Genomic DNA, 48,780 nt, shown 5'->3' with positions numbered 1-48,780 from the left:
TGTCGCGGGCGGCCACCGCCAGCTGGCTGGCGGCCTGGGCATTGTCGGCATTCTGCTTCACGGTTGTCGTGATCTCGTGCATGGAGGCCGCCGTCTCCTCGATGCTCGCCGCCTGGGATTCCGTGCGGCTGGCCAGGTTCTGGCTGCCCGAAGAGATTTCCGCGGAGGCATTATTCACGGTTTCGGCGCTGTCCGACAGGCGCTGTGCAAAATCCCGCAGCCGATCGGTCATGGTGTTGATGTTGTCCTTTATCCGGCCAAACATGCCGTCATACTGACCCGTCACCCGGCGGTCGAGGTTGCCGGCAGCCAGACCCTGGATGACGCCTTCCATTTCGGTCATCGCGGTGCTGACGGTATCCAGCAGCCCGTTCATGCCGCCGGCAATCTCCAGCATGAAGCCCTTTTTGCCGTCCACCTGGATGCGGTCATCCAGCCTGCCGCGCTGGGCGGCCTGAACGATTTCGCTGATTTCGCCCTGCACTCTGAGAATCTGGGTGACATCCGTCCATTCGACGGCCGTTCCGATCCGGTTGCCGTCACCATCAAACACCGGCGTCACGATCAGGTCGAAGTTGTAGCCGCCGATCTCCAGGCGCGTCTGCATGGTCTGCGTCATCAGGTCCAGCGCCTGGGCCTGCAGCGCGGGATTGCCCCGGAACAGGTCGATATTGCTGCCCACGAGGCCGTCCTTTCTGAAATCCGGAAGGTCGCGGCGCAGCGCCGCTTCCGCGGAGGAGAACAGATTCTCGGCCGTCCTGTTCAGATAGACGATCTTGTGGTCTGCATCGGCCAGCATGACGCCGGTCGTCACCGCCTGCAGGGCGTTGCGTGCCTGCAGGCCGATCAGAACCTTGTCCCGGAGCAGGAAGGCATGCTTTGCCATCGCGCCGATTTCGTCATCGCGGCCCCGGAGCCGCTCATTCTCGACAAAGCGGTCTTCGGCAAAGGCCTGCAGCATACTGCCGAGTGACTGAATGGCAGAAACAATCTCCCGGCCAACAAGCAGGCTGACCGCCAGCATCAGTGCCGCGCCCAGCAGGATGACCGAGCCGATAATCATGGTGCTGCGCGCCGTGACGGCATGCAGGTCCACCGAGGAGGCTTCCGTTGTGTGGTATGCTTTCTGCACCAGGCTGTTATAGCTGTCCCACAGCCCGTCCGCGGCCGCATCCAGTTCCGCCTCGGCCTGCTGCACGGCGAGACGGCCGGCCGCATATTCGGCAAATGTCCTGCGGTAGGTGTCCAGCAGGCCGGCAATAGCGACCCGCTTGTCGGCCGGCAGGCTGGCGGATTCCAGCTTCTGCGCGAATTCCGCCGCCGTCTTGTCGAGCCTTTCGACATAGTCGGCACGCAGCCGCAGCATGAAATCCTTCTCGTGACGGCGCAGCATCAGCATGCTGGCGAGCAGGGTGTCGTTCTTTTCCCCGTTGAGGACGGTTTCGACTTTGTGTACCGCATCGCGCAGGGCGAATTGCAGGCCGTCTTTTTCCGTCGGCCCCAGCTTCACGATTCTGGCCGTCAGCGCTTCGAATTTTGCATCATATTCAATCCGCCGTGCCTGCATCGCGCGGAATTCCTCACTGGCAGCACCAAGCTGCCCGATGGCGGCGGCAAGGCCTGCTTCGCCGGCAGCCAGACGCTGCCGTTCGGCCTGACTGGCGGCCAGCATGGCCGGGGCCTGCGGGCCCGTCAGCTGCTTTTCCAGGGTCCGCCGCTGCATGAAGATGCCGCGCAGGTCGGCCGCCTGCACCATCATCTGCACTGCCGCATCGGAGCGGTCTTCCAGCGCGGTGATCTGCCGGGCGCCGACGAAGTAGGTCACACCCAGAACAGCGAAAACGACAATGGCAAACAGGCTGCTGGCCAGCAGTTTGGCTCGGATGGTGAGTTTCATGGCGCGGGTTACCGGATTGTGGGTTGCATGGGCGGCGGTTGGACCTCCATCTTCGGCGCGCGGTTTGTAACCCGTTAGTTATTTTCCGATTATGTTACTGACTGAAAAGGGAAATACGGGAAGTTGCAGAATCCTGGCGGAAGGCCAGCCGCCGATGGACCGTTCTCCATGAACCGGCCCGCCGCTGCCACGGGGCGGTTGCGGCGGCGGGACCGGCTGACTATGTTCCCCGGCACAGCGTCTCCGTAGCTCAGCTGGATAGAGCGGCTGCGTCCTAAGCAGCGGGTCGGGAGTTCGAATCTCTCCGGGGACGCCATTTCCTCCTTTGCACCCGGCCCCGCCACACCTTTCCCGTGTTGCATCTGCCGGCACTTGCGCGCCAAGCTGTTCCGGCAGTTTGCCGGCAACCGGAAGCAGGGGCTCTCCGGCGCAGCTGTTACAGTTGATCGCGGCGACGCTGGCGCATGAGAGTCGCAACATGGACAAACCCGGCCAGAAATCCCTGTCGCAGCGCATCGGCGCCATGCTGTTCGGCAGCGATGCCGAGGCTCCGGCGAAGACGGCGAAAAGCCGCGCCGTCGAACGGCCGCCGGCCGCCGAGAAGATTGTCCGCCAGGGCCCGCCGCTGCCGGCCCGGATGCAGGCCGGCACCCTCCAGCTGGTCGGCCTCGACCATATCCGGAACAGCCTCGGCGATGCCTGGCCGGCCAAGCGGGACTCGGTGCACCGCATCGTCGACAGCGTGGTGCGGCGCTATATCGAGCCGGTCGACGCCTATTACAAGGTCGACGAGGAACGCTTCCTGATCCTGTTCACCCGCCTGTCGCACCAGCAGGCCGAGGCCAAGGCGGAGGCGATCCGCCGCGAGGCGGAGCGGCACATCCTGGGCGACATGCCGGCCGGCAGCGATGTCACGCTGGTCTCGCATGTGGCGGAGGTGGACCGCACGCTGCTGATGGAGCAGATCAACGATCTCGGCGGCCTGCTCGATTTCATCGCCACCGGGCAGCGGCCCGCAGCCGGGGCGGAAGCGGGCGACGCCGAACTATTCGGCGAGGCCGCCGGCAACGGCGAAGCGGCAGCCGCCGGTCCGATGACCGGAGCCGGACCGGACATGTCCGATCTCGACCAGTCGCTCAGCACCCTGTTCCAGAAGAAAAGCAGCGCCGCCTTCCTGAAGGAATGCCAGGCCGCTTTCGCCCCCTCGTTCAGCATCCGGCGGCGGCGCTTTTCCTTCTATCCTGTCATTGTCACCCACCAGCCGAGCGGCCTGCGTGCCGAACGGGCCGGCGATCCCTTCCTCGAGAATCCGGAGGAGCTGCAGTTCCTGCTCGACCGCTATGCGCTGACCACTGCGCTGCTCGGCCTGCACCGCATGATCAGCAGCAAGCATTCCGGCATCATCAGCATTCCGGTCAGCCTGAAGACGCTGGTCACCGGCAAGCTGCGCGACACCTATCTCTCGCGCCTGAAGGAAATACCCCCGGGGCTCTACCGGTATCTGTGCCTGATCATCTATGGCATCGAGCCCGGTACGCCGCTGAACCGGGTGACCGATGCCATCACCTATGCCCAGCCTTTCTGCGGCAGCCGCGTGCTCAGCGTGCCGCCGGAAGCCCGCCTGGTCGACCTATATGCGCCTTCGGGCTGCCACGGCTTCGAGACCTGGATACCCGAAGAGCCGGCGGATATGGGCCGCCGCTTCGTGCAGCTGGAGGCCTTTGCCCGCCGTGCGGCGCTGCACAAGGTGGAGGCGATCCTGTCGGAAGCCCATCATGCCGACGACATCCATGCCGCGGTGACGGCCGGCTTCACCTTCGTCCAGGGCAATGCGGTGGCACCCCTGATCGACACGCCCGGCTATCGCGAGGGGCTGGGCACCAGCCACATCCCGGCATCGGGCAGCGGCGAGATACCGGCCTAGCCGGTCCGGCTGATCGGGCCCGGCCCGCACCGCGAGCATATTGCCGCGCCGGCCGCATAGCGTTGCGCGAAACCCGCCACCATCTCGCGGCAGTGTGATGGCGGTCGCTGAATCTTTCACGCAGCCGACACAATCAGGCCATATTCGCCGCATCCTATTCATCCCGGGGTGAAGGCCAACCATGCGAATGACGAGGTGCATGCCATGCCCGCCCATGACTGGACAATCGATGCCGCGGCACGGATCGCGGAAAACGACGACTACCTGGTCGCGCTCTACGATCTTGCCGATGGCGAATTCGACATCGCCTATGTGCGGCCGAAAACCCTGCATGCGCTGGACGGCGCCGCCCAGGCGGCGCGCGAGGCGCTGATCGCCTTCGATCTGGCCATGCATCGCCGCTGACGCGGCTGGGGCCATGCATCGCCGCTGACGCGGCGCAGACAGCATCACCTGGGCTTCACGCGCATCGCCGCCATCGCGGCGGTGCGCGTCGTCGTTTGTGCCGCCCCGGAGGATTCAAAAAAATGGCGGCTGCCGGAGGCAGCCGCCGGGAGGCGGGGGGAAGGACGGGATGAAAAAGACCCGGCTGTGAGGGGGATTTCACCTGGAGGCGATCCAGGCCAGCCGCGGCAGCCGGTGCCCGCGGCCGTGCAAGCCGGTCAGACCAGCGGCGGTCGCCGCCCGGTCAGCAGATGCGCGATCAGGCTGACCACGAAGACCACCAGGAAGATGAAGAACAGGATCTGCGCGATGCCGGCCGAGGCGGCGGCGATGCCGCCGAAACCGAAGACGCCGGCGACGATGGCAAGAATGAAGAATATGACGGCCCAGTACAGCATGGTTGTCTCTCCACGATGATTATTCCGTTGTGCCATCGCTGCGGCAAAAACAGGGTCCGGTGAAATGCCGGACGGCATCAGGGTCCGCAACGGGCTGCGCCATAACCGCGGCGCAGGGAGAGCGTGGCGGCGGATTATGGCGGGAAAGCGGGAGGCAATGGGGCAATACCGGGGCGGCGGCGCCGGGCGGGGCGCCGCCTATCTGCCTGACCTGCAAGGGCGTTCAACCAGCGCGCGGACACGGAACCGCCGCAATCGGCGGCGCGGGCTGGCGGCATGAACCGGCGGTGCGGCGGCCGCTCAGCCGGCGAGGATGGTTTCGGCCACGCGCTGCACCTCGGCCGCCTCGGCGAACGAGGCCAGCGCCAGGCCGTCGCGGGACATCGCGGCCGGGGCCGGCCGGCCGGCGGTCAGCGCCGCCACCTTGTCGAGCTGGCCGCGCAGGGTCAGCGGGCGGGCTTTCTCGTTGGGGATCGCATCGGGCGATTCCTGCCACGCGCCGTCGGCCATCTGCCGCTCGGCGACGGCCCAGTCGCGCAGCCGGATACGACCGCCGCTGCCGATGATGGTGAAGGTGTTGTGATCGGGCAGGGTTGTCGTGCCGACGCCGCCCTGCAGCGCCACCGGCGTGCCGCCTGCCTGCAGCACCGCCGAAATCGCACGCTCGCTGCGGCCCGCTTCCGGATACGACACGCTGTGCTGCTGCAGGCTGAGCGCGCCGAACAGGCGGCGGGCGAGAAACAGGAAATGCGAGCCGACCTCGCGGGCGAAGCCGCCCTGCGCGCGCGCATCCAGCCAGGCCACGGCGTCCATCTGCCAGGGCCGCGGCCATTGCGCGAAGGCGATCCCGATCTCGACGCGCTGCACGGCGGCAATACCGCCGGGGCCGGTGACGCCGTCTTCCATCCAGCGCACCAGCTGGGCCACGCCCTGCATGGAGGCAAAGGGGAAATTCACCGCGCCGCGCGCACCGGCCTGCCGCGTCTCGGCCACGAAAGCCTCGGCATCGGCGATGTCGACCGCCAGCGGCTTCTCGCAGAACACCGCACGGCCCTGCGCGATCGCCGCGCGGGCATAGCCCAGATGCGAGGCCGGCGGCGAGGCGATGTAGAGGCAGTCGCAGGCGGCGGTCACGGCGGCGGCGGAATCCAGCCGCGGCACCTGCGGCAGGTCGGCGGCCAGGCGCTGCATGGCGGCGGCCGAGGGGTCCCACAGGCCGGCCACGGCGATCACCGCCGGATCGTGGTTCAGCGCGGCGCGCAGCAGGCGCTCGCCCATGATGCCGTAGCCGATGATGCCGAGACGGATGGGAGCCATGACGCAACTCTCTTCTGCAGGGGGCCGGGAAAGGCGGCCGGGAAAGCGGCGGCACCCTACAGGAAAGCGGCGCGCGGCGGCCAGCATGGACCAATCGCGGTCCTTTGCCGGTGCCCGGAGAATCGCGGATTCACACCAAATCTGGTGCCTGATATCTGATCCGGCACAGCTTATCGGTGTGCATTCCGCGTTGCAGCACGCACATACCGGGTGTGCGGTTTTGGCAGTACTGCCGGCCGCCGGGCTTCGCCATAACTCCTCCGCCTCCGGCCGATCACGACCGGGCGGCACTTTCCCGTGGGCATGGGAAAGGCAACCGGACCCTGCGGCATGCGCGAGAGATACCAGCGGCATGCCAGCCGGCAGGCTCCTTCCTCGGATTCCGTATCCCTCCCTGACCGGAGGTGCGGCCGGCTTGTGCCGGCCGAGCGACTGCCTTTGTTGCCGCCGCGCCGGAAGGCCGGCGGTCTGCCAGCCCCCGGCCGGCCCCGCACGGGCCCCGGCCGCCCATGAAGGAATGTGACCATGCGCATCCGCAGCAGTTTCCTGCTTCTCATCCTGGTGATCGGCGTTCTCCTGCTGGGCGCCCTCGCCACCGTGATCAACGAGGCCCACCAGGAACGCCAGAGCACCGTTGCCGCCCGCGGCCTCGCCGCCACCCAGGGCGAGGTGCTGCGCCTGCTCGAACTGATCGGCATCGAGCGCGGCGCCTATAACGCGGCCCTGCGCAACGACGCCACCATGCGCGCCGACGACGAGTTCCTCGCCAAGCCGCGCAAGGTGACCGACACCACCATCGCTGCCGCTTTGGCCAATGCCGAGGCCTCCGGCCATCCGGCCATCAACACCACCGCCATCCGCTCGGTGCAGACCGGCCTGCAGGAATGGCGCAGGAAGGTCGAGGATGCCATTGCCAAACCGCTGGCCGATCGTCCCGCCGATGTGATGAAGGGCTATGTGCCGGCGCTGGCCGACATGGTCACCAGGCTGGCCCCGGTGCTGAACGCCATCGATGCCGCGATCAGCCATTCCGACAGTGACGTCGCCAACGCGATGGTGCTGGCCCGCCTGGCCGCCGACATGCGCGCCGAAGCCAGCATCCGCGGCACCACCTTCGTCAACATCATCGCCGCCGGCAAGCCGATCCCGCCGGCCACCCGCGTCTTCATCGCCGAACAGAGCGGCAAGGTCGACGCGATCTGGGCCCGCATCGTCATGTCGATGGGCATGATCGACGCCTCGGCCGACCTGAAGGATAAGGCCGAGCTGACCCGCAAGGCCTTCTACGGCGACCTGCAGCGGATCATGGAGAGCATCTTCGCCGCCAGCGAGAAAGCCGAGACCTATCCGTTTAGGGATGTCGCCGATTTCCGCACCCAGCAGAATCCGCTGCTGTATACCGCCGGCCATATGCGCGACGCCGCCATTGCCGATGCCCTGTCGGCGGCCGACCAGATGATCGCCACCCGCACCCGCACCATGATCGTGCAGTCCGTCGTCGCCGCCATCGCCGTGCTGCTGCTGGCCGGCGGCATCGTGTTCTTCCTGCGCCGGGTGATCTCGCCGCTGGGCGCGATGACCGGCACCATGACCCGCATCGCCAATGGCGAGCAGGCCGAGATCGGCTATGCCGGCCGCAGGGACGAGATCGGCGACATGGCCAAGGCGCTGGGCATCTTCCAGCGCAATGCGGAAGAGAAGGCCGCCCTCGAGGCGACGCAGCGTGCCCAGGCCGAGACCGAGTCCCGGCGCATGGCCGAGCAGCGCGAGCGCGAGGCGGCGATCAGCCGCGAGATCGCCGATTTCTGCGGCGCCATGGGCGACGGCGAATTCGCCCGCCGCATCGACCTCGCCGGCAAGGACGGCGTGTTCCGCGACCTGTCGCAGCAGCTGAACGGCCTGGCCGACACCATGCAGGCGATGATGGCCGACCTCGCCCATGTGCTGGGCGGCCTCGCTGCCGGCGACCTGACCCGCAGCACCACCGGCAGCTATCGCGGCGGCTTTGCCACCCTGGCCGATGCCGCCCGCGACACCACCGACCGCCTGCGCGATTTCGCCAGCCGCCTGCGCGGCAGCGCGGCAGCCGTCAACGAGGCCGCCGGCGAAATCTCGGCCGGCAGCCAGGATCTGGCCAGCCGCACGGAATCCCAGGCTGCCTCGATCGAGGAAACCGCCGCGTCGATGCACGAGATCACCACCACGGTGAAGCAGAATGCCGACAACGCCCAGGCCGCCAACCAGCTCGCCAGTGTCGCCCGCGACACCGCCGAGAAGGGCGGCAGCGTGGTGTCGGAAGCGGTGTCCGCGGTCAACCGCATCGAGGAGAGCGCCCGCAAGATCAGCGACATCGTCTCGCTGATCGACGAGATCGCCTTCCAGACCAACCTGCTGGCGCTGAATGCCTCGGTGGAAGCCGCGCGTGCGGGCGAAGCCGGCAAGGGCTTTGCCGTCGTCGCCCAGGAAGTGCGCGCCCTCGCGCAGCGTTCGGCCAATGCCAGCAAGGACATCAAGGCGCTGATCGCGGAATCGAATGCCCAGGTGAAAACCGGCGCCGACCTGGTCGGCCGCACCGGCAGCAGCCTCGAGGACATCGTCGGCGCGGTGAAGAAGGTGGCCGACATCGTCGCCGAAATTGCCGCGGCCAGCCGCGAGCAGGCCACCGGCCTCGACCAGATCAACACCGCCGTGGGCAGCATGGACGAAACCACCCAGCGCAACGGCGCGCTGGTGGAGGAGACCTCGGCCTCGGCCCAGGCGCTGTCCGGCCAGGCCGGCGAGCTGGCCGCGCTGGTCGCCTTCTTCAATACCGGCGATACTGCAGCGGCCGCGGCGCCGAAGGTGGTGAAGGCGCCGGTAAAAATGCAGCCGCGCCCCACCGCCGCGACCACCGCCATGGCCGCCGCCCGCCCGGCGGCAAGGCCGGCCGCACGGTCCGTCGCCAAGGCGGCGCCCGCCGTGGCCGGCAATACCGCACTGGCGGCCGACAGCGATGCCGACTGGCAGGAATTCTGAGGAGACCGGCCGATGAGCGAGACCCGCGAATACCTCACCTTCGCCATTGCCGGCCAGGATTACGGCATCGCCATCCTGGCGGTGCGCGAGATCCGCGGCTGGACGGCGGAAACGCCGCTGCCCAACGCGCCGGCCGGCGTACGCGGCATCATCAACCTGCGTGGCCAGGTGGTGCCGATCTTCGACCTGCGCATCCGCCTCGGCGCAGCCGCCACGCCGCCGACCGCCACCCATGTGGTGATCGTGGTCGAGGCGGCGGCCGGCTTCTTCGGCCTGCTGGTCGACAGCGTCTCGGACATCCTGGCACTGAACGACGGCGAATTGCAGCCGGTGCCGCCGACCGGCATGGCCGAGGACGATGCCTTCCTGACCGCCCTGGTGGCGCGCGAGGAGCGCATGGTCTCGCTGCTGGATCTCGACCGGCTGGTCGCCGGCCGCCAGGTCGATCCGCTGCTGCTGGACAGCGCCGCCTGACCGGCGGCACAGACGGCAAATCCGGGCGGGCAGCGATGCCCGCCTTTTTTATGGCCGGCGGCGCGCGGCCAGCCGGCGCAGCCGCTGCTGGCGGGCGCGGGTGATCGGCCAGCGCCAGACCAGCGCCACCGCAACCAGCTTGCCGGCCACCGGCAGCCAGGCATACAGCGCCGCCAGCACGAACAGCGCGCCCGGCCCGTTGCCGCCCGCAGGGCTGAAGCCGGCCAGGTCGAGCAGCGGGAAGGCGATGCCGATGGCGGCGGCCAGCGCCAGCTTGGTCGCCATGCCCCACAGCGCGAAGAACAGCCCGGCGCGGTCCTGCCGCTGCCGCGCCGCATCGAGGTCGATCACGTCGGCCTGCATCGCCGGCGGCAATGCGAGATCGGCGCCGAGGCAGAGGCCGGTCAGCACGGAGATGACCAGGAACAGCGGCGCGTCGCCGGCGCCGAGCAGCGGCACGAAGACGAAGACCGCGCAGTTCCACAGCATGGCGCCGCACCAGACCCGGTGCTTGCCGTAGCGCCGCGCCAGCCGCAGCCACAGCGGCACGGCGGCGATGCCGGCGCCGAAATACAGCAGCAGCACCAGCCCGGCGAGATCCGGCGCCGCCATCACATGGCCGACATAGAGCAGCACCAGCCCGGCCGGCAGGCCGTTGGCGATGCCGTTGACCAGCCAGGCCAGCAGCAGCCGGCGGAACGGTCCGTTGCGCCACAGGCCGCGCAGGGCCGCCGCACCGGGCCGCGGCGGCGCGGCGGCGGTGCCGTCCGGCACCCGCCAGACCGCCAGCAGCACGCCGGCCGGCAGCAGCAGCACGATGACAAGGCCGAGCGCCGCCACGCCGGCCCGGGTATCGGCGCCGAAGGCGGCCGGCAGTGCCGCGGCCGTCACCGTGCCGAGCACGGCGGCGGCCTCGCGCCAGCCGCTGATGCGGGTGCGCTGGTCGTAATCGCCGCTGAGTTCGGCGCCCCAGGCGTAATAGGGAATCTGGATCAGGCTGGCGCCCAGATAGAGCAGCATGGTCCAGCCCAGCAGATACCAGCCGCCGGCCGCGTCACCGGGGCGGAACAGCATCCAGGCCGCCAGCATCGCCAGCGGCAGGCCGGCCAGCAGCCAGGGCCGCCGCCGCCCGAACCGCGTCGGCCAGCGGTCCGACAGCAGGCCGGCCAGCGGATCGGTCGCCACATCCCACAGCCGCGCCGCGAATAACAGGCTGCCGACCAGCGCCAGGCTCAGGCCCGGCAGCCCGGCATAGAGTGCCGGCAGATGCACATAGAGCGGCAGCAGCAGCATGGCGCCGGGCAGCGCCGGCGCGGCATAGGCGGCAAGGGTCGGGCGGGACAGCGGCCGCAGCACGGGAGGCGCGGCGGCGGATGGCGGAACGGAGGAGGGCACCGCCGCAATGTAGGCCGGCGGCGGCCGGCGGCAAATCAGGGCGGCGTCACTTCACCCGGAAGGGCAGGTTGCCGGTGGCGGCCGCGCCCTTGCCGTCGCGCACGGTGACGAACAGGCGGTAATGGCCGGGTTCGAGGCCCGAGATGGCAACGCCTTTCGGGCCCGGCTCGCGCAGGGCCTGCGGAAAGCTCGGCGGCACGCTTTCGGCATCGCCGGAGGTTTTCAGGTCGGTGCTTTCCGCCATCACCGTCCACACCACGCCGAGCGGGTCGTTGTCGGGATCGCTGACCGCGATCTCGGCGCGGCGCGTCTCGCCCCGGGGCCAGTCGTCGCCGAGCGGGAAACGCAGCAGCGCGATGCGCGGCGCGCGGTTGGGATGCGTGGTGGCGCTGTTGACCGGGGTGGCGCCGCCGAAGGCGGCGGCCATCACCTCGGCCGCCTGCAGCCATTCGCCGCCCTGCAGCAGCAGGCTGTGCCAGGTTGGCGTCACCTCCTGCTTCTGGCCCCAGTAGAAGACGATCCGCCCCTGCACATGCGGCTGCCCCAGCGCCGTCAGGTAGCGCTGCAGCAGGGCCGCCTTCTCGGTGCTGCTCGGCTCGATGGCGGCCCCCCAGGGCGTGCGCGGCGCCGCCCATTGCCCGAGCGGGCCCATCTCGCTGACCACCAGCGGGCCGTTCCAGCCCTGGCCGTGCACGCGGTCGGCCAGGCCGGGCAGCGCGTCGCCGTAGGAATTGACCCCGAGCACCTGGATGCTCGGCGCGTGCCGGCGCAGGCGGGCGATCTTGTCCCTGCCCAGTTCGGCGATCACCGCCATCACCGGATGCTGCGGATCGAGCCGGCGCACCAGCCTTGCCGCATCCTCCAGCGCCGGCCACACCGCGGCATAGGCCGGGCTGTCGGCGGCAAGGTCGGCTTCCACCTCGTTGCCCAGGCCCCACATCAGCAGGGCCGGATGGTCGCGATAGCGCTCGACGAAGGCCTTCAGCTTTTCCAGCTGCGGGCCGACCTGGGCGAGATCGCCGTAGTCGAAGCCGCGGCGCGGATGTTCCAGCCAGAAGCCGGCGATCACCTTGAGGCCGGCCTTCTGCGCCTCGTCGAGCACATAGCCGGTCTCGTCGCCATAGGTGCGCACGGTATTGGCACCCAGGCCGCGCAGCAGCATCAGCCGACTCTGGCCGGCGGCGCCCTGCGGCGTGAAGATCTTGCCGTCGACCATGATCTGGCGGCCCTGCACCCGCACCTCGGCGGCGCCGGCGGCACCGGAAAACAGCGGCACCGCCGCCAGCAGGGCGGCAAGCAGGACGGAGAGCGCGGAGCGGGATTTCGGCATGGCCGTGACTCATGCCGCGAAGCCGCCGGCAAAGCAAGGACCGGACCGGCCGGTCGCGGTAAAATCCATGGGGAGGGCTGCAGCGGCAGACTGTCGCGGCCGCCGCTAGTCGTCGCCGGGTGCCGGTTCCGCCGCTGCCGCGGTTTCGCGCAGCGGAATCTCGCGCAGCTGCGCCACCACCGCCAGCGCGACGACGGCAATCGCCGCGCCGAGCCAGAACAGCTCGTGGAAGGCGCCGCCAATGGCCGCCGCCGCCGCCGGATGCAGGGCGGATGGCAGGCTGTCGAGCGCGCCATGGCCGGCATGCAGCAGGGCGGCGCCGGGCGATCCGCCCAGGGCCTCGGCAAGGCCCGTGCCACCCGGCAGGCCGGCGAAGCGGTGGTCGAGCCGGGCGATCAGCACGGCCCCGAACAGGGCGACGCCGAAACTGCCGCCCATGGTGCGGAAGAAGCTGACCGAGGCGGTGCCGACCCCCATGTCGCGCGGCTCGACCGCATTCTGCACGGCGACCAGCATCACCGGCATGACTAGGCCGATGCCGTAGCCGTTCACCGCCATGAACAGGCCGGTCAGCCACAGGGGCGTCGCCGCCGTCACCGTGGACAGCAGCAGCAGGGCCGTCGCCGCCAGGCTGAAGCCGATCAGCGGAAAGATCTTGTAGCGGCCGGTGCGCGACACCAGACGGCCCGCGGTGATCGCGCCGGCGACGGTGAAGCCGCTGAGCGGGATCAGCATCAGCCCGGCATCGCCGGATGTCAGCCCGTAGACCATCTGCAGGAACAGCGGCAGGAAGATCAGGCCGCCGATCATCACCAGCGCCACCAGCAGGTTGATGACGATGACGACGACATAGGTGCGGTTGCGGAACAGCCGCGGCGGCAGGATCGGCTCGGGCGCGCGGCGCTCCTGCAGGATGCTGAGGATCAGCAGGGCGGCGGCGGCGGCGGCAAGGCCCGCAATCGCCGGCGAGGTCCAGGCCAGTTCGTTGCCGCCCATGGTGGTGACCAGCAGGATGCAGGTGACCGCGGCGACGATCAGCACCGCGCCCATATAGTCGATGCGATGGCGCAGCCGCCGCGGCCGCAGCCGCGCCAGCGCCTTCTGCGACACGGCCAGCGCCGCCAGCCCGATCGGCAGGTTGATCCAGAAGATCCACGGCCAGCCGAGATGCTCGGCGAACAGGCCGCCCAGCACCGGGCCGGTCACGCTGGCCGCGGCGAAGACGCTGGCGATATAGCCCTGGTAGCGGCCGCGCTCGCGCGGGCTGATGATGTCGGCGATGGTGGCATGGGCCATGGCCAGCAAGCCGCCGCCGCCCAGGCCCTGCAGGGCGCGGAAGGCGATCAGCTGGCCCATCGAGTCCGCGAAGCCGCAAAGCAGCGAGGTCAGCAGGAAGACGCCGATGGCGGTCTGCAGCATGATCTTGCGGCCGTAGAGATCGGACAGCTTGCCGTAGATCGGGGTGACCGCGGTCGAGGTCAGCAGATAGGACGAGACGATCCACGACAGATGCTCGGCACCGCCGAGATCGGCGGCGATGCGCGGCAGCGCGGTGGCGATGATGGTCTGTTCCAGCGCGGCAAGGAACATGCCGAGCATCAGGCCGACCAGGACGACGATCTTCTCGCGATGGCTGAAGGCCGGCGGCGGAACGGCAGGGGCGGCAGGCGGGACGGGGACGGCAGGCTGGTCGGACATCTCGATCCGGGAGGGGCGGCGGACTGACTGCTTCTGTTACTAGTCCTCATACTGAGCAGCGGCAAGGAGATAGCGGCCCGGCCCCGCCCGCACATGGCAGCCATGACCACATTGCAGGGATGGGCAGCCGCCGCCCGCAGAATGGTCACGGACCCGCTGCCGGCCGGTCATGCCGGCTGCGCCGGGCGGCACTGGCTGGCCGGGCCGGCATCGGCTAGCTTGGCCGCCGCCCCGGACCCGCATATTCCACCCATGGAACGCCTGACATGGAACGCCTGATCGAACGCACGATTTTCGCCAGCCGCTGGGTGATGGCGCCTTTCTATCTGGGCCTCGCCGTGGCGCTGCTGCTGCTGCTGGTGAAATTCGTCCAGGAGCTGGTTCACGCCGTGCCGCTGGTCTTCAGCATGAGCGAGAGCGACCTCGTGCTGGTGATCCTCGCCCTGATCGACCTGTCGCTGGCCGGCAACCTGCTGCTGCTGGTGATCTTTTCCGGCTACGAGAATTTCGTCTCCAAGCTGGATGTCGGCGACCACAAGGACCGGCCGTCCTGGATGGGCAAGATCGACTATTCCGGCATGAAGCTGAAGCTGGTGGCCAGCATCGTCGCCATCTCGGCGATCCAGCTGCTGCGCGCCTTCATGAATATCGAGCATATGGACAGCGAGCGGCTGGCCTGGCTGGTCGGCATCCACATGACCTTCGTGGTGTCGGGCGTGCTGCTGGCGCTGATGGACCGGCTGAGCGAAAGCGCCGGAAAGGACTGATCCTGCGCCGCGCCGCCGTCCTGCTGCCTCTGCTGCTGGCCGGCGCCGTGCTGGCCGGCTGCGCCGGCCGCTTCGACGGCTTCGCACCGCTGCCGGCAGCCGTGCAGCGCCCGCATCCGCAGGCGGTGCCGCATCCGGCGCGCGGCGGCGGGCTGCTGGACCGCCTCGATCCCGCGCGGTCGGTGCTGCCGCTGGCGCTGGCCGGCGCGCTGGTCGATTACCGCGCCGGCGTGCGCCACGGCTTCCGCGATGCCTATGATGCCGGCTTCAACAGCGTGATCGCCGATCCGGGCCAGCCGCAGGCGGCCGTGCGCGCCGCCGCGGAAGGCTCGCGGCTGCTGGTGCTGAGCGACGATGCCGCGGCCGCCGAGGGCGACCCGCTGCTGCTGGATTCGCGGGCCGCCCTGCTGGTGCCGGTGGCCGCGCCGGCCGATCTCGGCCGGCTGGCCGCCGCCGTGCGCGCCGCGCCGGAGCGGCCGGTCTGGGCCCTGCTGCGCGCCCATGCTGATCCGGCCGGCGGCATCGCCATGCCCGACCCGCAGACCGCGCGGCTGCTGGCCTTCGGCGCGCTGGCGGCCGGCGCCGGCGGCCTGGTCTGGCAGGGGGAAGACAATTACGTGGCCCGCAATGCCGGCCTGCTCGGCATCGCCGCGGCGCCATCGCTGGATTACGGCATCCGCACCGATCCGGCCAGCGGCCGCCAGCCCTACCGCGCCACCCCGGCCGATGTCGCCGCGTCGCGCCGCCTGTGGGATGCGGTCGCGCAGCTGAACCGGCAGATCGCGCGGCTGGCGCCGATGCTGCTGCGGCCCGACGATCCGCAGGCCTACACCGCCGGCATCCCGGCAGCGGCCGCCGGTGCGGCACCGGCCCTGCGCCTGCTGCTGAAACCCTGGGATGGCGACGCAGATCCGCGCCGCCTGCTGCTCGCGGTCAATCCCGGCGACGACGCCGTCGATATCCGCATCGGCTTCGGCCGCGCAGTGTCGCGCGTCGAACGCTGGCAGGATGACGATCCGGAACCGCCGGAGACCGATCCTGCGCGCGGCCTGCTGCGCGACCGGCTGCCGCCGCGCGGCGTGCGGCTCTACCGCATCACTTACTGAGGCGGGCCTGCTGAGACGGACTTACTGAGACGGGTCGGCGCCGGGCAGCAGCAGCCCGCGCAGGGCATCGGCCACCGCCGCCCTGTCCTTCGGCGCGGCGACGAAGCTGCAGGCGGCCCGGTCCGGCGCGGTGACGGTGACGGCGATGCCGCGTTTCGGACAGATGCCGAGGCAGCGCACGCGTGCCACCCGCACATCCTTCCTGTGGCCGGCAGCCTTCATCGCCTGCTTCACGGCATCGGCCAGATCGGCACCGCGGCCGCCCTCGCATTCGGAGCAGACCAGCACCAGCCCGGTCGACCAGTCGGGATCGACGGGATGCAGCGGCGGCAGATCATGTTTGGACATCGGACACTCGGCAGGCGGGACGGGGCCCGTCTTATGTATGGCAGGCCGGCGCCGGCGCAACCCCTGCCGCGGCCGGCGCGTCATGGGCGAGATCGTCGAGGATCGGGCAGTCCGGCCGGTGATCGCCGTGACAGGCCTCGGCCAGATGCTGCAGGCTGCGCTTCATCGCCTGCAGTTCGGCGATCTTTGTGGTCAGTTCGCCGATATGGCGCAGGGCAATGTCCTTCACCGCCGCCGAAGGCCGGCTGCGGTCGCGCCACAGGCCCAGCAGCAGGCGGATATCGTCCAGCGCGAAGCCGAGATCGCGGGCACGGCGGATGAATCGCAGCATATGCACGTCGGTGCCGGAATAGACGCGGTAGCCGCCGGCGCTGCGGCCGGCTTCCGGCATCAGGCCGACGCTTTCGTAATAGCGGATCATCTTGGCACTGACGCCGGATGCCGCACTTGCCTCGCCGATATTCATCTCCTGCAGTCTCCCGTCATTGTGGCCGCCAGCGTTTCAGCAGCAGCGCATTGGCCAGAACCGATACCGAGCTGAGCGCCATCGCCGCGCCGGCAATCATCGGATTGAGCAGCCCGAAGGCGGCCAGCGGAATGCCGACCAGATTGTAGGCGAAGGCCCAGAACAGGTTCTGGCGGATCTTCGCATCGGTGGCCCGCGCGATGGCGATGGCGTCGGCCACCAGCGCCGGATCGCCGCGCATCAGCGTGATGCCGGCGGTGTGCATGGCCACATCCGTACCGCTGCCCATGGCGATGCCGACATCGGCCGCCGCCAGTGCCGGCGCGTCATTCACGCCGTCGCCGACCATGGCGACCGGGCCGGCGGCCTCCCTGCGCAGGCTGGCAATCAGGCGCGCCTTGTCCTGCGGCAGCACTTCCGCCTCGACGCGATCGATGCCGAGCCGGCGCCCCACAGTCGCGGCGGCGCCGCGGCTGTCGCCCGACAGCATGGCGGTGGCGATGCCCATGTCCCGCAGCCGGGTGATTGCCGCCGCCGCCGTCGGCTTGGGTTCGTCGCCGAAGCCGACCAGGCCGAGCAGCTTTTTTTCCGGCGCGGTCTGCGCCAGCCACGATACCGTGCGGCCGGCCTGCGCCAGCTGCTGCGCGCGCGCCTGCAGGGCGGCGGTGTCGATGCCCTGTTCCTGCATCAGCCGGGCATTGCCGAAGGCGAGCATGCGGTCGCCGGGCCGTCCGGCAAGCCTGCCGGTGAGCCTGCCCGTGATGCCGCGGCCGGCATGGTCACGGAAATCCGCGACCGCCTGAAGCCGGCCGGTATCGCCGGCCCTGCGCCGCACGGCTTCCGCCAGCGGATGCTGCGAGCCGGCCTGCAGCGACGCGGCATCGGCCAGCAGGGCATCGCCGTCGCCGCCATCGGCCGCGATGATGTCGGTGACCTGCGGCCGCCCCTCCGTCAGGGTGCCGGTCTTGTCGAAGGCCACCAGCTGCAGATGCCGCGCCTGTTCCAGGGCACCGGCATCCTTGATCAGGATGCCATGCCGCGCCGCCATGCCGGTGCCGACCATCAAAGCTGCCGGCGTGGCGAGGCCGAGCGCGCAGGGACAGGCGATCACCAGCACGGCGATGGCATGCACCAGCGCCGTTTCGGCATCCAGGCCGGCGACGAGGAACGCCGCAAGGAAGGTGGCGATGGCAACCGCCACCACCGCCGGCACGAAGACCGCGCTGATGCGGTCGACCAGCTTCTGGATCGGCGGCTTGCTGGCCTGCGCGCTTTCCACCAGCCGCACGATGCGGCCCAGCGCCGTCTCGGCGCCGGTGGCGGTGACGCGGGCGACGATCATGCCGTCGCGGTTGATGGTGCCGGCATGCACGGCGGCACCGGCACCGCGGTCGACCGGCAGACTTTCGCCGGTCAGCATCGCCTCATCGATGCTGCCATGCCCTTCGGTGATCTCGCCATCGGCGGCGAAGGCCTCGCCGGCCCGCACCACCAGCCGCATGCCGGGCTGCAGGGCCGCGGTCGGCACCTCTTCCTCGCGGCCGTCATCGCGGCGGATGCGCGCGGTGGCGGGCCGCAGCTTCATCAGGGCGCGCATCGCCGCGACGGTCTGGCCCTTGGCCCGCGCCTCCAGCCATTTGCCGATGCGCACGAAGGCGATGATCGCCGCCGAACCCTCGAAATACAGATGCGGCATGGCGCCGGCCGGCGCCGCCAGCAGCATCCAGGTGCTGAGGCCCCAGGCCGCCGAGGTGCCCAGCGCCACCAGCAGGTCCATATTGCCGGTTCCCGCCTTCAGCGCGCTCCAGCCGGCGCGGTAGAAGCGCCAGCCAAGCAGGAACTGCACCGGCGTGGCGATGGCGAACTGCACCCAGCCCGGCAACATCAGGTCGTGCCGGCCGGCCAGTTCGAAACCCATGCCGGCCATCAGCGGCAGGCTGAGCGCCAGCGTCAGCAGGGCGAGGTTGCGTTCGCGCATCGCGGCCACCGCCCGCGGATCGGTATCCGGCGTCTCGTCGGTGGCGGCCGCGATGCGATCGTCAAAAGGGCGGGCGTGATACCCCGCCTTCTCCACGGCGGCGACCAGGGCGGCGGCATCGCTGCCCCGGGGCAGCGTCGCCTCCGCCGTCTCGCCGGCCAGGTTGACGCTGGCCGCAGTCACGCCGGGCACGGCCAGCAGGGCCTTCTCGATCCGGCCGGCGCAGGAGGCACAGCTCATGCCTTCGATCTGCAGGCGGACCTGCTGCTGCGGCACCTCGTAGCCGGCCCTGCGCACCGCGGCGACCAGCGCGGCGGCATCGGCCGCCGCGCCCGGCACGTAGGCGACATGGGCGGTTTCGCCGGCCAGGTTGACACTGGCTTCGGCAACCCCGGGCACGGCGCGCAGGGCCTTCTCGACCCGGCCGGCGCAGGAGGCACAGCTCATGCCCGTGACCGCCAGGTCGATGGCGGCTGGGAGTGAAACTGGCGGTGAAAGCGGCGTATGGGCGGTCATGGCAGGGGCTTTCGCTGGGTGGCGGGATTGCCTGCCCCCTCAGATAAGGCTTCCCATCATGGGAAGGTCAAGGGCCATCATGGGCAACCACCGCCGGAGCGGCCTCGCCCTGTGGCATGGGCGCAGGGCCGCTATTCGCGCAAGAGTTTGATGGTTACCGGAATTTTAGCAATTCGCGCCTGCTCCGGCGGAAACCTTCCATCGCCAAACGAGAAATTTCTGTTAGGGTCCGCAACATGGATTTCCTGGCCTCCCTGCCGGTTCCGCTCACCATTTCCAGCCGCCGGTTCCTGGCCCTGTGGGACGGCTGGCGGGATGGCGCGCTGCTGCCCCGGCGACACCGGCTCGACACCGCGGCGCTCGGCGACCTGCTGGGGCATTGCCTGCTGCTGCAGATCCGCGGCCATGACGACATGCCGATCCGCTTTGCCGGCAACACGATCCGCGAATTGCTGGGCGCCGAACTGGCCGGCACCAACTATCTCGACCTGACCGCGCCGGAAAACCGCCGGCGCCGCGCCGACCTGCTGCTGACCGAGGTGGCGCAGCCCTGCGCCGCCGTCATCTATTACTGGCTCAGTTTCGAGCAGGGCGGCGAGATGCCGGTCGAGCTGGTTTCCGCCCCGATGCTGGCCGATGACGGCGACATGGCGTCGCTGGTGGTGGCCTGCGCCACGCCGCTGACCGGCAGCGGCGACAGCAGCATCGTCGAGCGGGCCTCCTATGCCGAAGGCGACGGCCTGCACTTCATCAATATCGGCGCCGGGCTGCCGCCGGGCGTGGCCGCCATCGGCCGGCCGGTTGGCGAGATGCAATGACCCCGCCGGATCGCACGGACCGCAACCTGATCCGCGAGCTGCTGGCCGCACGCGACGGCAGCAGCATCCCGATCCTGCGCCGGCCGGATGCGGCGGCGCGGCCGGAGCCGTCACCGCTGGACGGACTCGCCACCGACAGCCGGCACCTGTTCGAGGCCTGGAAGGAGTGGCGCGGCACGGCATTGCTGCCGCGGCGCAGCGCCATGGACCTGGTGGCGATCAGCCGGCTGATGCCGCGCCTGGTGGTGATCGACGTGCATGCGCCCGACCATGCGGTGTTCCGGCTGGCTGGCACCGAGATCGAGGAACAGTACGGCCAGCGCCTGACCGGCCGCAGCTATGTGAAGATGGTGGCGCTGGAACGGCAGCAGCGCCGCGGCGAATTGCTGTGGCGCGTGGCCCAGCAGCCCTGCGGCGCCCTGCAATATGTCAGCATCAGCTGGGCGTCGGGCCGGCAGCGCGATCTCGAATTCTTCGGCCTGCCGATGCTGCCCGACCGCGAAGGCGAACCGGTGCAGATTCTGGGTGTGGTCAGCCGCCTGCCGGCGCCGGTCTGGGGCCGGACTGACAGCGTGACCGGCATCCGCGGCCTGACGCTGCATTTCATTGATATCGGCGCCGGCATTCCGGCTGCCCTCTAGCGGCCGCGCTTCAGGCGGCGAGCCCGGCAGGCCCCGTTTCTGCCTTCACGTCGAAATGCAGGGCCGCAAAGGCCTCGGTCAGCAGATGCACGCTGCCCGGCTGCTCGCCGCTGCGCATGCCGGTCAGCAGCAGCCGGTCGTCGGGCAGCAGCGGCACGGTGCGCAGCACCGCGAAGGCGGCGTCGATGGGCAGCGGCAGGCCGCGCTGGTTGCCGAAGCCGGCATTCGAGACGGTGGCGATGCGCAGGCCGCGCGCGGCCAGCGACGCAATCGGTGCCTGCAATCCCTGCTGCACTTTCTGGCCGGGCCGCCGGGTGCCGAACAGCAGCACCGCCAGCGTCCCCGCAAAGCCATCGATGCAGGCAATCCGTGCGGCATCGAAAACCAGCGGATCGTCCGGATGCACGATCACGAGAACCTGGCGCGGACCGGTGCGGCTCATCTCAGGCCGCCCGGGATCCGGCAGCGGCGGAAACGGTGCGGATGCGCGACAATCCGGCAGCGGACATGGGACTTGGCCTCGGGGCTGGTTGGCGGGTCTGCCCTGCTCCGGCGCGGATCACACGCGAGACGAGGAACAGGGCCCTCCAGCTACACTTTGCGCGCGGCCAAAAAACAAGTTATCAAATGGTAAGGTTCTTGGTTGAATAGCATTTACGCAGAATAACGCGGCCACAGGTATCCGAAGATGCAGGTATCCGAAGAGGCCGGCCACAGGCGCGGGGGTCCGAGATGAGCAGTGGCTCTGTCACCATCCTGGTCGTGGAAGATTCCAAGCCGGTCCGCATGGCGCTGGGCGCCGCGCTGACGGCGGCCGGCTACGGCATTCTGGAAGCCCCCAGCGGCGAAGACGGCCTGCAGCAGGCCGATGGCGCCGGCCTCATCCTGCTCGATCTCGGCCTGCCCGGCATCAGCGGCTTCGAGGTGCTGGAAACCCTGCGCGGCACATCGCAGGTGCCGGTGATCGTGCTGTCCGGCCTGGACGAGACCGACGCCAAGATCCGCGCCCTCGATCTGGGCGCGGATGACTATGTCACCAAGCCTTTCGAGCCCGGCGAATTGCTGGCCCGCGTGCGGGCAGCCCTGCGCCGCCATGCGGGCAACAGCCAGCCGGACAGCGTGCAGGTGGGGCCCTTCGAGATCGACACCGTCACCGGCGAAACCCGGCGCGGCGAGCGGCCGGTGCGGCTGTCGCCGATGGAGGCCCGCTTCGTGCGCATGCTGGCCCAGCGCTGCGGCCAGCCGGTCGGCACCAAGACGCTGGTGCAGGAACTCTGGGGCGCCGACAATCCCGAACAGCGCCAGGCCCTGCGCGTGCTGGCGCGCAAGGTGCGCTGCAAGCTGGAGAAGGACCCGGACGCACCGGAAATCCTGCTGACCGAGCCGCGGCTGGGTTACCGGCTGATCGATGCCGAGCCGGCGGCGGCCGGCTGAGGCCGCCCGGCCGCCGCTTCTTCCGGTATCCCTGTTTTCTGGTGGTCAGGCGGCTTTCTGGTGGTCAGGCGGCCAGCCGCGCCAGCAGGTCGCTGCCCGGCGCCGCCGGCTTGCCGCCATAGACATGCCGCACCAGGCCGGCGAGTTCGCCCGCCATGCCGAAGGCCGGCGGCAGATGCCCCGAAATCATCAGCCGCGGGTCCAGCCGCATGATCGCCTGCAGCGCCTGGGCCAGGGCATCGCGGTCGGCCATGGCCAGCCAGGGTGCGTCGAGCGCCGACCAGGCGGCAAGGCCGGCCTCGAGCGTGGCCGGCGCGATGGCGGCCGCCGTCTCCTCGGGCTGCGGCAGCAGGGCCCCGAAGGCATCGACGCAGAACAGGCTGCGGGTCTTGGTGTCGAAGAAGCCGGTGCTTTCCGGCGCGTCGTAATAGGGCGGCCGCACGGGCACCAGCTCGCGGTCCGGCAGCACGAAGGCGGCATCCGGGTCCAGCAGCTGCACGCGGTCGAGCGGCAGGCCCTGCAGTTCCATCTTGGCCAGGCCGAGGAAGCCGGTCAGCACCGTTGCGCGCGGCGCCGCATCCAGCACCCGGACCAGGTTGCCGGCATGGTCGGCATCGGTGTGGCTGAGCCAGATCCAGCGCAGGTCGGCCGGGTCGATGCAGGCCTCCAGCGCCGCCATGAAATCATCGCCCAGCGCCGCCACCCCGGTATCGACCAGCATCGGCTCGGCGCCGCGGACCAGATGCGCATTGGCGCAGAGCAGGCCATGGCCGGGCACCGGCAGCCAGGCCGGCAGGCAGAAATAGTCCTGGCCCAGCGCCTGCGGCGCCAGCATGCGGGGGGTGTCGGGGGGTGCGGACATGGGGGTTCCTTCCGTATCGTCAATTTCAGTGAACATAATTGTTCACGTGGCGGCGATGTACGAAGGCTGCCGGCCCTTGTCAAGCAATAAATAAACATCTATGTTCATCGAATATGGCCAGGCGCAGTTACACCCAGACGAAACGCGCGGAAAACCGCGACGACACCCATGCCCGCATCGTGGCCGCCGCGGCCGAACTGCATGAGGAGCTGGGCCCGGCCCGCACCACGATCAGTGCCATCGCCGAGCGGGCGGGGGTGCAGCGCCTGACCGTCTACCGGCATTTCGACGACGACGCGGCCCTGTTCGCCGCCTGCTCGGCCCACTGGCTGGCCGGGCATCCGCTGCCCGATCCGGCCGCCTTTGCCGGCATTCCCGGCCATGACGAGCGGCTGCTGACGGCGCTGACGGCGCTGTATACCTATTTCCGCGCCACGCGGCGGATGTGGACGGGCTGCTACCGCGACCTCGACCTGCTGCCTTCCCTGCAGGCGACGATGGCGCAGACCGCGGCCTGGCTGGCGGATTTCGCCGCGCGGCTGGCGAGCGGGCCCGATTCCGGGCCGGCGGCGCGCGCCACCCTGCTGCATGCCGTGCAGTTCTCCAGCTGGGCCTCGCTGGATGCCCAGGGGCTGGATGACGGCGAGATGGCGGATCTGGTGCTGGGCTGGCTGGCCGGCCTGCGGCCGCCGGAAACCGCGAAGAAATAGCGCCGGTTGGGCCGGCCCGTTCAGGGACGGGCGGCGGCCCGCTGCACCCGGCCGAGCAGGTCGAGCAGGGTGGCGCGTTCCGACGGGCTGAGTTCGCCGGCGATCTTCGCCTCGTGGCGCTCGATCAGGGTCAGCGCCTTGCGGTAGACCCGCTGGCCCTCGGCGGTCAGGGTCAGGGCGTGGGCGCGGCGGTCATTGGCGACCGGCCGGCGCTCGACCAGACCGCGCCTTTCCAGCTTGTCGACGGCGGCGACGATGGTGGAACGGTCGACACCGAGCGCGGCACCCAGTTCGATCTGCTTCAGCCCGGCATTGGCCTGCACGATGGCCAGCACGCCGAACTGGCCCGGGGTCAGGCCGGCGCTCTCGATCTTGGCCGTCACCATGTCCATGAAGGCGCCGAACACCGCCTCCTGGGTGCGGCGCAGATTGTAGCCGAGCAGGCCCGGCAGCACGCCGAGATCGTCGCGCCGGGGCGGGGCGGCGGCATCATCCGCAGCCGGCCTTTTCCGCCGGGTACCGGGCTTTTCCGGCGCCGCAGCGGTCTTCACGGAAATGTTCGCATCGGCCACTTGGCAATCCTGTCCGGTCAACCCATATCGACTTTAGTCGCAGCGGCATCCGTCGCTGCGCCGCCCGAAAGATCCCCCCCTTCCGGGCCACCATGGCGCATTCCATGTGCGCGAAACGCCCGGTTCGTCCCCCCGACCGGGCGTTTTTTCTTGTTCCGCCAGCCGCATCGCAGCCATCCGCCGACGGACAGAGGATTGATAGCCGATCCCGTCGCAATCGGCAAATCCCCTGATTGTTTGTCATGCTAACAATTTGACAGGCCACAATTCCCTGCCTAGTATCCGGCACTATATTTTCCCCGGTCTGCAGTCTTTGGGAGGAGAACGCAGCCTTGGCCCACAGCGTCACCGTCCGCCAGCTGCCCGAACCGGTCCTTGTCGAGGATGGCGACACCATCCTGCTGGCGGCCCAGTTTTCCGGCCATGAATACCCGGCCAGCTGCGCCTCGGGCAATTGCGGCGCCTGCAAGTCGCTGCTGATCCGCGGCGATGTCGAGCTGCTGCCCTATTCCGAATTCGCCCTGACCGACGAGGAGCGTGCGGCCGGCCTGATCCTCGCCTGCCGCGCCCAGCCGCTGGGCGACTGCGAGGTGGCCTGGCTGGAGGAGGGCGAGATCGCCGCGCATCCGCAGCGCAAGCTCGACTGCCGCGTGACCGCCAATGATGCGATGACCCACGACATCCGCCGCATCCGCCTCGCCATCGAGGCCGGCGGTCCGTTCGACTTCTCGGCCGGGCAGTATGCCGCCGTCAGCTTCGCCGGCCAGCCGGCCCGCGACTATTCGATGGCCAGCCGGCCCGGCAGCGACAGCCTCGAATTCCATATCCGCCTGGTGCCCGGCGGCAGGGTCAGCCCCTTCGTGCTGGAGGGCCTGAAGCCCGGCGACCGCGCCACCGTCGAGGGCCCGCGCGGCATTTCCTTCCTGCGCGAGCATCATACCGGGCCGATCATCGCGCTGGCCGGCGGCTCCGGCCTCGCACCGGTGAAAGCCATCGTCGAACGCGCGCTGGCGCTCGGCATGAAACAGCCGATCCATTTCTATTTCGGCGTCCGCGACGAGCGCGACCTCTATCTGGAAGACCATTTCCGTGCGCTGGAAAAGCAGCATGGAAATTTCACCTTCACGCCGGTGCTGTCGCAGCCCTCGGGCGAGACGGCACGCCGCACCGGCTTCCTCGCCGACGCCGTGAAGGCCGACCATGCCGATCTCGACGGGGCGCGCGCCTATCTGTGCGGGCCGCCGGTGATGGTGGAAACCTGCATGACGGCGCTGACCGCCGCCGGGCTGGCACGCGAATGCTGCCATGCCGATGCCTTCTATACCGAGGCCGACAAGGCTGCGCTGACCAGGGGTGCCGCATGAGCAAAGAGCTTCAGGACCGCGTGGCGCTGGTTTCCGGCGGCGGCCGCGGCATCGGCCTGGCGATTGCGAAAGACCTCGCATCGCGCGGCGCGAAGGTCGTGATCGCCGATAACGGCACCGGCATCGACGGCATCGGCGCCGATCCTGCCGTGGCCGAAGCCGCCGCCAGGGAGATCGGCGGCACGGCCTTCGCCGACAGCATCGCCAGCCCCGGCGCGGCAGCAGCGGCCGTCGACCTCGCCGTGAAAAAACACGGCGCCATCGACATCGTGGTCAGCAACGCGGCGATCCTGCGCGATGCCTTCATCTTCAAGGGCGATGCGGCGAATTTCGAGGCCGTGCTGCGCACCAACCTGTTCGCGGCCTTCTATCTCGCCAGCGCCGCCACGCCGCATATGCGCGAGCAGCAGAAAGCGGGGCGCAGCTACGGCCGCATCGTCAACATCACCTCGTCGGCCGGCCTCTACGGCAATTTCGGCCAGTCGGCCTATGCGGCGGCCAAGGCCGGGCTGGTCGGCCTGACCCGGGTGATCGCCATGGACATGGCCCGCGCCGGCGTCACCTGCAACGCCATCGCGCCGTTTGCGGCAACGCGGGTGACCGACAGCATCCGCCCGGCCAATGACGAGCAGGCGGCTTACAAGGAACGCGCGTTGCGCGTGAGCCCTACACATGTCGCCACCGTGGTCGGCTGGCTGGCTTCCGATGCCGGCGCGACGGTCACCGGCCAGCTGTTCGGGGTGCGCGGCCGCGAAGTCTTCCTGTTCGGCCAGCCGCGCCCGGCGGCGCGCATCGCCAGTGCGGGCCGCGACTGGGATATCGCGTCTCTGGCCGCGGCGGCCGCCAGCGATCTCGCGCCGCATTACACCGACATGAAGACCGACCTCGAAGCCTTCAACACCGAACCCGTCGTCTGAGGAGACACAGATGAGCAGCACCGCCCCCACCGTGAAGACTGCCGCCGAGCTGAAGGACCAGCCGGAGGAATTCCGCACCGCGCTGGAAAAGATCGTCATCAGCCATGCGGTCAACGAGCTGTATGGCGCCCGCGTGTTCGACGAGCCGGCCATCGCCTTCGCGCCGCACCCTTACGCCAAGTGGCTGACCTGCCGCGTGGCCATGGAGGAATACGGCCATCACGTGCGCTTCCGCGATCTCGGCGTCGAGATGGGCATCCCGGCCGAGAAGATGGTGCCCGGCGGCGACAAGAAGCCGCTGTCGATCTTCGAATTCCCGCTCAAGACCTGGGCCGAGTTCTGCGCCATCAAGGCCATCGCCGACTTGGCCGAGATCCTGCAGGTGGAAGATCTCGCCCACTGCTCCTTCCTGCCCCTGCGCAACCTCGCCCGCATGACCATGCCGGAAGAGCGGTTCCATGTGCAGTTCGGCAAGGATTTCTGCAAGGAGCTGTGCCAGACCGAACAGGGCCGGCATGACGTGCAGGATGCCATCAACCGCTATTTCCCCTATCTGCCGTCCTTCTTCGGCCGGCCGCGCTCGAAGAACAACGAGATCTACCGCAAATGGGGCATCAAGGCGCGCAGCAACGAGGACATGCTGGCCGACTACCTGACCAAGGCGAAGGAAGTCGTCGAGGGTGAGCTCGGGCTGAAGCTGCCGGAATACAAGGCGGCGGCGTAAGGCAAAGTCTGCTATTCTCGATATCCCGCCGGCCCGGGGCGGGAAAAGGACGGTTCCGATGACCCAGCATGCCCAGATCGATCGTGCCAACACAGATTCGGCTGTCATGCAGCAGCGCAAGGCCTATTACGACCGGATCGGCCGCCACAAGCTGGCGCCTTTGTGGGAGGTGCTGCACGGTCTGGTGATCCCGCAGCCGAAAAGCGCCTGCCAGCCGGCTTTGTGGCAGTATGCCGATATCCGCGACGAGATCATGGAGGCCGGCCGGCTGATCACCGCGAAGGAAGCCGAACGCCGGGTGCTGGTGCTGGAGAACCCCGGCATGCCCGGCCAGTCGAAGATCACGACGGCGATCTATGCCGGCCTGCAGCTGATCCTGCCGGGTGAGGTCGCGCCCTCGCACCGGCACAGCCAGTCGGCCCTGCGTTTCGTGGTCGAGGGCAGCGGGGCCTACACGGCGGTGGACGGCGAGAAGACCATCATGGAAGAGGGCGACTTCATCATCACGCCGTCCTGGACCTGGCACGACCACGGCAATGAGTCGACCGAGCCGATGGTGTGGATGGACGGCCTCGACATCCCGCTGGTGCAGACCATGGACTGCTCGTTCATGGAACGCTACCCTGAGGACAGCCAGCCGCTGTCGAAACCGACCGGCGATGCGCTGGCCCGCTACGGTTCGGGCCTGCTGCCGGTGGATCACGAGGTGCGCACGCCGACCTCGCCGGTTTTCAACTATCCCTACCGCCGCACCCGCGAGGCGCTGGAGACCATGCGCCGCGCGGAAAGCTGGGACCCCTGTCACGGCCTCAAGCTGCAGTATGTCAATCCGGCGACCGGCCAGAGCGCGATGCCGACCATCGGCACCTTCATGCAGCTGCTGCCGAAGGGTTTCGCGGGCGAGACCTACCGCTCGTCGGATGCCACGGTGTTCAGCGTGGTGGAAGGCAGTGGCTACACCATGGTCGGCGAAGGGGATGCCGCCCAGCGTTTCGACTGGGGCCGGCGCGATACCTTCGTGATTCCGAGCTGGGTGCCGCATCGCCACCATGCGCCGACGGGCGATGCGGTGATCTTCAGCTTCTCGGACCGGCCGGTGCAGAAGCTGCTCGGCCTGTGGCGCGAAAGCCGCGGCAACCGCTGATGACGACGAAGATCCACAAGCTGGTCGAGGTCGCCAACGATGTCGACGAAGACGAAGACGACAGCACCGGTCTGCCGCCGATGAGCGACGAGCTGGACGGCCTGCGCGCGGTGGCGCGGCTGGCGAAGCTGGCCGGCAATATCGGCTGGTTCAACGCGGTCGGCCAGCCGCTGGAACCCTCCGAGCTGGCCGATGCCGAGGCCTATGTTGCCGGCCTGGGCTTTCCCGATGTCGGCGTTGCCGCGGTCGAGGACTGGCAGGGCGCGGCGGCGGCCGCACAGGCGCCGGACTGGCGCGAGGACTGGTGGCAGGCGGAAGAACAGATGCGTCAGGCCCTGCTCGGAGAAGCGCTGGCGATCAATCCGGAGCACGACCTGATGGTGGCGCTCAGCCATGTGGCGGCCAAGGCCGGCGAAGTGGCGCATGGCCTTGCCGCCGTCTCGGCGGCGCGGCATGGCGTGGCCGACCAGGCCTTGATCCGCGTGGCCGCCGGCGCCGCCAGCCAGGCCGCCTACCAGGCGGCTCTGGTGCTGGCAGCAGACGGCGATGCCGAGCATCCCTTCGCGGTGAAGTTCCGCCTGTTCGAGGCCGGCCGCCTGCCGCTGGGCATCGTCGGCAGCACGTTCAATATTTTCTAGGCGCAGACATTCTTCTATCTTCTTCCGGATTTCATCGGGAGGAGATGCTTGTGAATACTCTGGTGCGCACTCTTGCTACTGTCTTGCTCTCGGCTGCGACCGTGGCAGCCTGCACGCCCCTTACACCCCCGTCACAGGAGCTTCCGAGCCTTACGGCGCGGGCCAACGGCGGCGATGTTGATGCGCAGCTTCGGCTTGCGCAGATGTATGACAGCGGCGTCGGCGCACCTGCGAATGCCGAGGAAGCCGAGAAATGGTACCGCCGGGCGGCTGAGACCGGGAACGCCGAGGGGCAGAACGGCCTGGGGAGCGGCGCACAGGCAAAACGGCGCTATGAAGAGGCCCGCCGCTGGTATGAGCTTGCAGCTCAGCAGAATCACGCCATGGCCATCGCGAATCTTGGCGCATTGTACGATCTGGGCCTTGGTGTGCCTCAGGACAGGAAACGTGGGTTCGATCTGTATATGCGCGCCGCCGATCTGGGTGAGCCGATGGCCATGTGGAATCTGGCCAACATGTATGGCGCCGGTCAACTGGGAGCAAAGGATATGGTCACGGCCTGCATCTGGACACGCCGGGCCCTGTATTATTCCGAGATCGGCAGTGCCGTCGCCTTTCACGCCTCGCGCGCCATGTCTGCCATGACTAAGGCGCTGTCACTTCAGGATCTGCAGGCCTGTGCTCAGCAGGAGCACGACTGGAAACCCATGAAATCGTGACGGTAACTCACCGCTCGCTGTCGGCGATCTCCCTGCGGCGGCCGTAGAAATACACGCCGACGACAATGGCGCCGACCACCAGGCTGAGCGCGATGCCGAGGATCATCGGCACCGTCGCCGCCGGGTCGAGTTCGGCCTGCATGCCATTCCAGAAATCGAAGGCCATGCCGGCCGCCACCAGCAGGGCCCCCAGCATGGCCAGCGTCATGACAATGGCAAAGATGCGGTCGGTGCGGGTCATCACAGCCCTCGCGGCTTTTCGGGTTCGGTCTGATCTTCCAGCTTGTGCGGCACCGGGGCAAAGGCCAGCATGGGCGGCAAAATGCCGCAAAGACCGTCCCTGCATACCGGAGGAAACCGACCGCCATGCCCAGCCGCGAAACCCTGGAAGCGTTCATCGCCGCCGTTGAATCCAACGATCATGTGGCGGCAATCCGCGATTTCTACACTGAAGACGCCAGTATGCAGGAGAACCTGACCGAGCCGCCGCGCCAGGGCCGCCAGACCCTGATGGATCATGAGGCCGCGGTGCTGAAGCGGGTGAAGGGCGTGCGCAGCCGCTGTGTGCGGCCGGTTCTGGTCGCGGGCGACACCGTCGTCGTGCACTGGATTTTCGAGTTCGACCTGCCCGACGGCCGGGTGCGGCGCATCGAGGAACTGGCGCACCAGACCTGGAAGGGTGAGAAAATTCACCGCGAGCGCTTTTACTACGATCCCGCCCAGATGAAATAATGCCGCGGCCGGGATGCTTCGTTCGGGGCCGAAGCATCACACGCCCGCCTTCTGCCATGCCTGCATCACGGAGACATTCATGACTGCCCTGCATCCCTCCCTGACCCATCCCTCCCAGGCCGAAAAGGCCGCCCGCTTCGCCGCCCTGCACCGGGATGGCGGCTGTTTCGTGCTGCCCAATGCCTGGGACCTGCCGAGCGCGGCGCTCATCGCCGAGGCCGGCTTTCCGGCGCTGGCCACCACATCCTCGGGCATCGCCTTTGCCGGCGGCCTGGCCGATGGCGAGAAGATCGGCGTCGAACGCATGTTCGCCGTGGTCAGCGACATCGCCCGCCGCGTGCCGCTGCCGGTGACCGGCGATCTCGAATCCGGCTATGGCCCGACGCCGGAGCATGTGGCGCAGGCGGTGCGCCGCGCCATCGATGCCGGCATGGTCGGCGCCAATATCGAAGATACCGACCCGGCGACGCGGCAGCTGTTCGATCCCGATCTCAGCGTCGCCCGCATCCGCGCCGGCGTCGATGCCGCCCGCGCCGCCGGCCTGCCGGATTTCGTGCTCAATGCCCGCACCGATCCGGTGCTGTTCAACATGGGCGGTCCGGACGCGGCCTTCGCCGAGGCGGCAAGGCGCGCCAAAGCCTATTTCGATGCCGGGGCGAAATCGGTGTTCGTGCCGGGGCTGTTCGATCTCGATGCGATCACGCGCATGGCCGCCGCGATTGCGCCGGCGCCGCTGAACGTGATGGTCTCGACCGGGCGGCCGATGCCGCCGCTTCAGGATCTGCGCCGCGCCGGCCTGCGCCGGCTGACGCTGGGCGGCAGCCTGATGCTGGCCACCTACGGCTTCACGCAGCGCCTGCTGGCCGACCTGGCGAAGCCGGATGCCACATTCGGATATGCGGCGGACGGCATCACCCATGTGGCGATGACCAGGCTGGTGGAAGGCTACCGGTGATCCTGATTCTCTATCGTCGCTCCCGCGCAGGCGGGAGCCCAGCTTCGGCGCGATTCGGCGGCGGCGTGATTCTGGGTCCCCGCTTTCGCGGGGACGACGGGGATCGGGGTCACTCCGCCCAGACGCCGTGCTTGCGGTGCCATTCGGCCAGCGACAGCTCCGGGTATTCCTCGTAGACCTCGTCGCGCGGGCCGATCTGCGGCCGCACCCAGCCGGGCTTGTAGCGCAGCATCAGATGCACGCGGGCCGGCGGCACCGGCAGGGCGGTGTCGATGGCCGAGGCGAAGGGATGGATCAGTTCCGGCCAGGTGGGATCGTAGAGCCACAGGGCGGCGCCGCATTTCCTGCAGAAATGGCGCTGGCCCGAAGAGGTGACGCATTGGGTGCCGTCATCCTCGCAGATCACCGCCTGGTACATGCCGAGCGCCCGTCTGCCCTTCACCTTCAGGCTGGCGGCGAGGCCGCCCAGATTGATCGCATAGCCGCCGCCGCCGGCGGTCTTGCGGCAGATGGTGCAGTAGCAGAGCTGGTAAGGCACCGGCGTGTGACTGTCGAGCGCGAATGTCACCGCGCCGCAGCGGCAGGAACCCTCGAGGTGCATCGGCATGGCCGCATCTCCCTTCGGTCCGGTCGGCAGGGCATCTGGTCTGCCCCCATCCTAGCCCGCAGCCGCCGCCATATCCACCCGGCCTGCGGTCTGGCCGCGCCCGGCATCCTGGGCTAGAAACCGGCAGACACCGCCGGGAAGCAACGAGGGGATGGATGATGGCCCGCTGGATCTTCCGCATCGCCGGCATTTACGGCCTGCTGGTGCTGGTGCCGCTGTATTTCATGGAAAACCGGCTCGATCCGCCGCCGACCCATCCCGAGCAGTATTACGGCTTCCTCGGCGTCGCCGTGGCCTGGCAGCTGGCCTATCTCGTCATCAGCACCGATCCGGCGCGCTACCGCCTGCTGATGCTGCCGGGCATCGTCTCCAAGGTGGCCTGGGCCGGGGCGCTGGCGGTGCTGCATGCCGGCGGCCGGGTTGCGGCCGACGCCTTCTGGATCGGCCAGGCCGACTGGCTGCTGGCGGCGCTGTTCGCCTATGCCTTCTGGCGCAGCCGGCCGGCCGCAGCGGCCGCCTGATGGCGGTTCCGTCCTCCGCCGCTTTGCGCTAGAACAGCGCCATGCCGAAAAAAGCCGCTGCCGCCAAACCGGTCTCGCTCGCCACCTGGAACATCAACTCGGTGCGCGCGCGCCTGCCGCTGATGAAGGCGTTTCTCGACGCCCATGACCCCGACATCCTCTGCCTGCAGGAAACCAAGGTGAAGGATGCCGATTTTCCCCACGAGCTGTTCGAGCAGCATGGCTACACGACGCGGCTGATCCGCGGCCAGCCCGGCTATAACGGCGTCGCCATCTTCTCGCGGCTGCCGCTGGCCATTGCCGAAAAGAAGAACCTCGCCGGCCGTGACGATTGCCGCCACATCGCGGCAACGCTGCCCGACGGCACCGTACTGCACAATTTCTATGTGCCGGCCGGCGGCGACGTGCCGGATGCGAAGAAGAACGACAAGTTCGCCCACAAGCTGGACGTGCTGGCCGAGATGACCAGATGGTCGGCGGCCCTGAAGAAGAAGGACGGCCGCGAGATCCTGGTCGGCGACCTCAACATCGCGCCGCTGGAAACCGACGTGTGGTCGCACAAGCAGCTGCTCGACGTGGTCAGCCACACGCCGGTCGAGACCGAGGGGATGCAGAAGATGATGGCGGCCCGCGGCTGGGTCGACGCGGTGCGCCATTTCGTGCCGGCCGAGCAGAAGCTGTATTCCTGGTGGAGCTACCGCTCGCCGAACTGGGAGCTGGCCGACAAGGGCCGCCGGCTGGACCATGTCTGGGTCAGCCCGCAGCTGCAGGACCGGCTGCGGGGTGCGCAGGTGGTCAAGGCCATGCGCGGCCTGGAAAAAGCCTCCGACCACGCGCCGGTGCTGGTGACCCTGGCCTGATCGCGCGCCGGCCCGGCCCCCGGACCAGCGACCGCCGGACCAGCGACCACCGGCCACCTGCCCTTGCCGCCGCGCGCCCGCGCTTGCTAATCTCTCCGGCAAACACGGGACAACGGGGATCGGGGCGATGACAGCGATGCGGCGACGGCATCTTCTTGCGGTTTTCATGGGCGGCCTGCTGCTGCTGGGCGGCCTGCCGGACGGGGCCCGGGCGCAGGGCGCACCGAAACCGCTCAGCCCGCAGCCCGCGGCCGGCGCGGTGAAACCCGGCCTGGTGCCGACCTATTACCGCAACATCACCTTCAACTATATCGACGAAGTGCTGCGCCATGCCAAAGACGCGAAAGGCGAGGCCGGCAAGCCGATCCCCAACATCGATTCCATTAGCGACGGGCAGATGTGGGATGCCGGCATGCGCGAGCTGTACGGCATCCGCATCGACGGTCTGATCCGGCTGCCGGCCGGCGCCACCTATTTCGCCACCAATTCCAATGACGGCGTGCGGGTGATCCTCGGCGGCGCGCAGATCCTGGAAGACGGCGACGTGCATGCCGACCGGCTCAGCGACCCGGTCGAGGTGAAGGTCGCCACCGCCGGCTGGTACCCGCTGCGCATCTGGTATTTCCAGAAGAAGAACACCGCGACCCTGCAGCTGCTGTGGCAGCCGCCCGGCGCGGCCGAGTTCAAGCCGGTGCCGCCCGAGGCCTTCGGCCACCAGTAGCGGCTGGCCACCGGGCTTCGGCGCCGGGCTTCGACGCCGCCGTCTAGCGCCGGCCGCCGGCCAGCGCCGCGGCTTCGGGCCGGGCGCGCAGCCGCAGCATGGCGGCGATGCCGACGACCGGACCGAGGGCAAGCGGCATCAGCGCCCAGCGCCAGCCGAAGGCGGCCGCCAGTTCCGGCACCAGGTGGATCGGGATCAGGGTCAGCGCGAAACCGGCGCAGACCTGCGCGGTCAGCATGGTGCCGACCAGGTGGCGGTCGGCCAGTTCGGTGACGCTGGCCGAGAACTGCGCGGAATCCGCCACCACGGCGACACCCCAGACCAGGCACAGGGCCAGCAGCCAGACCGGGCCGGCATCGAAGAACAGCGGCGTGACGGCCGCGCAGCCGCCGCTGACCGCCATGGCGATGGCGGTGACCGCCGTGCGGCCGATGCGGTCGGCGGACAGGCCGGCGATGACGCAGCCGAGGCTGCCGGCGGCGATCACCGCAAAGCCGCCGAACCGCGCGAGGCCGAGCGCGGCATCGGCCGGCAGGCTGGACGCGAAGGCCGCCTGCAGGAAGACCACGATCCATGCCCACATGGCATAGAGTTCCCACATATGGCCGAGATAGCCGAGATTGGCGAGCCGCAGGCCCGGCGCCGTCCAGGCCTGCAGCACGGCGCGCATCTCGAACCGCGGCGCCGGCGCATGGCCGGGCCCCGGCTGCACCCGGCCGATCAGCCAGGCCGCCAGCACCGCCGCCAGCGACGATGCCGCGATCACCAGACGCCAGTCGAGATCGGCGGACAGGCCGATGAACAGATGCGGCAGCGCCGATCCCAGGGTCAGTGCGCCGACCAGCAGCCCGACCAGCAGCCCGAGATCGCCCCGGCCGCCCGGCCCGGCATCGCGCCGCGCCCAGCCGGCCGCCAGCTTCATGCCCACCGGATAGATGCCGGCCATGCACAGCCCGGTCAGCAGCCGCGCCGCGATGGCCACGGGCGGCGCCAGCGCCGGGTCATGCAGCGGCAGCAGCAGCGCGGCATTGGCGGCGGCGGCAACCAGGCAGGCGCCGCGGAAATAGCGGCGCGGATCGATGCGGTCGGCCAGGCCGAGGCCGGCGCTGACCAGGGTGCCGAGGATGAAGCCGGCCTGCACCGCGCTGGTCATCGCCGCGCTGGCGAAATCGCCCAGGTGAAACGCCGTGCGCAGGCCGGGCAGCACCGCCGTGCCCGAGAACCACAGCGCCAGCGCCAGCACCTGCGCCACGATCAGCAGCAGGATGGCACGGCGCTTCTGCGCGGGCGGAAAATCCGCGGCCATGGCCGCCTACAGCGTCCAGTCGGGATCCGGGATGGTGGCAAACACCTTGCGCAGGCCCTCGCCCCACAGGCCGCGGATGGAGGCGAAATACGGATCCTGCTCGGTGATGCGGTCGCGCAGGGCAAAGCGCTGTTCGCCCCGGCGCAGGATGGCGATGTCGAGCGGCAGGCCGACCGAGATATTCGAGCGCAGGGTGGAATCCATCGATACCAGGGCGCATTTCGCCGCCTGCAGCAGCGGCGTGTCGGGCCGGATCACGCGGTCGAGGATCGGCTTCCCGTATTTGATCTCGCCGATCTGCAGGAAGGGCGTGTCCTCGGTGGCGCGGATGAAATTGCCGGCATAGTACAGCATGTACAGTTCATGCGGCCGGCCGGCGATCTGGCCGCCCAGCAGCATCGACAGGCTGGGCTCGAGGCCCTGCTGCTTCAGCCCCTCGCCGTCGCGGCGCCCGACCTCGCGGATCGCGGCACCGACGATGCCGGCGGCCTCGAACATGGTGGCCGCCTGCATCAGGTCGTGACCGCGGCCATCCTCCGCGGTGAAGCCCTCGCGCAGCAGGGTGACCACCGACTGGCTGAGCGCCAGGTTGCCGGCGGTGCACAGGGCCAGCGCGCGTTCGCCGGGCTGTTCCCAGACATGCAGCTTGCCGAAGGTGGCGATGGAATCGACGCCGGCATTGGTGCGGCTGTCAGCCAGCAGCACAAGGCCGTCATTCAGGTAGAGGCCGACACAGTAGGTCATGGCGGATCACCGGAGCGGGAATAACGGCGCCATTAAGGAAGGCGGCCGCGGTCCGGTCAAGGGCCCGGGCGGCGACCGGGCCTAGGCCACCTGCATGAAGTCGCGGGCGAGCTGGGCGCCCAGCTCGATATTGGCATCCACCATCTCGGTAAGATATTCATGCAGGCCGCGGGCGAAAATGTCGTCGATATTGCCGTAGCGCAGCTTCATCAGCATGCTCTCGGCCATCCGGACCGAGAGATAGTTGCGGCGGTAGCCCTCGCGCAGCTCCTGCATGATCTCGACGATCTCGGCGAAGCAGGCATGCAGGCTGCGCGGCATGTCGGCGCGCAGAACCAGCAGTTCGGCCACCCGGGTCGGCTTGATGACGTCGCGGTAGATCTGCCGGTAGATGCGGAAGGACGATACCGAGCGCAGCAGCGCCGCCCACTGATAGTAGTCGACCGCGCCGCCGACCTCGGCCACCGAGGGCAGCAGAATATGGTATTTCACATCGAGGATGCGGGCGGTGCTGTCGGCGCGTTCGAGCAGGGTGCCCAGCCGCATGAAATTATAGGCATCGCCGCGCGGCATGGTGCCCTCGGCGACGCCGCGGAACAGGTGGCTGCGCTCGCGCACCCAGTCGAAGAAAATCGAGTAGCCGTCGCTCTCGACCGAGGTGTGGCTGAGGCCGCGCATTTCCAGCCAGGCGGCGTTGATGCTCTGCCAGGCTTCCGAGGTGATCTGCGCCCGCATCGCGCGGGCATTCTCGCGGGCCGCCTTCAGGCAGGCGAGGATCGACGACGGGTTGTCCGGATTGAAGGCGAGGAAGTCGATCACGTTGCGCGGGCTGGACGGGCCGCCATGCAGGGCGAAGGCCTGTTCGCAGCCGGCGATGATCAGCGCCGGCCCCCAGGGCCCGCCCCGTTCCTGGCCGACATTGCCCTGCAGGGCCATGCGGTGCGCCACGTCGAGGATGCGCGCCATGTTCTCGGCGCGCTCGGTATAGCGCATCATCCAGTAGAGATTGTCGGCGGCACGGCTGAGCATGGTCAGTCCTCGCCGGTATGGATGTCGGGGGTTTCGTCCTCCAGCACCCAGGTATCCTTGGTGCCGCCACCCTGGCTGGAATTGACCACGAGCGAGCCTTCGCGCAGGGCCACGCGGGTCAGGCCGCCGGGTACCACCCGCATCACCTCGCCGGTCAGCACGAAGGGCCGCAGGTCGACATGGCGCGGCGCGATGCCGCTCTCGACGAAGGTCGGGCAGGTGCTGAGCGCCAGGGTCGGCTGGGCGATATAGGCTTCCGGCTTGGCGATGATCTTGGCGCGGAAGGCCTCGATCTCGGCCTTCGAGGCCCGCGGCCCCACCAGCATGCCGTAGCCGCCGGAGCCATGCACCTCCTTGACCACCAGTTCGGGCAGGTGCTCCAGGGTGTATTTCAGATCGTCGGGCCGGCGCAGGATATGGGTCGGCACATTCTGCAGCAGCGGCTCCTCGCCGAGATAGAAGCGCACCATGTCGGGCACATAGGGATAGACCGACTTGTCGTCGGCCACACCGGTGCCGACCGCGTTGGCCAAGGTGACGTTGCCGGCCTTGTAGGCCTGGAACAGGCCGGGCACGCCGATCATCGAATCCTTGCGGAAGGCCTTCGGATCGAGGAAGGCGTCGTCGAGGCGGCGGTAGATCACGTCGACGCGCTTCAGGCCGCCGACCATGCGCATGTAGACCTTGTCGTCCTTGACCACGAGGTCGTTGCCCTCGACCAGCTCGATGCCCATCTGCTCGGCCAGGAAGACATGCTCGAAATAGGCCGAGTTGAACACACCCGGCGTCAGCAGGGCGACGGTCGGCTCCTCGTCGCAGTTGGGCGGCGCGCTTTCGCGCAGGGTCTGCAGCAGCGAATCCGGATAATGGCCGACGGGGGCGACGCGCACGGCGGCAAACACGTCGGGGAACAGGCGCATCATCGCTTCGCGGTTTTCCAGCATGTAGCTGACGCCGCTGGGCGTGCGGGCATTGTCTTCCAGCACGTAGAAATCATTCTCGCCGGTGCGCACGATGTCGATGCCGGCGATATGGGTATAGGTCTGCCGGGCGATCGCCACATTATGCATGGCCGGCAGATAGGCTTCGTTGCGGGTGACCAGTTCGGCCGGAATCTTGCCGGCGCGCAGGATTTCCTGGCCGTGATAGATGTCGTTGAGGAAGGCATTCAGCGCGCGCACGCGCTGTTTCAGGCCGCGGCGCAGGCGGCGCCATTCCTTCGCCGCGATGATGCGCGGCACCAGGTCGAAGGGGATCAGGCGTTCGGTGTCGCCGCCTTCACCATAGACCGCGAAGGTGATGCCAAGCCGGCGGAACAGCAGGTCGGCCTCGGCACGGCGGCGGGACAGCACTTCCGCCGGCACGGTATCGAGCCAGCGCTTGTAGGCCTGGTAGGGCAGGCGGACGCTCTGGCCGTTACCGGCGGTACCCGCATCCATCTCGTCGAAGGCCGTCATGGCAACACCTCGGGCTTCGATCCTGAGCAAATCAGGATGATCGGGAAAAGGCAACTGGCGGCGGACAGGGGGAGTGTTTTCGGCCTGCTTTTATGGGCGGATGCGGAGCCGGGCGCGGGCGGGAAACCCGGCAAGGCGGACGCGGCAGGATCAGCGCTGTGCAGGATAAACTCTGTGTAATGAGCGGCGCCCGTGGCGGGCGATGGGCAGAGCGTTATGGGCGGGGCATCATGGGCAGCTCGCTGATGCGAGCGGCGGACAACCCGGGCCGGCGGGTGGGTGAGCCGGCCCGGGTGTCTTCGCGCGAACCTGTTACTGCACCGTCTCGCCGTGCAGGTTCAGGTCGAGACCATCGCGCTCGGTGGCCTCGTCGACGCGCAGACCGATGGTCCAGTCGATGATCTTCAGGATGATCAGGCTCACGATCGCGGTGAACACGATGGTGATGACCACACCGTAGATCTGGGTCAGCACCTGGCCGGCATTGCCGTCCAGCAGGCCGAGCGGCGCATCGCCACCGGTGACTGCCTGGCGGGCGAACACGCCGGTCAGGATGGCGCCGACGATGCCGCCGACACCATGCACGCCCCAGACATCGAGGCTGTCGTCATAACCCAGGGCGTTCTTCACCGAGGTCGAGGCGACGAAGCAGATCACGCCGGCCACGATGCCGATGATCAGCGCGCCCATCGGGTCGACGAAACCCGAGGCCGGGGTGATCGCGACGAGGCCGGCAACGGCGCCCGAGACGATGCCCAGCACGCTCGGCTTGCCGCGGGCCAGCCACTCGGCGAACATCCAGGCCAGCGCGGCCGCCGCGGTGGCAACCTGGGTGACCAGCATGGCCATGCCGGCAGCGGTGCCGGCCGACAGGGCCGAACCGGCGTTGAAGCCGAACCAGCCCACCCACAGCAGGGCGGCGCCGATGATCGACAGGGTCAGGTTATGCGGCGCATGGCTGACCTTGCCGTAGCCCTGGCGCTTGCCGAGCACGAGGCAGGCGACCAGGCCGGCAACGCCGGCATTGATGTGCACCACGGTGCCGCCGGCGAAATCCAGCACGCCCATGTCGAACATCAGCGCACCCTCGCCGCCCCACACCATGTGGCAGACCGGGGCATAGACGAAGATCGACCACAGGCCCATGAACCACAGCATCGCCGAGAACTTCATGCGGTCGGCAAAGGCGCCGGTGATCAGGGCCGGGGTGATGATCGCAAACGTCATCTGGAAGGTGACGAACACCGATTCCGGGATGGTGCCCGACAGCGCATCGGAGGAGACGCCCGACAGGAACAGCTTGTCGAAGCCGCCGATGAAGGCGTTGCCCGAGCCGAAGGCGAGGCTGTAGCCGACGACCATCCAGATGATGGTCATCAGGCAGGTGATGGCGAAGCTCTGCATCATGATGGCGAGCACATTCTGCTTGCGCACCATGCCGCCGTAGAACAGGGCAAGGCCCGGGATGGTCATCATCAGGACGATGGCCGTGGCGGTGAGCATCCAGGCGGTGTCGCCCGAATTGAGGGTCGGCGCTTCGTCGGCGGCGAAGCCGGCACCGGGAAGCAGGGCAAGCAGGGCGGCGAGGGCCAGCATGAGCCAGCCGAGCTGCCGCTGGTTAACCGCAGGCGCGGGTCGCGCGACTGCCGAGACGGTGGTGAGTTGCATGACGTTTAAATCCTCCTGTCAGTGCAGGCTGCGCCAGTCGCCGGGTCCCGACCTTCGGGATCTGTTGTCCGGAAGACCGTTCCGGTTCCCCCCAATCCGGGAACTGTCCGGCCCACCCCTGGCGCAAACCTCTCGCAAGGCTGATTTACAAGAAGTGTGCCAGCCTCTTGCACTGCGGCGAAAGCCGGCCAAAGGCCGATTCCGTCGCGGAAGACCGGCATTTGCCGGGTCTGCCGGCAACCGGGCTGGTTAAATTATAGTCTGTTGCTGAATTTTTGGTCAGTTTTTAATCAGCCGGACCGGGGCCCGCTGCCCGGAGGGGCGGCGGCCCTATTTCGGCCGGAAGCTGAGGGCGGCGCCGTTGATGCAGTAGCGCAGGCCGGTCGGCTGCGGGCCATCCGGGAAGACATGGCCCAGATGCCCCTGGCATTTCGCGCAATGGACCTCGGTGCGGACCATGCCGTGGCTGCGGTCGGTGGTGGTGGCCACGCCCTCCCCCGCGCCGGCCGGGGCCCAGAAGCTGGGCCAGCCGCTGCCGCTCTCGTATTTGGTGTCGGACACGAACAATTCGGTGCCGCAGCCGGCGCAGGCATAGACGCCCGGCCGCTTCTCGCGGTTCAGCGGGCTGGTGCCCGGCCGCTCGGTGCCATGGTGGCGCAGCACGTATTCGGCTTCCGGCGAGAGGGCTTTCGGCTGGGCGTCGGTTTTGCTGTCGGTCATGGCGTGCGCCTCCTGTTGCCGCCTAAGATAGGCGCGGAACCAGTCTCATCAAGCGGCGGCACGGTGTCGTTCCTGATCATCCTCGGCGGACTGCCGGGCAGCGGCAAGACGGCGCTGGCCCGTACACTCGCGCGCCGCCTGCCGGCTTTGCATCTGCGCGTCGACACCATCGAGCAGGCGATGCTGGCGGCAGGCCAGGCGCCGGGCGCACTGGGCTACGGCATCGCGCAGGCACTGGCGACGGAAAACCTGCGCAACGGACTGACGGTCGTCGCGGATTCGGTCAATCCGGTGGCCGCCAGCCGCGCCGGCTGGCGCGATGCGGCGACTGCGGCGGGCGCGCCCTTTCTCGACGTGGCCGTCTTCTGCTCCGATGCGGCCGAACACCGCCGCCGCGTGGAAACACGCACAGCCGACATTGCCGGCCACCGGCTGCCGGACTGGGCCGCCGTGCTGGCGCTGCGGTTCGAGCCGTGGGATGCCGCGCTCAGGATCGACACGGCCGGCATCGCGCCGGATGCGGCGGCAGATCAGGTGATCGCGCGGCTCAGAACCGGAAATAGATGAAGGCCCCGCTGCCGTCGAGGAACAGCAGCACCGCCAGCACCAGCCCGGCCATGCCGAGACCCCAGCGGACCGCCCCGCCCGCCGTGGCGCAGGCCCCGGCCGCAATCGCCTCCGGGCGCAGAACGACCGTCACCGCCGTCGCCGCCGCCAGCAGCAGCCAGCCGGCCGGCGCAATCCGGTCGCCGGCCAGCGGGCCCGCGAAAGCCTGGCTCCAGAACGTTGCCCAGGGGCCGAAATCGAACTGGAAGAGGGTCCAGCCCGCGGAAACCAGCACGAAGGTCAGGCCAAGCTGGACCAGGCGCGGCAGCCGGTCCCAGGGTGTGCGCAGCAGGTGATAGGCAATCACCAGGACACCGTGATACAGGCCCCAGATCACATAATTCCAGCCGGCGCCGTGCCACAGGCCGCAGAGCGCGAAGACGATCAGGATATTGCGGATGTAGCTGCGGTTGCCGCCCAGCGGCAGATACAGGTAATCGCGGATCCAGTAGGACAGGGTGATATGCCAGCGGCGCCAGAAATCCCGCGGATTCAGCGCTGCATAAGGCCGCGCGAAATTGTCGGGAAACCGCAGGCCGAACAACAGGCCGAGGCCGATGGCGATCAGGGAATAGCCATAGAAGTCGAAATAGATCTGGAAGCTGTAGCCGAAGATCACGAACAGCGCATCGCTGACCGCCATGCCGGCCATCTGCGCGGTGACCGGCGTGATGATGGAGTCGAGATTGTCGGCCAGCACCACCTTCAGGGCCAGGCCGAACAGGATGTAGGTCACCGCCTCGGTCGCCGCCGGGCTGGTCAGCCGCCAGCGCGGCAGCGCGGCCAGGCCGCCATCGACATCGCGCCAGCGCAGGATCGGCCCGGCCACCAGATGCGGAAACATCGAGATGAACAGCGTGAAGCGCGCCAGGGGCTGGGGCCGGTCGACGGTGCCCCGGTAGCGGTCGATGGCATAGGCAATCAGATGGAAGGTGAAGAAGGAGATTCCGGCCGGCAGCGAGGCATCCGACACGGCCGGCAGCGCCGGGGCCGGCAGGCCCAGCACCGCAGCGGCGCTGCCGATCAGGAATGCCGCATACTTGAAATACAGCAGAACCACGGCCGGCCCGAGGATGGCCAGCACGGTCTGCGCCCGGGTCGGCCGGGCGCGTGCATTGCTGAACAGGTGCAGCCACAGGATACAGGCGGCCAGCACGACGGCATGCAGCTTGCCGGTGAATCCGTAGAAGGCGAAGCTGGCCGCGATCAGGAAGATTTCGCGCCAGCGGCCACGGAATACCAGCAGGCTGCCGATCAGGGTCAGCGGCAGATACAGGAACAGGAAGCGGTAGTCGTTGAACAGCATCGGTCAGAGCAGGCCGGCGAGGTGGCGTCCCAGGATATGCGGCGGCGCATGGCAGCAGCTGGTCCAGATGAACGCCTGGTCCGCCGGCAGCGGGGCCGGCGGCGGAACGCAGGTGACCCGGGTTCTGCCGCAGGCCTCGAAGAAGGCGGCGCGCAGCCGGGCCGTGGCCGGGTCGCGCCGCGCCTCGACCTCGGCGGCAAGATGGGGCGCGATCGGCGTTTCGTAGATGATGACCCGGGTGCCTGTCTCGGCAATCCGGCCGAGCAGCGCCAGGTCCGCCATCATGCCCGCGATCATGCTGGGCCAGGCGGGCGAATACGAGATGAACGGCGGCTGGCTGCGGCCCTGATAGTCCATATGGCGCGATCCGTCGGGCCGGAACGGGTTCGGCACCAGCGTTTCCGGCCGCCCCTCGTAATACCGCAGGACCGCGATCAGCCGCTCGAAGTTGAAACTGGTCAGGAGGTTCTTCACCGAAACGGCGACAGCCTCGGCCAACGCGTAGAATGGCACCAGCGGGTCAGTCTGACCGGTTGCTTCCCGGTACATGTACGAGAGGTGATACGCCGGGTCGGCAGCGATGCTGGGCCATTCGACATGCCGGAAATAGCCGATGTCGAAATTGTCCAGGGTGACGAGCAGCGTGTCGGGCAGCCTGCCGGCTTCCTGCAGGGCGTGGATCAGCGCGACGCTCTGGCGGAATCCGGTACTGCCGGACGAGAAGTTGAAGAACACGCCTTCGGGAAGCCCCAGATGCTGATGGGAAATGCCCATGCCGCGACTGCTGCCGAACAGGCCATAGCGGTATCGCTCATGCCGCAAGGCATCTGCGTATTTGACGATCAGGGGATCGACACTTCCGGCGAGCCGGCCGTAGAGTTCCACGCGTTCGGCATTCCACGCGGCCCCAAAAACCGGAATCGACTGCAGCCAGCGGGATATCCCGGCCTGCGCAAGCAGCAGGGCGGCTATCGCCGCCACCAGCAAGACCAGACCAAGCCGGGACCAGCGGTGCGGTCGGTCGGTGCTGCGCAACCCGCTCACCGCCGGCTGAGCTTCTTCGCCAGGTCGTCGAGCTGTTCGAGGGTCTGGTAATGCAGCACCAGGCGGCCGGCTTCCGGGTTGCCGGGCTCGCCCTCGATTTCGGCCTTCAGCCCCAGCGCCGCCGTCAGGCCGCGCTCGAAGGCGAGCGTGTCGGCATCCTTCTTTGCCGCGGCCGCATCGCCGGCCGGCTTCGCCGCCGGAGAGGATGGCGGCCGGCCGCCCTTCGCCCGCGCGGCATCGCCCTCGCCGCCGACTTCGCGGCCCACCGCCACCAGCTTTTCCACCTGGCGCACGGTCAGTTGCCCCTCGGCGATGCGCTGGGCCAGCTGGACGGCCAGCGGATGGCCGATCAGCGGCCGCGCCTGGCCGGCGGTCAGCCGGCCGGCGGCGATCAGGTCGCGCACCGGCACCGGCAGCGACAGCAGCCGGCTGATATTGGCGACATGGCTGCGGCTCTTGCCGATCACCTGGGCGATCTGTTCGGCCGAATAGCCGAATTCCTCGGTCAGGCGCTGGAAGGCGCCGGCCTCTTCCAGCGGGTTCAGGTCCTCGCGCTGGACATTCTCGATCAGGCCGATCTCCAGCGCGTCGCGGTCGGAGATGTCCTTGATCACCACCGGCACGGCATGCAGCTTGGCGATCTGGGCGGCGCGCCAGCGGCGCTCGCCGGCGATGATCTCGTAGGTGGCGCCCTCCGGCGAGGCGGCCTTGACCCGGCGCACCAGCAGGGGCTGCAGCACGCCCTTGTCCTTCAGCGAGCGGGCCAGGTCGTCGAGCGCCGCCTGGTCGAACAGCTTGCGCGGCTGGTAGGGATTGGGCCGCAGCTGCTCGATCGGCACCTCGCGCACACCGCCGCGCGGCGCGGCGCCATCGCCGCCGGCACCGCCCTCCTTCGGCGTGGTGTCGCCCATCAGGGCGGCAAGCCCTCTCCCCAGGCCGCGGCGTTTCGGATCGTCGATCATGACAGCACTCACTCTTTCTTTTTTGTCATGCGCGCACTTGATGCGCGCATCCCATTCTTGAATGGGACCCGCGGGTCAAGCCGGCGGGTGACGGCATGAATATGAAGCGCGGCCCCTCACGCGGCGTCGCGCAGCATCTGCTCGCGTTTGATCACCTCGCGGGCCAGCGCCATGTAGGCGGTGCTGCCCGGCGCGCGATGGTCGTAGATCAGGGCCGGCACGCCGTGGCTCGGCGCTTCCGAGATGCGCACGTTGCGCGGGATCACCGTTTCGTAGACCTTGTCGCCGAGGAAGCCGCGCACGTCGGCGGCCACCTGTTCGGACAGGTTGTTGCGCTTGTCGAACATGGTCAGCACCACGCCCTGCACGTCCAGCGCCGGATTGAGCGTGCCCCTGATCCGCTCCACCGTGCGCAGCAGCTGGCCGAGGCCTTCGAGGGCGAAGAACTCGCATTGCAGCGGCACGAAGACCGCATCCGCCGCCACCATGGCATTGACGGTGAGCAGGGTCAGCGAGGGCGGGCAGTCGATCAGCACGTGATCGAATTCACCGACACGGCCGTCGATGGCGTCCTTCAGGCGATGCTGGCGGCGGTCGAGATCCATCATCTCGAGCTCGGCGCCGGCAAGCTCGACGCTGGCCGGCACGATCAGCAGGTTGGGCACTTTCGTCGGCCGGATCGTCTCGTCCAGCACCGCCTCGCCCATCAGCAGCTCGTAGGTGCCAAACGCGCGCTCGTCCTGGGTCAGGCCGAGGCCAGTGGACGCATTGCCCTGCGGATCGCTGTCGATCAGCAGCACGCGTTCGCCCACCGCGGCCAGCGCCGTGGCGAGATTGATGGCGGTGGTGGTCTTGCCGACGCCGCCCTTCTGGTTCGCCACCGCCAGCACGCGGCCCATGCGCAGCGGCGCGGTGCCCGTGGCCGGGCTGGCAGAATGTTCCTGTTCTGTACTGGTCACGCGGGTTCCAGTCCCCTGATGGTCACGATCCGCGCGTCCGGGTCGGTCTGGCTCGGCAGCCGCGCAAGGTCGCGGATTGTCCAATATCGGCGCGCGGCGGTCAATTCATCCCCGGCCTGCCGGCCCTTCGGGAAGACATACAGGGTCTCCGGACCGGCCAGGCGATGGGCCAGCGGCAGCAATGCCTCCAGCGCCGCCAGCGCCCGGGCGGAGATCACATCCGGCGGCCCGCCCATGGCGGCATGCAAAGCCGCCGGCTCGACCGCCTCGATGCGTTTCACGTGAACGGTGACGCCACGATCTCCCATGGGCAAAGCCATCGCCCGCGCCGCCTCGCGCAGGAAGGTGGCCTTGCGCTGGTCGCTTTCGACCAGATGCACGGTGGTGATGCCGCGGTCGGCACCCAGAGCCGCAATCACCAGGCCGGGAAAGCCGCCGCCGGAGCCGAGATCCAGCCAGCGCGCGGTGCCCGGCGGCGCCAGCGGCAGCAGCTGGGCGGAATCCAGCATATGCCGGGCCCACAGGTCCGGCAGGGTATTCGCCGCCACCAGGTTGATTGCCGCCTGCCACTTGGCCAGCAGGGCCGCGTAACTGTCCAGCCGGGCCAGCGCGGCGTCGCTGCAGCCAGTGGTGGCCTGGAAATCGGCGGGAGAGAGGTGTTTTGCCATTGCCGGCGGTTATCGCGCAAAGCCGGGCCGCTGTCATGCATCCACAGGGCCATCCCCCAACTTTGGGGAGAGTTCCCGGAATCCGGCGGGGCGGCGGCGGGTCAGGGGCGATGCGTCAGGGGGGTGTTTCATGTGAAACACCCGGGCTGAAGACCCTGCAACATCAAATCGTCTTTCCCGCGTAAGCGGGAATCCAGAATTGCGGCCGGCTGGGTCCCCGCTTTCGCGGGGACGACGGAGATTAACGAGGCACCGAGATATGCCTATTCGGCGGCGGCTTCGCCCTGGCGGCGGCGCTTTTTCACATAGCCCAGCAGGGCCGAGAGGGCGGCCGGGGTGACGCCGGAGATGCGCGCCGCCTGGCCCAGGGTGGCCGGCTTCTGCTGCTGCAGCTTGGCGCGGACCTCGTTGGACAGCCCGCCGATGGCGGCATAATCGAGGTCGTCGGGCAGGGTCAGGCCCTCATCCTTGCGGAAAGCGAGGATATCGGCCTGCTGGCGCTCCATATAGCCGGCATAGCGCCCGTCGATCTCGACCTGCTCGGCCACATCCGGCCGCAGGCCGGCCAGTTCCGGCCAGATCCCGGCCAGACGGGCCACGGTCATGCCCGGATAGCCCAGCAGCATGGCGGCCGAGCGGACCTGGCCGTCCTGGTTCACCGGCAGGCCGCGTTTCGCCAGCTCCGGGGGGGTCATTTTCAGCGACTGCACCAGTGCGCGGGCCCCGGCGAGGGCCTTTTCCTTGGCCGTCCAGGCTGTTTCACGTGAAACACCCACGCAGCCGATGCCGAGGCCCAGCGGTGTAAGTCGTTGATCTGCATTGTCCGCCCGCAGGCTGAGGCGGTATTCCGCCCGGCTGGTGAACATGCGGTAGGGCTCGCGGGTGCCCAGGGTGACCAGATCGTCGACCAGCACGCCGATATAGGCATCGGCGCGGTCGAGAATGAATGGCGCCTGCCCGCCCCCATCTCCGACTTGGCCGGCAGACAAAGCCGCATTGAGGCCGGCGATCAGCCCCTGGGCTGCGGCTTCCTCGTATCCGGTGGTGCCGTTGATCTGGCCGGCCAGATACAGGCCCGGCTGGCGCTTCGTCTCCAGGGTCGGCTTCAGCTCCCGGGGGTCGACGAAATCGTATTCGATGGCATAGCCCGGCCGCAGCATGGTCGCATGCTCCAGCCCGGGGATGGTTTTCAGCAGCTCGGCCTGGATTTCACGTGGCAGCGAGGTCGAGATGCCGTTCGGATAGACGGTGTCGTCGTCCAGCCCCTCGGGCTCCAGGAAGATCTGGTGGCGGTCGCGCTGGCCGAACCGCACCACCTTGTCCTCGATGGAGGGGCAGTAGCGCGGCCCGGTGCCCTCGATCTGGCCGGAATACATCGGCGCCCGGTGCAGGTTGGCCCGGATCAGGTCATGGCCGGCCGCGGAGGTATAGGTCACGCCGCAGGCAATCTGCGGCACGGTGATTTCACGTGTGAGAAAGCTGAACGGCACCGGCGGATCGTCGGCCGCCTGCATCTCCAGCCCGGCCCAGTCGATGGTCCTGCCGTCCAGCCGCGGCGGCGTGCCGGTCTTCAGCCGGCCCAGCATAAATCCGCAGTTTTCCAGCGTTTTTGACAGGCCGAGCGCAGGCGCTTCGCCAACCCGGCCGGCGGGGATCTTCTCCTCGCCGATATGGATCAGGCCGCGCAGGAAGGTCCCGGTCGTCAGGATCACCTTCGGCGCGGCGAAGAAATCACCGTTCCCCGTGACGACGCCGCGCACCTGGCCGGCCTCGATGCGGATGTCTTCCACCGCCGCGCCGATGATGGTGAGATTCGCCTGCTCGTTCAGGATCGCCTGCATCGCCTGGCGATAGAGCCTGCGGTCGGCCTGCGACCGCGGTCCGCGCACCGCCGGGCCCTTCGACTTGTTGAGCATGCGGAACTGGATGCCGGCCGCATCGATGGCGCGGCCCATCACCCCGTCCAGCGCGTCGATCTCGCGCACCAGATGGCCCTTGGCCAGACCACCGATGGCCGGGTTGCACGACATCTCGCCGATGGTCTCGACCTTGTGGGTCACCAGCAGGGTGCGCGCGCCCAGCCGCGCCGAGGCCGCCGCGGCCTCGCAGCCGGCATGGCCGCCGCCGATCACGATGACATCGAAGGATGTGCCGGGTCCGCTCATGGCGCGGGTTTTACGGGCGAGGGCCGCCGCCGTCAAAGGGAATCGGGCAGGGGGAATCGGGTGCCGGCCGCCCCGGGGGTGTTTCACGTGAAACAGGGTCTGCGGCCCCGGGGGTGTTTCACGTGAAACACCCC

The 48,780-nt window shown here is 68.7% G+C and carries 47 protein-coding genes, 1 tRNA gene and 1 pseudogene; 23 read left to right on the top strand and 26 right to left on the bottom strand.

Features of this window, described 5'->3' with window-relative positions:
* Positions 1-1,897, bottom strand: a pseudogene (locus tag ACEQZY_RS06680) (hypothetical protein); the annotation flags it as partial.
* Between the two features lie 239 nt (positions 1,898-2,136).
* On the opposite strand from ACEQZY_RS06680, the gene ACEQZY_RS06675 reads away from it, so the two are divergent.
* The 3 genes from ACEQZY_RS06675 (at position 2,137) to ACEQZY_RS06665 (ending at position 4,226) form a co-directional block, all read left to right on the top strand.
* Positions 2,137-2,213: transfer RNA gene (locus ACEQZY_RS06675), tRNA-Arg, on the top strand.
* Positions 2,214-2,375: 162 nt separating this feature from the next.
* On the top strand, positions 2,376-3,821 hold the full coding sequence (locus ACEQZY_RS06670; protein ID WP_370153182.1) for a hypothetical protein: 1,446 nt from the start codon (positions 2,376-2,378) through the stop codon (positions 3,819-3,821).
* A gap of 168 nt (positions 3,822-3,989) precedes the next feature.
* On the top strand, positions 3,990-4,226 hold the full coding sequence (locus tag ACEQZY_RS06665) for a hypothetical protein (RefSeq protein ID WP_341704526.1): 237 nt from the start codon (positions 3,990-3,992) through the stop codon (positions 4,224-4,226).
* 257 nt (positions 4,227-4,483) lie between these two features.
* On the opposite strand, the gene ACEQZY_RS06660 is transcribed toward ACEQZY_RS06665, so the two are convergent.
* Both ACEQZY_RS06660 and ACEQZY_RS06655 read right to left on the bottom strand, forming a co-directional pair.
* Positions 4,484-4,663, bottom strand: coding sequence for a DUF1328 family protein (locus ACEQZY_RS06660; protein ID WP_341704527.1), 180 nt, complete (start codon positions 4,661-4,663; stop codon positions 4,484-4,486).
* 300 nt (positions 4,664-4,963) lie between these two features.
* On the bottom strand, positions 4,964-5,980 hold the full coding sequence (locus tag ACEQZY_RS06655; protein ID WP_370153180.1) for a Gfo/Idh/MocA family protein: 1,017 nt from the start codon (positions 5,978-5,980) through the stop codon (positions 4,964-4,966).
* Positions 5,981-6,505: 525 nt separating this feature from the next.
* Between ACEQZY_RS06655 and ACEQZY_RS06650 the strand changes: the two genes are divergently transcribed.
* Positions 6,506-8,995 (top strand): methyl-accepting chemotaxis protein, encoded by a 2,490-nt coding sequence (locus tag ACEQZY_RS06650; protein ID WP_370153178.1) that lies wholly within the window; start codon positions 6,506-6,508, stop codon positions 8,993-8,995.
* 12 nt (positions 8,996-9,007) lie between these two features.
* Positions 9,008-9,469 carry a chemotaxis protein CheW gene (locus ACEQZY_RS06645; RefSeq protein WP_370153176.1) on the top strand — a complete coding sequence of 154 codons (462 nt, stop codon included), beginning with the start codon at positions 9,008-9,010 and terminating at the stop codon, positions 9,467-9,469.
* A 48-nt stretch (positions 9,470-9,517) separates the two neighbouring features.
* On the opposite strand, the gene ACEQZY_RS06640 is transcribed toward ACEQZY_RS06645, so the two are convergent.
* The 3 genes from ACEQZY_RS06640 to ACEQZY_RS06630 all read right to left on the bottom strand — a co-directional run bounded on the left by ACEQZY_RS06640 (position 9,518) and on the right by ACEQZY_RS06630 (position 13,892).
* Complete coding sequence (locus ACEQZY_RS06640) at positions 9,518-10,825, bottom strand: MFS transporter (protein WP_370153174.1); 1,308 nt, start codon at positions 10,823-10,825, stop codon at positions 9,518-9,520.
* An 85-nt stretch (positions 10,826-10,910) separates the two neighbouring features.
* Positions 10,911-12,194, bottom strand: a complete 1,284-nt coding sequence (locus tag ACEQZY_RS06635; protein WP_341705504.1) for a glycoside hydrolase family 2 TIM barrel-domain containing protein — start codon at positions 12,192-12,194, stop codon at positions 10,911-10,913.
* A gap of 105 nt (positions 12,195-12,299) precedes the next feature.
* Positions 12,300-13,892: an MDR family MFS transporter gene (locus ACEQZY_RS06630; protein WP_341705505.1), complete on the bottom strand. Its 1,593-nt coding sequence runs from the start codon at positions 13,890-13,892 to the stop codon at positions 12,300-12,302.
* Positions 13,893-14,158: 266 nt separating this feature from the next.
* Between ACEQZY_RS06630 and ACEQZY_RS06625 the strand changes: the two genes are divergently transcribed.
* Both ACEQZY_RS06625 and ACEQZY_RS06620 read left to right on the top strand, forming a co-directional pair.
* Complete coding sequence (locus ACEQZY_RS06625) at positions 14,159-14,659, top strand: TIGR00645 family protein (RefSeq protein ID WP_341705506.1); 501 nt, start codon at positions 14,159-14,161, stop codon at positions 14,657-14,659.
* A gap of 47 nt (positions 14,660-14,706) precedes the next feature.
* The gene (locus ACEQZY_RS06620; protein WP_370153171.1) at positions 14,707-15,765 is read left to right on the top strand and encodes a hypothetical protein; all 1,059 of its coding nucleotides are present in this window, start codon (positions 14,707-14,709) and stop codon (positions 15,763-15,765) included.
* Positions 15,766-15,786: 21 nt separating this feature from the next.
* Here ACEQZY_RS06620 and ACEQZY_RS06615 read toward each other — a convergent pair whose 3' ends face one another.
* From ACEQZY_RS06615 to ACEQZY_RS06605, 3 genes are read right to left on the bottom strand one after another with little or no spacing between them, the layout of a single operon-like run.
* Positions 15,787-16,113, bottom strand: coding sequence for a (2Fe-2S) ferredoxin domain-containing protein (locus ACEQZY_RS06615; protein WP_341703990.1), 327 nt, complete (start codon positions 16,111-16,113; stop codon positions 15,787-15,789).
* A gap of 31 nt (positions 16,114-16,144) precedes the next feature.
* Complete coding sequence (gene cueR / locus ACEQZY_RS06610) at positions 16,145-16,579, bottom strand: Cu(I)-responsive transcriptional regulator (RefSeq protein ID WP_341703989.1); 435 nt, start codon at positions 16,577-16,579, stop codon at positions 16,145-16,147.
* A gap of 16 nt (positions 16,580-16,595) precedes the next feature.
* On the bottom strand, positions 16,596-19,073 hold the full coding sequence (locus ACEQZY_RS06605; protein ID WP_370153169.1) for a heavy metal translocating P-type ATPase: 2,478 nt from the start codon (positions 19,071-19,073) through the stop codon (positions 16,596-16,598).
* Positions 19,074-19,309: 236 nt separating this feature from the next.
* Between ACEQZY_RS06605 and ACEQZY_RS06600 the strand changes: the two genes are divergently transcribed.
* Together ACEQZY_RS06600 and ACEQZY_RS06595 are read left to right on the top strand one after the other, a co-directional pair.
* Complete coding sequence (locus ACEQZY_RS06600; RefSeq protein ID WP_370153167.1) at positions 19,310-19,891, top strand: PAS domain-containing protein; 582 nt, start codon at positions 19,310-19,312, stop codon at positions 19,889-19,891.
* Entirely contained in the window at positions 19,888-20,532 is a 645-nt protein-coding gene (locus tag ACEQZY_RS06595) for a PAS domain-containing protein (RefSeq protein WP_341703985.1), read from the top strand. The genes ACEQZY_RS06600 and ACEQZY_RS06595 overlap by 4 nt, the downstream gene beginning before the upstream one ends.
* A 10-nt stretch (positions 20,533-20,542) precedes the next feature.
* On the opposite strand, the gene ACEQZY_RS06590 is transcribed toward ACEQZY_RS06595, so the two are convergent.
* Positions 20,543-20,974: a hypothetical protein gene (locus tag ACEQZY_RS06590; protein ID WP_341703984.1), complete on the bottom strand. Its 432-nt coding sequence runs from the start codon at positions 20,972-20,974 to the stop codon at positions 20,543-20,545.
* A 290-nt stretch (positions 20,975-21,264) separates the two neighbouring features.
* Between ACEQZY_RS06590 and ACEQZY_RS06585 the strand changes: the two genes are divergently transcribed.
* Positions 21,265-21,966, top strand: coding sequence for a response regulator transcription factor (locus ACEQZY_RS06585; protein ID WP_341703983.1), 702 nt, complete (start codon positions 21,265-21,267; stop codon positions 21,964-21,966).
* Positions 21,967-22,030: 64 nt separating this feature from the next.
* On the opposite strand, the gene ACEQZY_RS06580 is transcribed toward ACEQZY_RS06585, so the two are convergent.
* Positions 22,031-22,828: an MBL fold metallo-hydrolase gene (locus tag ACEQZY_RS06580; RefSeq protein WP_370153165.1), complete on the bottom strand. Its 798-nt coding sequence runs from the start codon at positions 22,826-22,828 to the stop codon at positions 22,031-22,033.
* A 113-nt stretch (positions 22,829-22,941) separates the two neighbouring features.
* Here ACEQZY_RS06580 and ACEQZY_RS06575 point away from each other — a divergent pair, with 113 nt between their 5' ends.
* A complete protein-coding gene (locus ACEQZY_RS06575) occupies positions 22,942-23,538 on the top strand; it encodes a helix-turn-helix domain-containing protein (RefSeq protein WP_341703981.1) in 597 nt (198 codons plus the stop codon).
* Between the two features lie 20 nt (positions 23,539-23,558).
* On the opposite strand, the gene ACEQZY_RS06570 is transcribed toward ACEQZY_RS06575, so the two are convergent.
* Complete coding sequence (locus ACEQZY_RS06570; RefSeq protein ID WP_341703980.1) at positions 23,559-24,110, bottom strand: MarR family transcriptional regulator; 552 nt, start codon at positions 24,108-24,110, stop codon at positions 23,559-23,561.
* 332 nt (positions 24,111-24,442) lie between these two features.
* Here ACEQZY_RS06570 and ACEQZY_RS06565 point away from each other — a divergent pair, with 332 nt between their 5' ends.
* From ACEQZY_RS06565 to ACEQZY_RS06540, 6 genes are read left to right on the top strand one after another with little or no spacing between them, the layout of a single operon-like run.
* Positions 24,443-25,474: a 2Fe-2S iron-sulfur cluster-binding protein gene (locus ACEQZY_RS06565; RefSeq protein ID WP_370153162.1), complete on the top strand. Its 1,032-nt coding sequence runs from the start codon at positions 24,443-24,445 to the stop codon at positions 25,472-25,474.
* Positions 25,471-26,391: an SDR family NAD(P)-dependent oxidoreductase gene (locus ACEQZY_RS06560; protein WP_370153160.1), complete on the top strand. Its 921-nt coding sequence runs from the start codon at positions 25,471-25,473 to the stop codon at positions 26,389-26,391. Before ACEQZY_RS06565 ends, ACEQZY_RS06560 begins: the two co-directional genes overlap by 4 nt.
* Before the next feature lie 10 nt (positions 26,392-26,401).
* On the top strand, positions 26,402-27,115 hold the full coding sequence (locus ACEQZY_RS06555; RefSeq protein WP_341703977.1) for a Phenylacetic acid catabolic protein: 714 nt from the start codon (positions 26,402-26,404) through the stop codon (positions 27,113-27,115).
* Between the two features lie 58 nt (positions 27,116-27,173).
* A complete protein-coding gene (gtdA, locus tag ACEQZY_RS06550) occupies positions 27,174-28,259 on the top strand; it encodes a gentisate 1,2-dioxygenase (RefSeq protein WP_341703976.1) in 1,086 nt (361 codons plus the stop codon).
* Entirely contained in the window at positions 28,259-28,897 is a 639-nt protein-coding gene (locus ACEQZY_RS06545; protein WP_341703975.1) for a hypothetical protein, read from the top strand. Before gtdA ends, ACEQZY_RS06545 begins: the two co-directional genes overlap by 1 nt.
* Before the next feature lie 50 nt (positions 28,898-28,947).
* Complete coding sequence (locus ACEQZY_RS06540; protein ID WP_341703974.1) at positions 28,948-29,616, top strand: tetratricopeptide repeat protein; 669 nt, start codon at positions 28,948-28,950, stop codon at positions 29,614-29,616.
* A 7-nt stretch (positions 29,617-29,623) separates the two neighbouring features.
* Here ACEQZY_RS06540 and ACEQZY_RS06535 read toward each other — a convergent pair whose 3' ends face one another.
* Positions 29,624-29,857, bottom strand: a complete 234-nt coding sequence (locus ACEQZY_RS06535) for a hypothetical protein (protein WP_341703973.1) — start codon at positions 29,855-29,857, stop codon at positions 29,624-29,626.
* Between the two features lie 125 nt (positions 29,858-29,982).
* Here ACEQZY_RS06535 and ACEQZY_RS06530 point away from each other — a divergent pair, with 125 nt between their 5' ends.
* Together ACEQZY_RS06530 and ACEQZY_RS06525 are read left to right on the top strand one after the other, a co-directional pair.
* A complete protein-coding gene (locus ACEQZY_RS06530) occupies positions 29,983-30,348 on the top strand; it encodes a nuclear transport factor 2 family protein (protein WP_341703972.1) in 366 nt (121 codons plus the stop codon).
* Between the two features lie 79 nt (positions 30,349-30,427).
* Positions 30,428-31,303, top strand: coding sequence for an isocitrate lyase/phosphoenolpyruvate mutase family protein (locus ACEQZY_RS06525; RefSeq protein ID WP_370153157.1), 876 nt, complete (start codon positions 30,428-30,430; stop codon positions 31,301-31,303).
* 109 nt (positions 31,304-31,412) lie between these two features.
* On the opposite strand, the gene ACEQZY_RS06520 is transcribed toward ACEQZY_RS06525, so the two are convergent.
* A complete protein-coding gene (locus ACEQZY_RS06520) occupies positions 31,413-31,910 on the bottom strand; it encodes a GFA family protein (protein WP_341703970.1) in 498 nt (165 codons plus the stop codon).
* A 155-nt stretch (positions 31,911-32,065) separates the two neighbouring features.
* Between ACEQZY_RS06520 and ACEQZY_RS06515 the strand changes: the two genes are divergently transcribed.
* The 3 genes from ACEQZY_RS06515 to ACEQZY_RS06505 all read left to right on the top strand — a co-directional run bounded on the left by ACEQZY_RS06515 (position 32,066) and on the right by ACEQZY_RS06505 (position 34,012).
* A complete protein-coding gene (locus ACEQZY_RS06515; RefSeq protein ID WP_370153155.1) occupies positions 32,066-32,431 on the top strand; it encodes a hypothetical protein in 366 nt (121 codons plus the stop codon).
* Positions 32,432-32,472: 41 nt separating this feature from the next.
* Entirely contained in the window at positions 32,473-33,291 is an 819-nt protein-coding gene (gene xth, locus ACEQZY_RS06510; RefSeq protein WP_341703968.1) for an exodeoxyribonuclease III, read from the top strand.
* A gap of 127 nt (positions 33,292-33,418) precedes the next feature.
* On the top strand, positions 33,419-34,012 hold the full coding sequence (locus ACEQZY_RS06505) for a PA14 domain-containing protein (RefSeq protein WP_370153153.1): 594 nt from the start codon (positions 33,419-33,421) through the stop codon (positions 34,010-34,012).
* 43 nt (positions 34,013-34,055) lie between these two features.
* Here ACEQZY_RS06505 and ACEQZY_RS06500 read toward each other — a convergent pair whose 3' ends face one another.
* The 6 genes from ACEQZY_RS06500 to msrB all read right to left on the bottom strand — a co-directional run bounded on the left by ACEQZY_RS06500 (position 34,056) and on the right by msrB (position 40,936).
* Entirely contained in the window at positions 34,056-35,318 is a 1,263-nt protein-coding gene (locus ACEQZY_RS06500) for an MFS transporter (protein ID WP_370153152.1), read from the bottom strand.
* 6 nt (positions 35,319-35,324) lie between these two features.
* A complete protein-coding gene (locus ACEQZY_RS06495) occupies positions 35,325-36,062 on the bottom strand; it encodes a peptidase (protein ID WP_341705139.1) in 738 nt (245 codons plus the stop codon).
* Positions 36,063-36,143: 81 nt separating this feature from the next.
* Positions 36,144-37,091: an alpha-E domain-containing protein gene (locus tag ACEQZY_RS06490; RefSeq protein WP_370153150.1), complete on the bottom strand. Its 948-nt coding sequence runs from the start codon at positions 37,089-37,091 to the stop codon at positions 36,144-36,146.
* Between the two features lie 2 nt (positions 37,092-37,093).
* Positions 37,094-38,548: a circularly permuted type 2 ATP-grasp protein gene (locus ACEQZY_RS06485; protein WP_370153148.1), complete on the bottom strand. Its 1,455-nt coding sequence runs from the start codon at positions 38,546-38,548 to the stop codon at positions 37,094-37,096.
* Positions 38,549-38,860: 312 nt separating this feature from the next.
* Positions 38,861-40,216, bottom strand: a complete 1,356-nt coding sequence (locus tag ACEQZY_RS06480) for an ammonium transporter (protein WP_370153146.1) — start codon at positions 40,214-40,216, stop codon at positions 38,861-38,863.
* 330 nt (positions 40,217-40,546) lie between these two features.
* The gene (msrB, locus tag ACEQZY_RS06475; protein WP_341705142.1) at positions 40,547-40,936 is read right to left on the bottom strand and encodes a peptide-methionine (R)-S-oxide reductase MsrB; all 390 of its coding nucleotides are present in this window, start codon (positions 40,934-40,936) and stop codon (positions 40,547-40,549) included.
* Positions 40,937-40,999: 63 nt separating this feature from the next.
* Between msrB and ACEQZY_RS06470 the strand changes: the two genes are divergently transcribed.
* Positions 41,000-41,503 (top strand): AAA family ATPase, encoded by a 504-nt coding sequence (locus ACEQZY_RS06470; protein WP_370153144.1) that lies wholly within the window; start codon positions 41,000-41,002, stop codon positions 41,501-41,503.
* On the opposite strand, the gene ACEQZY_RS06465 is transcribed toward ACEQZY_RS06470, so the two are convergent.
* The 6 genes from ACEQZY_RS06465 to mnmG all read right to left on the bottom strand — a co-directional run bounded on the left by ACEQZY_RS06465 (position 41,484) and on the right by mnmG (position 48,646).
* Positions 41,484-42,848 (bottom strand): MBOAT family protein, encoded by a 1,365-nt coding sequence (locus tag ACEQZY_RS06465; protein ID WP_370153142.1) that lies wholly within the window; start codon positions 42,846-42,848, stop codon positions 41,484-41,486. The two genes, ACEQZY_RS06470 and ACEQZY_RS06465, sit on opposite strands and share 20 nt — an antisense overlap.
* Positions 42,849-42,851: 3 nt before the next feature.
* Positions 42,852-43,892: a hypothetical protein gene (locus tag ACEQZY_RS06460; RefSeq protein WP_341704784.1), complete on the bottom strand. Its 1,041-nt coding sequence runs from the start codon at positions 43,890-43,892 to the stop codon at positions 42,852-42,854.
* Positions 43,889-44,854 carry a ParB/RepB/Spo0J family partition protein gene (locus ACEQZY_RS06455; RefSeq protein WP_370153140.1) on the bottom strand — a complete coding sequence of 322 codons (966 nt, stop codon included), beginning with the start codon at positions 44,852-44,854 and terminating at the stop codon, positions 43,889-43,891. The genes ACEQZY_RS06460 and ACEQZY_RS06455 overlap by 4 nt, the downstream gene beginning before the upstream one ends.
* A gap of 116 nt (positions 44,855-44,970) precedes the next feature.
* Positions 44,971-45,753: a ParA family protein gene (locus ACEQZY_RS06450; protein ID WP_370153184.1), complete on the bottom strand. Its 783-nt coding sequence runs from the start codon at positions 45,751-45,753 to the stop codon at positions 44,971-44,973.
* A 56-nt stretch (positions 45,754-45,809) separates the two neighbouring features.
* Positions 45,810-46,481, bottom strand: a complete 672-nt coding sequence (rsmG, locus tag ACEQZY_RS06445) for a 16S rRNA (guanine(527)-N(7))-methyltransferase RsmG (protein WP_370153138.1) — start codon at positions 46,479-46,481, stop codon at positions 45,810-45,812.
* A gap of 263 nt (positions 46,482-46,744) precedes the next feature.
* Positions 46,745-48,646, bottom strand: coding sequence for a tRNA uridine-5-carboxymethylaminomethyl(34) synthesis enzyme MnmG (gene mnmG / locus ACEQZY_RS06440; RefSeq protein ID WP_370153136.1), 1,902 nt, complete (start codon positions 48,644-48,646; stop codon positions 46,745-46,747).
* Positions 48,647-48,780: the final 134 nt, after the last annotated feature.

This window comes from Ferrovibrio sp., from assembly GCF_964218355.1.
Taxonomy (GTDB): domain Bacteria; phylum Pseudomonadota; class Alphaproteobacteria; order Ferrovibrionales; family Ferrovibrionaceae; genus Ferrovibrio.
This window is presented reverse-complemented; position numbering and strand designations above follow the sequence as displayed.

Excerpts from the sequence above, each read along its gene's own strand:
- ACEQZY_RS06670 (WP_370153182.1), top strand. The coding sequence starts at position 2,376 with ATGGACAAACCCGGCCAGAAATCCCTGTCGCAGCGCATCGGCGCCATG.
- ACEQZY_RS06660 (WP_341704527.1), bottom strand. The coding sequence starts at position 4,663 with ATGCTGTACTGGGCCGTCATATTCTTCATTCTTGCCATCGTCGCCGGC.
- ACEQZY_RS06655 (WP_370153180.1), bottom strand. The coding sequence starts at position 5,980 with ATGGCTCCCATCCGTCTCGGCATCATCGGCTACGGCATCATGGGCGAG.
- ACEQZY_RS06650 (WP_370153178.1), top strand. The coding sequence starts at position 6,506 with ATGCGCATCCGCAGCAGTTTCCTGCTTCTCATCCTGGTGATCGGCGTT.
- ACEQZY_RS06645 (WP_370153176.1), top strand. The coding sequence starts at position 9,008 with ATGAGCGAGACCCGCGAATACCTCACCTTCGCCATTGCCGGCCAGGAT.
- ACEQZY_RS06635 (WP_341705504.1), bottom strand. The coding sequence starts at position 12,194 with ATGCCGAAATCCCGCTCCGCGCTCTCCGTCCTGCTTGCCGCCCTGCTG.
- ACEQZY_RS06630 (WP_341705505.1), bottom strand. The coding sequence starts at position 13,892 with ATGTCCGACCAGCCTGCCGTCCCCGTCCCGCCTGCCGCCCCTGCCGTT.
- ACEQZY_RS06625 (WP_341705506.1), top strand. The coding sequence starts at position 14,159 with ATGGAACGCCTGATCGAACGCACGATTTTCGCCAGCCGCTGGGTGATG.
- ACEQZY_RS06615 (WP_341703990.1), bottom strand. The coding sequence starts at position 16,113 with ATGTCCAAACATGATCTGCCGCCGCTGCATCCCGTCGATCCCGACTGG.
- cueR (WP_341703989.1), bottom strand. The coding sequence starts at position 16,579 with ATGAATATCGGCGAGGCAAGTGCGGCATCCGGCGTCAGTGCCAAGATG.
- ACEQZY_RS06605 (WP_370153169.1), bottom strand. The coding sequence starts at position 19,073 with ATGACCGCCCATACGCCGCTTTCACCGCCAGTTTCACTCCCAGCCGCC.
- ACEQZY_RS06600 (WP_370153167.1), top strand. The coding sequence starts at position 19,310 with ATGGATTTCCTGGCCTCCCTGCCGGTTCCGCTCACCATTTCCAGCCGC.
- ACEQZY_RS06595 (WP_341703985.1), top strand. The coding sequence starts at position 19,888 with ATGACCCCGCCGGATCGCACGGACCGCAACCTGATCCGCGAGCTGCTG.
- ACEQZY_RS06590 (WP_341703984.1), bottom strand. The coding sequence starts at position 20,974 with ATGAGCCGCACCGGTCCGCGCCAGGTTCTCGTGATCGTGCATCCGGAC.
- ACEQZY_RS06585 (WP_341703983.1), top strand. The coding sequence starts at position 21,265 with ATGAGCAGTGGCTCTGTCACCATCCTGGTCGTGGAAGATTCCAAGCCG.
- ACEQZY_RS06580 (WP_370153165.1), bottom strand. The coding sequence starts at position 22,828 with ATGTCCGCACCCCCCGACACCCCCCGCATGCTGGCGCCGCAGGCGCTG.
- ACEQZY_RS06575 (WP_341703981.1), top strand. The coding sequence starts at position 22,942 with ATGGCCAGGCGCAGTTACACCCAGACGAAACGCGCGGAAAACCGCGAC.
- ACEQZY_RS06560 (WP_370153160.1), top strand. The coding sequence starts at position 25,471 with ATGAGCAAAGAGCTTCAGGACCGCGTGGCGCTGGTTTCCGGCGGCGGC.
- ACEQZY_RS06555 (WP_341703977.1), top strand. The coding sequence starts at position 26,402 with ATGAGCAGCACCGCCCCCACCGTGAAGACTGCCGCCGAGCTGAAGGAC.
- gtdA (WP_341703976.1), top strand. The coding sequence starts at position 27,174 with ATGACCCAGCATGCCCAGATCGATCGTGCCAACACAGATTCGGCTGTC.
- ACEQZY_RS06545 (WP_341703975.1), top strand. The coding sequence starts at position 28,259 with ATGACGACGAAGATCCACAAGCTGGTCGAGGTCGCCAACGATGTCGAC.
- ACEQZY_RS06535 (WP_341703973.1), bottom strand. The coding sequence starts at position 29,857 with ATGACCCGCACCGACCGCATCTTTGCCATTGTCATGACGCTGGCCATG.
- ACEQZY_RS06530 (WP_341703972.1), top strand. The coding sequence starts at position 29,983 with ATGCCCAGCCGCGAAACCCTGGAAGCGTTCATCGCCGCCGTTGAATCC.
- ACEQZY_RS06525 (WP_370153157.1), top strand. The coding sequence starts at position 30,428 with ATGACTGCCCTGCATCCCTCCCTGACCCATCCCTCCCAGGCCGAAAAG.
- ACEQZY_RS06520 (WP_341703970.1), bottom strand. The coding sequence starts at position 31,910 with ATGCCGATGCACCTCGAGGGTTCCTGCCGCTGCGGCGCGGTGACATTC.
- ACEQZY_RS06515 (WP_370153155.1), top strand. The coding sequence starts at position 32,066 with ATGATGGCCCGCTGGATCTTCCGCATCGCCGGCATTTACGGCCTGCTG.
- xth (WP_341703968.1), top strand. The coding sequence starts at position 32,473 with ATGCCGAAAAAAGCCGCTGCCGCCAAACCGGTCTCGCTCGCCACCTGG.
- ACEQZY_RS06505 (WP_370153153.1), top strand. The coding sequence starts at position 33,419 with ATGACAGCGATGCGGCGACGGCATCTTCTTGCGGTTTTCATGGGCGGC.
- ACEQZY_RS06500 (WP_370153152.1), bottom strand. The coding sequence starts at position 35,318 with ATGGCCGCGGATTTTCCGCCCGCGCAGAAGCGCCGTGCCATCCTGCTG.
- ACEQZY_RS06495 (WP_341705139.1), bottom strand. The coding sequence starts at position 36,062 with ATGACCTACTGTGTCGGCCTCTACCTGAATGACGGCCTTGTGCTGCTG.
- ACEQZY_RS06490 (WP_370153150.1), bottom strand. The coding sequence starts at position 37,091 with ATGCTCAGCCGTGCCGCCGACAATCTCTACTGGATGATGCGCTATACC.
- ACEQZY_RS06485 (WP_370153148.1), bottom strand. The coding sequence starts at position 38,548 with ATGACGGCCTTCGACGAGATGGATGCGGGTACCGCCGGTAACGGCCAG.
- ACEQZY_RS06480 (WP_370153146.1), bottom strand. The coding sequence starts at position 40,216 with ATGCAACTCACCACCGTCTCGGCAGTCGCGCGACCCGCGCCTGCGGTT.
- msrB (WP_341705142.1), bottom strand. The coding sequence starts at position 40,936 with ATGACCGACAGCAAAACCGACGCCCAGCCGAAAGCCCTCTCGCCGGAA.
- ACEQZY_RS06465 (WP_370153142.1), bottom strand. The coding sequence starts at position 42,848 with ATGCTGTTCAACGACTACCGCTTCCTGTTCCTGTATCTGCCGCTGACC.
- ACEQZY_RS06455 (WP_370153140.1), bottom strand. The coding sequence starts at position 44,854 with ATGATCGACGATCCGAAACGCCGCGGCCTGGGGAGAGGGCTTGCCGCC.
- ACEQZY_RS06450 (WP_370153184.1), bottom strand. The coding sequence starts at position 45,753 with ATGGGCCGCGTGCTGGCGGTGGCGAACCAGAAGGGCGGCGTCGGCAAG.
- rsmG (WP_370153138.1), bottom strand. The coding sequence starts at position 46,481 with ATGGCAAAACACCTCTCTCCCGCCGATTTCCAGGCCACCACTGGCTGC.
- mnmG (WP_370153136.1), bottom strand. The coding sequence starts at position 48,646 with ATGAGCGGACCCGGCACATCCTTCGATGTCATCGTGATCGGCGGCGGC.